This window comes from Glycomyces buryatensis (genome assembly GCF_004912275.1).
Classification (GTDB): Bacteria; Actinomycetota; Actinomycetes; order Mycobacteriales; family Micromonosporaceae; genus Glycomyces; species Glycomyces buryatensis.
In genome coordinates this window covers 1-56,886 of sequence record NZ_STGY01000007.1, presented here as the reverse complement: position 1 = coordinate 56,886, position 56,886 = coordinate 1, and the positions used below count along the sequence as shown (strand labels likewise).

The 56,886-nt window shown below is 67.3% G+C and carries 53 protein-coding genes, 1 tRNA gene and 1 pseudogene (1 of these 55 only partly in view); 31 read left to right on the top strand and 24 right to left on the bottom strand.

Annotated features, from left to right (window positions below):
* From FAB82_RS02440 to FAB82_RS02425, 4 genes are all read right to left on the bottom strand, one after another.
* Positions 1–25, bottom strand: partial view of a hypothetical protein gene (locus FAB82_RS02440; protein ID WP_136532953.1) — the 5' end (the start) only. Its footprint begins 218 nt before the window's first position; only the first 25 of its 243 coding nucleotides appear in the window; it begins with the start codon at positions 23–25; its stop codon lies beyond the left edge, outside the window.
* 14 nt (positions 26–39) lie between these two features.
* Complete coding sequence (locus tag FAB82_RS02435) at positions 40–276, bottom strand: hypothetical protein (RefSeq protein WP_136532952.1); 237 nt, start codon at positions 274–276, stop codon at positions 40–42.
* 54 nt (positions 277–330) lie between these two features.
* Positions 331–1,404, bottom strand: a complete 1,074-nt coding sequence (gene ychF / locus FAB82_RS02430) for a redox-regulated ATPase YchF (protein WP_136532951.1) — start codon at positions 1,402–1,404, stop codon at positions 331–333.
* 71 nt (positions 1,405–1,475) lie between these two features.
* On the bottom strand, positions 1,476–1,898 hold the full coding sequence (locus tag FAB82_RS02425) for a hypothetical protein (protein ID WP_136532950.1): 423 nt from the start codon (positions 1,896–1,898) through the stop codon (positions 1,476–1,478).
* A gap of 115 nt (positions 1,899–2,013) precedes the next feature.
* Between FAB82_RS02425 and FAB82_RS02420 the strand changes: the two genes are divergently transcribed.
* From FAB82_RS02420 to FAB82_RS02410, 3 genes are all read left to right on the top strand, one after another.
* A complete protein-coding gene (locus tag FAB82_RS02420) occupies positions 2,014–2,580 on the top strand; it encodes a TetR/AcrR family transcriptional regulator (protein ID WP_211116327.1) in 567 nt (188 codons plus the stop codon).
* 163 nt (positions 2,581–2,743) lie between these two features.
* Positions 2,744–3,190: a MarR family winged helix-turn-helix transcriptional regulator gene (locus tag FAB82_RS28295; RefSeq protein ID WP_136532948.1), complete on the top strand. Its 447-nt coding sequence runs from the start codon at positions 2,744–2,746 to the stop codon at positions 3,188–3,190.
* A 153-nt stretch (positions 3,191–3,343) separates the two neighbouring features.
* Positions 3,344–3,772, top strand: coding sequence for an organic hydroperoxide resistance protein (locus tag FAB82_RS02410; protein WP_136532947.1), 429 nt, complete (start codon positions 3,344–3,346; stop codon positions 3,770–3,772).
* Positions 3,773–3,977: 205 nt separating this feature from the next.
* On the opposite strand, the pseudogene FAB82_RS02405 reads toward FAB82_RS02410, so the two are convergent.
* The 3 genes and pseudogenes from FAB82_RS02405 to FAB82_RS02395 all read right to left on the bottom strand — a co-directional run.
* Positions 3,978–4,751, bottom strand: a pseudogene (locus FAB82_RS02405) (succinate dehydrogenase/fumarate reductase iron-sulfur subunit); the annotation flags it as partial.
* On the bottom strand, positions 4,748–6,655 hold the full coding sequence (locus FAB82_RS02400; protein ID WP_136532945.1) for a fumarate reductase/succinate dehydrogenase flavoprotein subunit: 1,908 nt from the start codon (positions 6,653–6,655) through the stop codon (positions 4,748–4,750). The pseudogene FAB82_RS02405 and the gene FAB82_RS02400, both read right to left, overlap by 4 nt.
* A 29-nt stretch (positions 6,656–6,684) precedes the next feature.
* Positions 6,685–7,491, bottom strand: coding sequence for a hypothetical protein (locus FAB82_RS02395; RefSeq protein WP_136532944.1), 807 nt, complete (start codon positions 7,489–7,491; stop codon positions 6,685–6,687).
* A 205-nt stretch (positions 7,492–7,696) separates the two neighbouring features.
* On the opposite strand from FAB82_RS02395, the gene mshB reads away from it, so the two are divergent.
* Positions 7,697–8,695, top strand: a complete 999-nt coding sequence (mshB, locus tag FAB82_RS02390) for an N-acetyl-1-D-myo-inositol-2-amino-2-deoxy-alpha-D-glucopyranoside deacetylase (protein ID WP_136532943.1) — start codon at positions 7,697–7,699, stop codon at positions 8,693–8,695.
* Between the two features lie 69 nt (positions 8,696–8,764).
* On the top strand, positions 8,765–9,427 hold the full coding sequence (locus tag FAB82_RS02385) for an MgtC/SapB family protein (RefSeq protein ID WP_168801385.1): 663 nt from the start codon (positions 8,765–8,767) through the stop codon (positions 9,425–9,427).
* A 71-nt stretch (positions 9,428–9,498) separates the two neighbouring features.
* On the opposite strand, the gene FAB82_RS02380 is transcribed toward FAB82_RS02385, so the two are convergent.
* Positions 9,499–11,289 carry an ATP-binding cassette domain-containing protein gene (locus FAB82_RS02380; RefSeq protein WP_136532941.1) on the bottom strand — a complete coding sequence of 597 codons (1,791 nt, stop codon included), beginning with the start codon at positions 11,287–11,289 and terminating at the stop codon, positions 9,499–9,501.
* The gene (locus tag FAB82_RS02375; RefSeq protein WP_136532940.1) at positions 11,286–13,097 is read right to left on the bottom strand and encodes an ABC transporter ATP-binding protein; all 1,812 of its coding nucleotides are present in this window, start codon (positions 13,095–13,097) and stop codon (positions 11,286–11,288) included. The genes FAB82_RS02380 and FAB82_RS02375 overlap by 4 nt, the downstream gene beginning before the upstream one ends.
* Positions 13,098–13,483: 386 nt before the next feature.
* On the opposite strand from FAB82_RS02375, the gene FAB82_RS26830 reads away from it, so the two are divergent.
* The 7 genes from FAB82_RS26830 (at position 13,484) to FAB82_RS02345 (ending at position 17,431) form a co-directional block, all read left to right on the top strand.
* Positions 13,484–13,654, top strand: a complete 171-nt coding sequence (locus FAB82_RS26830) for a hypothetical protein (protein WP_168801384.1) — start codon at positions 13,484–13,486, stop codon at positions 13,652–13,654.
* A 141-nt stretch (positions 13,655–13,795) separates the two neighbouring features.
* Positions 13,796–14,119 (top strand): DUF4158 domain-containing protein, encoded by a 324-nt coding sequence (locus FAB82_RS28290; protein ID WP_136532939.1) that lies wholly within the window; start codon positions 13,796–13,798, stop codon positions 14,117–14,119.
* Positions 14,103–14,576, top strand: coding sequence for a hypothetical protein (locus tag FAB82_RS28285; RefSeq protein ID WP_281276838.1), 474 nt, complete (start codon positions 14,103–14,105; stop codon positions 14,574–14,576). Before FAB82_RS28290 ends, FAB82_RS28285 begins: the two co-directional genes overlap by 17 nt.
* Entirely contained in the window at positions 14,577–14,801 is a 225-nt protein-coding gene (locus FAB82_RS02360) for a hypothetical protein (RefSeq protein ID WP_136532937.1), read from the top strand.
* A gap of 409 nt (positions 14,802–15,210) precedes the next feature.
* Positions 15,211–15,828: a type 1 glutamine amidotransferase family protein gene (locus FAB82_RS02355; protein WP_136532936.1), complete on the top strand. Its 618-nt coding sequence runs from the start codon at positions 15,211–15,213 to the stop codon at positions 15,826–15,828.
* The gene (locus FAB82_RS02350) at positions 15,825–16,280 is read left to right on the top strand and encodes a MarR family winged helix-turn-helix transcriptional regulator (RefSeq protein ID WP_136532935.1); all 456 of its coding nucleotides are present in this window, start codon (positions 15,825–15,827) and stop codon (positions 16,278–16,280) included. Before FAB82_RS02355 ends, FAB82_RS02350 begins: the two co-directional genes overlap by 4 nt.
* Positions 16,277–17,431: an epoxide hydrolase family protein gene (locus FAB82_RS02345; protein ID WP_136532934.1), complete on the top strand. Its 1,155-nt coding sequence runs from the start codon at positions 16,277–16,279 to the stop codon at positions 17,429–17,431. Before FAB82_RS02350 ends, FAB82_RS02345 begins: the two co-directional genes overlap by 4 nt.
* 197 nt (positions 17,432–17,628) lie before the next feature.
* Here FAB82_RS02345 and FAB82_RS27395 read toward each other — a convergent pair whose 3' ends face one another.
* The 3 genes from FAB82_RS27395 to FAB82_RS02335 form a co-directional block, all read right to left on the bottom strand.
* Positions 17,629–17,946 (bottom strand): winged helix-turn-helix domain-containing protein, encoded by a 318-nt coding sequence (locus FAB82_RS27395; RefSeq protein ID WP_211116326.1) that lies wholly within the window; start codon positions 17,944–17,946, stop codon positions 17,629–17,631.
* Positions 17,947–17,987: 41 nt separating this feature from the next.
* Entirely contained in the window at positions 17,988–18,716 is a 729-nt protein-coding gene (locus tag FAB82_RS02340; protein WP_211116325.1) for a hypothetical protein, read from the bottom strand.
* 101 nt (positions 18,717–18,817) lie between these two features.
* A tRNA-Arg gene (locus tag FAB82_RS02335) sits at positions 18,818–18,891 on the bottom strand.
* A 403-nt stretch (positions 18,892–19,294) separates the two neighbouring features.
* On the opposite strand from FAB82_RS02335, the gene FAB82_RS02330 reads away from it, so the two are divergent.
* On the top strand, positions 19,295–20,290 hold the full coding sequence (locus tag FAB82_RS02330) for a M48 family metallopeptidase (protein WP_136532933.1): 996 nt from the start codon (positions 19,295–19,297) through the stop codon (positions 20,288–20,290).
* Positions 20,291–20,344: 54 nt separating this feature from the next.
* On the opposite strand, the gene FAB82_RS02325 is transcribed toward FAB82_RS02330, so the two are convergent.
* Positions 20,345–21,685 carry a dipeptidase gene (locus FAB82_RS02325; RefSeq protein WP_136532932.1) on the bottom strand — a complete coding sequence of 447 codons (1,341 nt, stop codon included), beginning with the start codon at positions 21,683–21,685 and terminating at the stop codon, positions 20,345–20,347.
* 35 nt (positions 21,686–21,720) lie between these two features.
* Between FAB82_RS02325 and FAB82_RS02320 the strand changes: the two genes are divergently transcribed.
* The gene (locus tag FAB82_RS02320) at positions 21,721–22,596 is read left to right on the top strand and encodes an SURF1 family cytochrome oxidase biogenesis protein (RefSeq protein WP_168801382.1); all 876 of its coding nucleotides are present in this window, start codon (positions 21,721–21,723) and stop codon (positions 22,594–22,596) included.
* On the opposite strand, the gene FAB82_RS02315 is transcribed toward FAB82_RS02320, so the two are convergent.
* On the bottom strand, positions 22,559–24,730 hold the full coding sequence (locus FAB82_RS02315) for a transglycosylase domain-containing protein (protein WP_136532930.1): 2,172 nt from the start codon (positions 24,728–24,730) through the stop codon (positions 22,559–22,561). The two genes, FAB82_RS02320 and FAB82_RS02315, sit on opposite strands and share 38 nt — an antisense overlap.
* Positions 24,731–24,949: 219 nt before the next feature.
* On the opposite strand from FAB82_RS02315, the gene cobA reads away from it, so the two are divergent.
* The 7 genes from cobA (at position 24,950) to FAB82_RS02280 (ending at position 34,424) form a co-directional block, all read left to right on the top strand.
* Positions 24,950–26,146 carry a uroporphyrinogen-III C-methyltransferase gene (gene cobA, locus FAB82_RS02310; protein WP_211116324.1) on the top strand — a complete coding sequence of 399 codons (1,197 nt, stop codon included), beginning with the start codon at positions 24,950–24,952 and terminating at the stop codon, positions 26,144–26,146.
* Between the two features lie 316 nt (positions 26,147–26,462).
* Positions 26,463–29,117 carry a fibronectin type III domain-containing protein gene (locus FAB82_RS02305; protein ID WP_136532929.1) on the top strand — a complete coding sequence of 885 codons (2,655 nt, stop codon included), beginning with the start codon at positions 26,463–26,465 and terminating at the stop codon, positions 29,115–29,117.
* A 13-nt stretch (positions 29,118–29,130) separates the two neighbouring features.
* The gene (locus FAB82_RS02300; RefSeq protein WP_211116323.1) at positions 29,131–30,174 is read left to right on the top strand and encodes an AAA family ATPase; all 1,044 of its coding nucleotides are present in this window, start codon (positions 29,131–29,133) and stop codon (positions 30,172–30,174) included.
* A gap of 58 nt (positions 30,175–30,232) precedes the next feature.
* Complete coding sequence (locus FAB82_RS02295; protein ID WP_136532928.1) at positions 30,233–31,405, top strand: DUF58 domain-containing protein; 1,173 nt, start codon at positions 30,233–30,235, stop codon at positions 31,403–31,405.
* Positions 31,402–33,534 (top strand): transglutaminase-like domain-containing protein, encoded by a 2,133-nt coding sequence (locus FAB82_RS02290; RefSeq protein WP_136532927.1) that lies wholly within the window; start codon positions 31,402–31,404, stop codon positions 33,532–33,534. The genes FAB82_RS02295 and FAB82_RS02290 overlap by 4 nt, the downstream gene beginning before the upstream one ends.
* Positions 33,535–33,665: 131 nt before the next feature.
* Positions 33,666–33,881 (top strand): DivIVA domain-containing protein, encoded by a 216-nt coding sequence (locus FAB82_RS02285; protein ID WP_136532926.1) that lies wholly within the window; start codon positions 33,666–33,668, stop codon positions 33,879–33,881.
* A gap of 9 nt (positions 33,882–33,890) precedes the next feature.
* Complete coding sequence (locus FAB82_RS02280; protein WP_136532925.1) at positions 33,891–34,424, top strand: hypothetical protein; 534 nt, start codon at positions 33,891–33,893, stop codon at positions 34,422–34,424.
* Positions 34,425–34,496: 72 nt separating this feature from the next.
* Here FAB82_RS02280 and FAB82_RS02275 read toward each other — a convergent pair whose 3' ends face one another.
* A complete protein-coding gene (locus FAB82_RS02275) occupies positions 34,497–35,156 on the bottom strand; it encodes an HNH endonuclease family protein (RefSeq protein WP_136532924.1) in 660 nt (219 codons plus the stop codon).
* A 232-nt stretch (positions 35,157–35,388) separates the two neighbouring features.
* On the opposite strand from FAB82_RS02275, the gene FAB82_RS02270 reads away from it, so the two are divergent.
* Positions 35,389–35,796, top strand: a complete 408-nt coding sequence (locus FAB82_RS02270) for a hypothetical protein (protein ID WP_136532923.1) — start codon at positions 35,389–35,391, stop codon at positions 35,794–35,796.
* Positions 35,797–35,882: 86 nt separating this feature from the next.
* Here the strand turns inward: FAB82_RS02270 and FAB82_RS02265 are convergent, their stop codons facing one another.
* The 8 genes from FAB82_RS02265 to FAB82_RS02230 all read right to left on the bottom strand — a co-directional run bounded on the left by FAB82_RS02265 (position 35,883) and on the right by FAB82_RS02230 (position 45,044).
* Complete coding sequence (locus FAB82_RS02265; protein ID WP_136532922.1) at positions 35,883–36,251, bottom strand: hypothetical protein; 369 nt, start codon at positions 36,249–36,251, stop codon at positions 35,883–35,885.
* A 240-nt stretch (positions 36,252–36,491) separates the two neighbouring features.
* Complete coding sequence (locus FAB82_RS02260; RefSeq protein WP_136532921.1) at positions 36,492–38,087, bottom strand: glycoside hydrolase family 32 protein; 1,596 nt, start codon at positions 38,085–38,087, stop codon at positions 36,492–36,494.
* 530 nt (positions 38,088–38,617) lie between these two features.
* On the bottom strand, positions 38,618–39,847 hold the full coding sequence (locus tag FAB82_RS02255; protein ID WP_136532920.1) for a carbohydrate kinase family protein: 1,230 nt from the start codon (positions 39,845–39,847) through the stop codon (positions 38,618–38,620).
* Positions 39,844–40,791: a glycoside hydrolase family 68 protein gene (locus FAB82_RS02250; protein WP_136532919.1), complete on the bottom strand. Its 948-nt coding sequence runs from the start codon at positions 40,789–40,791 to the stop codon at positions 39,844–39,846. The genes FAB82_RS02255 and FAB82_RS02250 overlap by 4 nt, the downstream gene beginning before the upstream one ends.
* A 42-nt stretch (positions 40,792–40,833) precedes the next feature.
* Positions 40,834–41,733: a carbohydrate ABC transporter permease gene (locus tag FAB82_RS02245; RefSeq protein WP_136532918.1), complete on the bottom strand. Its 900-nt coding sequence runs from the start codon at positions 41,731–41,733 to the stop codon at positions 40,834–40,836.
* 5 nt (positions 41,734–41,738) lie between these two features.
* A complete protein-coding gene (locus tag FAB82_RS02240) occupies positions 41,739–42,698 on the bottom strand; it encodes a carbohydrate ABC transporter permease (RefSeq protein ID WP_136532917.1) in 960 nt (319 codons plus the stop codon).
* 13 nt (positions 42,699–42,711) lie between these two features.
* Positions 42,712–43,986 carry a sugar ABC transporter substrate-binding protein gene (locus FAB82_RS02235; RefSeq protein WP_136532916.1) on the bottom strand — a complete coding sequence of 425 codons (1,275 nt, stop codon included), beginning with the start codon at positions 43,984–43,986 and terminating at the stop codon, positions 42,712–42,714.
* 38 nt (positions 43,987–44,024) lie between these two features.
* Positions 44,025–45,044 carry a LacI family DNA-binding transcriptional regulator gene (locus tag FAB82_RS02230; protein WP_136532915.1) on the bottom strand — a complete coding sequence of 340 codons (1,020 nt, stop codon included), beginning with the start codon at positions 45,042–45,044 and terminating at the stop codon, positions 44,025–44,027.
* Positions 45,045–45,381: 337 nt separating this feature from the next.
* Between FAB82_RS02230 and FAB82_RS02225 the strand changes: the two genes are divergently transcribed.
* The 7 genes from FAB82_RS02225 to FAB82_RS02195 all read left to right on the top strand — a co-directional run bounded on the left by FAB82_RS02225 (position 45,382) and on the right by FAB82_RS02195 (position 53,228).
* Positions 45,382–46,086, top strand: a complete 705-nt coding sequence (locus FAB82_RS02225; RefSeq protein WP_136532914.1) for a FadR/GntR family transcriptional regulator — start codon at positions 45,382–45,384, stop codon at positions 46,084–46,086.
* Between the two features lie 163 nt (positions 46,087–46,249).
* Positions 46,250–47,650 (top strand): four-carbon acid sugar kinase family protein, encoded by a 1,401-nt coding sequence (locus FAB82_RS02220; RefSeq protein WP_136532913.1) that lies wholly within the window; start codon positions 46,250–46,252, stop codon positions 47,648–47,650.
* A gap of 51 nt (positions 47,651–47,701) precedes the next feature.
* Positions 47,702–48,604, top strand: coding sequence for an NAD(P)-dependent oxidoreductase (locus FAB82_RS02215; protein ID WP_211116322.1), 903 nt, complete (start codon positions 47,702–47,704; stop codon positions 48,602–48,604).
* Positions 48,605–48,606: 2 nt separating this feature from the next.
* Positions 48,607–50,037, top strand: coding sequence for a GntP family transporter (locus FAB82_RS02210; protein WP_136532912.1), 1,431 nt, complete (start codon positions 48,607–48,609; stop codon positions 50,035–50,037).
* 129 nt (positions 50,038–50,166) lie between these two features.
* A complete protein-coding gene (locus FAB82_RS02205) occupies positions 50,167–50,610 on the top strand; it encodes an NUDIX hydrolase (protein WP_136532911.1) in 444 nt (147 codons plus the stop codon).
* A 323-nt stretch (positions 50,611–50,933) separates the two neighbouring features.
* Positions 50,934–52,403 (top strand): tyrosine-type recombinase/integrase, encoded by a 1,470-nt coding sequence (locus FAB82_RS02200; RefSeq protein WP_211116320.1) that lies wholly within the window; start codon positions 50,934–50,936, stop codon positions 52,401–52,403.
* Between the two features lie 66 nt (positions 52,404–52,469).
* Positions 52,470–53,228: a hypothetical protein gene (locus tag FAB82_RS02195; protein ID WP_136532910.1), complete on the top strand. Its 759-nt coding sequence runs from the start codon at positions 52,470–52,472 to the stop codon at positions 53,226–53,228.
* 14 nt (positions 53,229–53,242) lie between these two features.
* Here the strand turns inward: FAB82_RS02195 and FAB82_RS02190 are convergent, their stop codons facing one another.
* Positions 53,243–54,073 (bottom strand): hypothetical protein, encoded by an 831-nt coding sequence (locus FAB82_RS02190; protein WP_136532909.1) that lies wholly within the window; start codon positions 54,071–54,073, stop codon positions 53,243–53,245.
* Between the two features lie 788 nt (positions 54,074–54,861).
* On the opposite strand from FAB82_RS02190, the gene FAB82_RS02185 reads away from it, so the two are divergent.
* Both FAB82_RS02185 and FAB82_RS02180 read left to right on the top strand, forming a co-directional pair.
* On the top strand, positions 54,862–55,434 hold the full coding sequence (locus FAB82_RS02185; protein WP_136532908.1) for a hypothetical protein: 573 nt from the start codon (positions 54,862–54,864) through the stop codon (positions 55,432–55,434).
* A gap of 110 nt (positions 55,435–55,544) precedes the next feature.
* Complete coding sequence (locus tag FAB82_RS02180) at positions 55,545–56,885, top strand: pentapeptide repeat-containing protein (protein ID WP_168801381.1); 1,341 nt, start codon at positions 55,545–55,547, stop codon at positions 56,883–56,885.
* The last annotated feature ends 1 nt before the right edge of the window (position 56,886 follow it).

Below are 56,886 nucleotides of genomic sequence, written 5' to 3'. Positions count from 1 at the left end.
CATCGATGCGGTGCTTGGTAGTCATTTGGATCACCCTCCTCAGCGGAGATAGTCGTAGAATTTCGGACGGAGTCGATCGGCGTGGATGATGCGCGTGGGCTCGTCGGCGGGGAAAGCGACCAATTCGAGCAGGTTTCCCGACTCGTCAGCGCCGATGATGAGCAACCGTTCCTCCCCGTCGTACTCATACTCGACGGTGCGGAGCGCGTTCTCCCATGCGTGGATGATCGAGTAGTCAGAGATTCCGTGCTTGCGGGCTGACTGCCTAATCTCCATGACTGTAAACTTATCATTTACAGGTTGTCCTGTCAACTATTGATTTACGGCGGGCTATACGTTGAAGCGGAACTCGACCACGTCGCCGTCGGCCATGACGTAGTCCTTGCCCTCCATGCGGACCTTGCCGGCCGCCTTGGCCGCCTGCATGGTCCCCGCGTCCATCAGGTCGTCGAATGAGACGATCTCGGCCTTGATGAAGCCGCGCTGGAAGTCGGTGTGGATCTCGCCGGCGGCTTCGGGGGCGGTCGCTCCCTGGAGGATCGTCCAGGCCCTGGTCTCCTTGGGGCCGGCGGTCAGGTAGGTCTGGAGGCCCAGGGTCACGAAGCCGACGCTGGCCAGGCGGTCCAGGCCCGGCTCGGTCTGGCCCGTCGACTCGAGCAGCTCGCGCGACTCCTCGGGCTCGAGGTCGATCAGCTCGGACTCGAACTTCGCGTCGAGGATGACGGCCTGCGCCGGGGCCACCAGGGCGCGCAGCTTGGTCGCCAGCTCCTCGTCGCCCACCTGGTCCTCGTCCACGTTGAACACGTAGATGAAGGGCTTGGCGGTCAGCAGGTGCAGGTCGTAGAGCAGTTCGGTGTCGAGGCCGGCGGCGAAGACCGTCTTGCCCTCGTCGAGAAGCGCCTGGGCCTCCTTGACGGCGGCGACCTTCGGTGCCTTCGTCTTGTCCATCCGGGCCTCTTTCTCGAGGCGCACGAGGACGTTGTCGATGGTCTGGAGGTCGGCCAGGATCAGCTCGGTGTTGATGGTCTCGATGTCGTCCAGGGGCGAGACGCGCCCGTCGACGTGCGTGACGTTGCCGTCCTCGAAGACCCGCACCACCTGCGCGATGGCCGAGCATTCGCGGATGTTCGACAGGAACTGGTTGCCCTTGCCCGCTCCCTCGGAGGCGCCCTTGACCAGGCCCGCGATGTCCACGAACGTGACCGTGGCCGGGAGGATCTTCTCCGAGTCGTACATCTCGGCCAGTTTCGGCAGCCGCGAGTCGGGGACCGCGACCACGCCGACGTTGGGCTCGATCGTGGCGAACGGATAGTTCGCCGCCAGGATCTCCGAGCGGGTCAGCGCGTTGAACAGCGTGCTCTTGCCGACGTTGGGCAGGCCGACGATACCGATGCTGAGTTTCACGAGGGTCAAGTCTAGGCGGGTCCGGGTCGCGCCCTCGCGGCGCGACCTCGGATCGAGCGGGCGCTCACCGCTCAGGTGGTCAGCAGGCCGATCCCGAGGCTCAGCGTTCCGGCCGCGAGGCTCGCGGCGCCGGCCCACAGGATCACGATCGCCCGGTTCGGGCTCGTGCGGCCCGACCCGGCCATCGCGGCGAAGAATCCACCGGACATGAGGATCGCGGCCGCCGGGACGCCGATTCGAGAGATCCAGCCCCAGGCCCCGGTCAGGTCTGTGGCGTCGGCGAGGACGAGCGTGATGAGGCTGAGCGTCACGAGCACTCCGGCGTGGGCGTGCCCGGCGCGCGCGAAGGACTTCTGGAATTCGGTCATCGGCACCTTGCCGCTCACGACGCGGACCAGGAAGGTGCCGCCGAACTCGATGGTGATGACGGTGAGCAGGACGATTCCGGCCAGGACGCGGGAGGCGTCGCTGAGGGCGATGGATGATTCGAACATGGGGTACCTCTCTCGGTGTTGTCGCGCTTCTCAAACTACGACTAGAACTTGACACTGTCAAGTTATGGATCGAGTGTTACCTGACACTGTCAAGATTCGCGTTAGAGTGGGTGCCGTGAACACTGCGTACCACCACGGCGACTTGCGCCGGGCCCTGATCGATGCGGCAGTCGAGGCGATCGGCGAAACCGGAACCGGCGCGCTCAGCCTGCGCGCGGTCGCCAAGCGCGCCGGCGTCTCGCATGCGGCCCCCGCCCATCACTTCGGCGACAAGGCCGGCCTGCTGACCGCTGTCGCGGCCGAGGGCTTCGATCGTTTCGCCGACGCCCTGGAGGGGGTGTGGGAGGCCACGGGCGACTTCGCGGAGGTGGGTGTCGCATACGTGCGCTTCGCGATCGACAACCGCGCCCATTTCGAGGTGATGTTCCGCCCCGAGCTCACCCACCAGGACGACCCGGAGCTCAGGCGGGCCGCGGCTCGGTCCGGGGCGGTGCTCGACCGCGGAGCGGATCGGACGGATACGGAAGGCGACGCACTCGGATACCGGCCGGCGGCGCTGGCGGCCTGGTCGCTGGTGCACGGCTTCGCGGAGCTTGCGATCGCGGGGAATTTCTCGCCCGAGGTCATGGCCGACCCGGAGGCGGCACTGCGCGAGATCGCGAGGAAGCTCCGCTTCGACTGATGCGAACGGAAGTTTTTCAAGTCGGCCTGTGGATAACTTCGCCAGGTGGGCCGTCTTATCGGACCCGTGACGGAGGATTGCGCCTAGGGGTCCCCCATAAAACATAGGCACATCACACTCGATTTAGTTGTGCACAACTTAGTTGTGTACTAGATTTATGGTCATGCACGGGGAACCGAGACTTCGCGATATGGCCTGTTTTGCGCTTTACAGCGCCTCGCGGGCGGTCACCGGGTACTACCGCCCGTTGCTCGACCGCCTCGGTCTCACCTATCCGCAGCTGCTCGTGCTCATGGCGCTGTGGGAGGAGGACGGCCGGTCCGTTTCCGCCCTCGGTGAGGCGCTGTACCTCGACTCGGGGACGCTCTCGCCGATGATCAAGCGCCTCGAAACCGCCGGGCTCGTGGAGCGGCGGCGCGAGAGCGATGACGAGCGACGGGTCACCGTCCACCTCACCGAAGCCGGCTCCGCCCTGGAGGGCGAGGGCTGCGCGATCCCCCTGACGATCGCCGACGCCTCGAACCTGTCGGTCGAGGAGTTGTTCGCCCTGCGCGACAAGCTGAACGAACTCACCGATTCCCTCCACGGGCGCACCGAGACCACCACCTAGCAGTCACCAACTCGCAACCACCACGTACCAACCGCCGCCAGGCGACCGCGACCGCGCCCGCCATCGCTGCCGGGCGACCACCACGGATCAACCACGACAGATAAACCACCACTGAGAAGTCACCTCCGAGAAACCACCGCTTAGGGAGACACCATGCAAGCGATCTACACCGCCAATGCCATCTCGTCCGGCGAGGGGCGCAACGGCCACGTCGCCACCGACGACGGGCTCATCGACCTCGACCTGGCCATCCAGAAGGAACTGGGAGGCCCCGGCGGGAAGTCCAACCCGGAGCAGCTGTTCGCGGCCGGCTACGCCGCCTGTTTCCACAGCGCGCTCCAGTCGATCGCCCGGATGGCCAAAGTGGACCTCGGCGACTCGACCGTGAACGCCGCCGTCGGCATCGGCAAGCAGGGCGAGGGCTTCGGCCTCAACGCCATCCTGGAGGTGGCCGTCCCCGGCCAGCCGCGCGCGATCGCCGAAGAGCTCGTCGCCAAGGCCCACCAGTTCTGCCCGTACTCCAACGCCACCCGCGGCAATATCGACGTCGAGATCGACCTCGTCACCGCCGCCGACGACTAGGGGTTCTTAAACACCCGCCTAGCAGTCGACCAGAAGCCGACGAGGGTGCGCCGGGAGCCAGCGGCTCCCGGCGCACCCTCGTGCAAATGCCGGCAAATCAGGGTGTCAGCTATCAAAACGGGCGTCCTGGGGACCCCCGATTCAACAATGACGCCGGGGTGCGACAGACCCCCGGCGTCTGCGGCTCCTATTCGGTCTTCGTCTGCGCGGCGGTCGTGTCCTCGGGGCGCTTTCCCTTGCGGAAGATCTTGCGGCCCAGCCACACCAGCGGGTCGTACCGGTCCCCGGCAATGCGCTCCTTCATCGGGATGATCGCGTTGTCGGTGATGTGAATGTGCTCGGGACACACCTCGGTGCAGCACTTGGTGATATTGCAGTAGCCCAGGCCCTGCTCGTCCTGTGCCTGGTCGCGACGGTCATCGCGGTCGTCCAGCGGGTGCATGTCGAGCTCGGCCGCGCGGATGAACAGGCGCGGGCCCGAGAACGGCTCCTTATTGTCCTCGTGGTCGCGCACCACGTGACAGGTGTTCTGGCACAGGAAGCACTCGATGCACTTGCGGAACTCCTGGCTGCGCTCGACGTCGACCTGGCTCATCCGGTACTCGCCGGGCTTCACGTCGGCCGGGGGGCGGAACGCCGGCATCTCGCGCGCCTTCTCGTAGTTGAACGAGACGTCGGTGACCAGGTCGCGCACGACCGGGAAGGTCCGCAGCGGCGTGATCGTGACCGTCTCGGACTCCTCGAACAGGTTCATCCGCGTCATGCACATCAGGCGCGGCATCCCGTTCACCTCGGCCGAGCACGAACCGCACTTGCCGGCCTTGCAGTTCCACCGCACCGCCAGGTCCGGGGCCTGCTCGGCCTGGATGCGGTGCACCACATCGAGAATCACCTCGCCCTCGTTGACCTCGACGTCGTATTCGTCGAAGTCGCCGCCATCGGCGTCGCCCCGCCATACTTGGAAGGTTCGCGTGCTCATTCGGATTCCTCCTGCCCTTCCTCGGTCGAGGAGGCCTGGTATTCCTCGGGGGTCATGTACTTGGCCAGTTCCGTGGTCTCGAAGAGCCCCAGCAGCTCCGGCGTCATCGTCGGCACCGGCTGGCGGCGCAGCGCGATGCTCTCGCCGTCGAGCTCGGCCACCAGGTTCGTCTTGCGCCACTGCGGGTCCAAGCCCGGCGCGTCCTCGCGGGTGTGCCCGCCGCGCGATTCGTCGCGCTCCAGCGCGGCCTTGGCGGTCGCGATCGAGCACAGCAGCATATTGCGCAGGTCCAGCGCCAGGTGCCAGCCGGGGTTGTAGGCCCGCCCGCCGGTCGCCGAGACCGCCTCGATGCGCGGCCGCAGCGCCTCCAGCTCCTCCAGCGCCTCTTCGAGTTCGCCCGAGCGCCTGATGATCCCGACGAGCCGGCCATTGATCGCCTGCATGGCGGCCTGCAACTCGAACGGGTTCTCGCCGTCGTTTTCGAACGGGCGCAACGCGTCCGCCGCGGCCGCGGTCAGCTCCGCATCGGTGAGCTTCGGCGGCTCCACCGTCGAGGCCCGCTCGGCCGCGTACTCGCCGGCCCGCTTGCCGAAGACCAGCAGGTCCGACAGCGAGTTGCCGCCCAGCCGGTTCGAGCCGTGCATGCCGCCCGACACCTCACCGGCCGCGAACAGCCCCTCGACCTTGGACACGGTGGTCTCGGCGTCGACCTCGATGCCGCCCATGATGTAGTGGCAGGTCGGGCCCACCTCCATCGGCTCCACCGTGATGTCGACGTCCGCCAGCTCCTTGAACTGGTGGTACATGGACGGCAGCTTCTTGCGGATGTACTCGGCGCTGCGCCGCGAGGCGATGTCGAGGTACACCCCGCCGTGCTCGCTTCCCCTGCCCGCCTTGACCTCCGAGTTGATGGCCCGGGCGACCTCGTCGCGCGGCAGCAGCTCCGGGGGCCGGCGGTTCGTGTCGGGGTCGGTGTACCAGCGGTCGCCCTCGTCGGGGTTGTCGGCGTACTGCGCCTTGAACACCTCGGGGATGTAGTCGAACATGAACCGTTTGCCCTCGGAGTTCTTGAGGACGCCGCCGTCGCCGCGCACCGACTCGGTGACGAGGATGCCGCGAACCGAAGGGGGCCAGACCATCCCGGTGGGGTGGAACTGGATGAACTCCATATTGATCAGCGACGCGCCCGCCCTGAGCGCCAGCGCGTGGCCGTCTCCCGTGTACTCCCAGGAGTTCGAGGTGACCTTGAAGGAGCGGCCGATGCCGCCGGTGGCCAGTACGATCGACGGCGCCGCGATGGCCATGAACCGCCCGGTGTTCCGCCGGTACCCGAAGGCGCCCTTGACGGCGCCGCCCTCGACGAACAGTTCCGTGACGGTGGTTTCGTCGATGACCTGCAGCTTCTCCTCGCCTTCGCCGGCGGCCTCGTCGTCCTGCTGGAGCGAGACGAGCTTCTGCTGGAGGGTGCGGATGAGCTCCAGGCCGGTGCGGTCGCCGACGTGGGCCAGCCGCGGGTATTCGTGGCCGCCGAAGTTGCGCTGGCTGATCTTGCCGTCGGGGGTGCGGTCGAACAGGGCCCCGTAGGTCTCCAGTTCCCAGATCCGCGCGGGCGCCTCCTGGGCGTGGAGTTCGGCCATCCGGTAGTTGTTGAGGAACTTGCCGCCGCGCATGGTGTCGCGGAAGTGCACCTGCCAGCTGTCCTTGGAGTTGACATTGCCCATCGCGGCGGCGGCGCCGCCCTCGGCCATGACGGTGTGCGCCTTGCCGAACAGGGACTTGGAGATGACGATGACGCTCTTGCCGGCGAGCCGGGCCTCCACGGCGGCGCGCAGTCCGGCGCCGCCGGCGCCGATGATGAGGACGTCGCAGGCCAGGTGCTCGACGTCGTTGAGTGATTCGCTCATTGGTGGCTGCCTACCTAGTTGATGCCGTGTTAGTTAACGAACCGGAGGTCGTCGATCCAGCCGGCGGCGACCGACATGACGTAGAAGTCGGTCAGGGCCAGCGAGGCGAGCGTGATCCACGCCCACATCATGTGGCGGTTGTTGAGCGCGCTGGAGATCGTCCACAGTCGGTAGCGGATGGGGTGCTTGGAGAAGTGCTTCAGCCGTCCGCCCATCACGTGGCGACACGAGTGGCAGCCGAAGGTGTAGCACCACAGCAGGACCACATTGGCCAGCAGCACGAGGTTGCCCAGGCCGAAGCCGAAGCCCTCGGGGGAGTGGAAGGCCAATATCGCGTCGTAGGTGTTGATCACCGAGATGAGGAAGGCCGCGTAGAAGAAGTAGCGGTGCAGGTTCTGCCCGACGAGGGGGAAGCGGGTCTCGCCGGTGTACTTCGCGTGCCCGTCGGGGACGGCGCAGGCGGGCGGGGAGAGCCAGAACGAGCGGTAGTAGGCCTTGCGGTAGTAGTAGCAGGTGAGCCGGAAGGCCAGCAGGAACGGCAGGCTCACTGCGGCGTAGGGGATGAGCGGGCTGTCGGGCAGGAACCGTCCGAAGTGGGCGGAGTCGGGGATGCAGCCCTCGGAGACGCACGGGGAGTAGAACGGCGTCAGGTAGTGGTAGTCGGGGACCCAGTAGTCGCCCTGGTAGAACACGCGGAAGGTCGCGTAGACGACCCAGATGGTGATGCCGACGACGGTCAGGATCGGTCCGCGCATCCACGAGTCGGTCCTGAGGTTGCGTGGGGTGATGGCGGCGCGCGGCGGTGGAGAGACGGCGGTGTCTTCGGTCGTGGTCATCAGCGCCCCTTCGCGCGATCTGTCGAACGGCACGGGCTAGTGCTCGCTCAGCGCAGGATAACGCCAGCGCCCGGCGCAAAGTGCATGGGGTTCATCACAATCGCGAGCTTTATTCTTACTGGAACTATACGTTTATTGGTTTTGCGTGAGTCGCGTGTGGCTGATGAATGCCGGTGTGGTCAGACCCCGCGGCTACCCTTGGGGCATGAGTGAATCCGGTGCCCGTCTCGACCCTGTTCACAACGACTCGGCCCACGACGACTCGGCCCACGACGACTCGGCCCACGACGACTCTGCTCACCACGACTCCGGCGGCCTCAACCCGGGTGCGCGCGTCATTCTGTTCGTCCATGCCCACCCCGACGACGAGACCGTCGGCACCGGCGCGACCCTCGCCCACTACGCGGCCAGGTCCGACGCGCACGTCACGGTCGTCACCTGCACGCTCGGCGAGGAGGGCGAGGTCCGCGTCCCCCAGCTGGCGCAGCTCGCCGCCGATCAGGCCGACCAGCTCGGCGGCTACCGCTACTGGGAGTATCGCCAGGCCACGGCGGCGCTCGGCGTCACCGACACCCATTTTCTCGGCGGCGTCGGCCGCTGGAGGGACTCGGGGATGATGGGGCTGCCGACCAATGACCACCCGCGCGCCTTCTGGGGCGCCGATGTCGACACCGCCGCCGCCGACCTCGTCTCCATCATGCGCGAGCGTCGCCCCGAAGTCCTGGTCACATACGACCCCAACGGTTTCTACGGTCACCCCGACCACATCCAGGCCCACCGCGTCGCCATGAGCGGCGCCGAACTCGCCGCCGACCCGGCCTGGCGGCCCGAACTCGGGGCCGCGCACGAGATCCGCAAGATCTACTGGACCACCCTGCCCCGCAGCGTCCTCGCTGACCAGTTCGACGCCTTCGCCGGCGCCACCGACAACCCCTTCGAGGGCGTCGAGAGCGTCGAGGACCTGCCGTTCGGCGCCCCCGACGAGGAGGTCGACGCCCTGATCGCGGGCGGCCCCGACGCCGCCGAACGCAAGCGCGCCGCCATGCGCGCCTACCCCACCCAGGTCGCCCCCGGCGACTGGCTCGACGTCCTCGGCGAACAGCTCGGCCCGCAGTCGCTCGCCGAGGAGCACTACCGCCTGGTCAAGGGCGAGCGCGGCACGGCCGACGGCCCGAACGGCTGGGAGTCCGACCTGCTCTCCTGAGGATTGAGCGCACCGCCGCCCGGGTAATCCCAGGAGTCGGGTGTACGCGCCGCGATCCAGGGAGGCCGTGTGGATTTCTGGGAACAGTTCGGGCTGCTGGCGCTGGCGACGGCGCTCGGCGTCCTGGTCGGCGCCGAACGCGAATACCAGGGCAAGGCCGCCGGGATGCGCACGCACGCGCTCATCGCGGCCGGTTCGGCCCTGTTCGTCCTCTCCGGACGCATCGGCTTCGACCTCCTCGACGGGGCTACGGGGATCGACGAGACTCGCATCGCCGCCCAGGTGGTGACCGGCATCGGTTTCCTCGGCGCGGGCGTCATCTTCTTCCATCGCAACCTGGTGTTCGGCATGACCACGGCCGCCTCGATCTGGGTGACCACGGCGCTCGCGATGGCCTGCGCCGCCGGACTGCCGGCGCTGGCGACGGCGGTGACCGCGCTCCACCTGATCGTCGTCACCGGCCTGAACCCGATCGAGCGGGTGATCGCCAAGCACGCCCTGCATTCCGGCCGGCTCCACCTGGTCTACACCTCGGCCGGGGCGCTCACCAATGCGCTGTCCACCTGCACGGACGAGGGGTTCACCGTGATCGAGATCAGCGCCGAGCGCCGGGACGGCGACGGTGAGCGCAGCACCGTCCTCACCCTCCATGGGCGGGGATCGGTGGCGGACCTGACCGCCCAGCTCATCGAGGACGAAGGGATAGCGGGAGCCACGTTCAAGGATCAATGACCGGCCTGGGGACAGAGCGCCCCGTATGGTCGCGTATTCGAACACGTTGCCGCAGGTCGTCAGCGATCCGCTTAGGAGTAGGAGGCGGCGTGGATGCCGTACAGCTCGGCGTAGGTGCCGCCGGCGGACAGCAGTGCATCGTGGCCGCCGGACTCGATCAGCCGACCGTGCTTCATCACCAGGATCAGGTCGGCCCCGGCCACGGTGGAGAACCGGTGGGAGACGATCACTGTGATCGAACCGGTGGCCGAGGCGATCTGCTTGGACCTGGCCATGTACGAGTCGAACACCGCCTGCTCACTGGGGGCGTCCAGTGAGGCGGTCGGCTCGTCGAGGAGGAACAGCAGCGGTGCGGGTCGCATGCACGAGCGGGCGAGTGCGACTTTCTGCCATTGGCCTTCGGAGATTTCGACGCCGCCGAAGCGGGTGCCGAGCTGGGTCTGGTCGCCGTCGGGCAGTCGTGACCGGAGGCTGTCGGCGTCGGCGGCGGCCACGGCGGCGTCCAGGGCGGCGGCACTGCCGCCTCGGAGGTCGCCGATGGCGATCGCTTCGGCGAAGGTGGTGTGGTAGCGGCCGAAATCCTGGAACGTCGCGCTCATGGATGAGCGCCAGGACTCGATGTCCATCTCGGATAGATCGGTGCCGTCGACCTCGATCGCCCCGGCGCTGGGGCGGTGCAGCCCGGCGAGGAGCTTCATCAAGGTGGTCTTGCCCGAGCCGTATTCGCCGACGACGGCCACAACCGACCCGGCGGGCAGGTCGACCGAGACCCCCTCGACGGCGGGTGTTTCGGTGCCCCGGTAGGTGAAGTGCAGGTTCCGAAGCCGGATCCCGTCGGTCAGGCGCTCGGGCGCGGGCTTCCGCTCTCCGGTCTCCCGGTGCTCTTCGGCGTATTCGCGCAGCCACAGGTACGGCTCCAGCACTCGGATGGTGCCCGTGGCGCCGGCGGCGGACGAGACCGCCCGCGAGACGACCTCGCGCAGCATCGCACCGATGGTGGCGGCCAGCATGACGTCGCCGGCGGTGGCGGTGCCGCGTTGCACTTGTGCGATGACGAGTCCGATGGAGATGGTGAATCCGATGGCGAAGACGCACCAACCGGCGATGCGCCACAGGCTGCCGGTGAATTGGCCGCGCAGGCGGGTGGTTCGGGCGCGGTCGGCCGCGGCGCCGTAGCGTTCGAGCAGTTCGGGGGCGGCGCCGGTGGAGCGGATCTCCTTGCCCGCGGAGGCGCTGAGGCACAGTTCGAACAGGTGGTCTTGGATCCGCTTGTCTTCGGCCAGATCGAGCTCGGACTGCTTCTCGTGGGCCTGGCCGCGCCGGTCCAGGATGAGCTGGACCGCCGCGCACGGCAGCATGAGCAGCAGCCACGGGCTGGTGGTGCCCAGGATCGCCAGGGCCAGCAGCAGTCGCAGCGCCATCGAGCAGGCCTCGCCCACGAGCAGGGTCGACCAGATGACCGCCCAAGCCTTGTTGCGCAGGGCCGTCATGCGGTCCAGGAACTCGGTGTGCTCCAGGTGGTCGACTTCGGGAAGGGTGCCGGCGGCCCGCATGATCGCGGGGTCGAGGTCGATGTGACCGACCTTGTCGATCAGTTCCCGCTGCAGGATGTAATAGACGCCGGAGATCGAGCGGTCCAAAGTGAACGACAGCGCCGCCAGGAAGGCGGCGATGATCGCCGCGGTGGCGTCGCGCTCGACCATGGAGTCGACCACGTACTTCATGGACAGGCCGGTGACGGCGAACGCGATCGCGCCGAACACCAGGCAGGCCATGGTCCCGACGGTGATCCGCGGTTCGCGCTTGAGGCTGATCGCGAACAGTTCGCGATGCATCCGTGCGTACGCTCGGAGCTGCTTCATCGGAGTTCACCCGCTTCCAGTCGATCGTCGTATCCGGATTTGTAGCGTTCGGCTTGCAGGCGGTACATGTGCGCGTAGTCGCCGCCGAGAGCCGTCAACTCGGCGTGAGTGCCGGACTCGGCGACCTTCCCGTCCGCGAGCAGGACGATCCGGTCGGCGCGGCGGACGGTCGAGAGCCGGTGTGAGACAAGGATGGTCGTCATCCCGTCAGTGAGGCCTTCCAGCCGGTCGAACAGCGCCTTCTCGGTCCGCACGTCCAGGTGGGCGGTGGGCTCGTCGAGCACCAGGATCTTCGCGCCGCGCCCGATCGCATAGAGCGCCCGGGCGAGCGCCAGCTGCTGCCACTGTCCGCCGGAGAAGTCGGTGCCGCGGTCGCGGGATCGGTCCAGGGGAGTGTCGGCGCCGGCGTCGAGCCGCGCGACCACGTCGCCGAACCCGGCATCCTCAATGGCCTTGCCGATGAGCTCCGGATCGGCGGGGCCAGGGAAGCCCAGGCTGATGTTCTCGGCGACGGTCAGGTGGTATTTCACGAAGTCCTGGAACACGATCGCCAGTTTCGCGTTCCACCGCTCGATCTCGGCAGTGCCGACGCCGTCGGCGGTGATGCCGCCACCGGTGGGGCGGTAGACGCCCGCGAGCAGTTTGATCAGCGTGGACTTGCCCGCGCCGTTGAACCCCACGACGGCAAGGGTCTCGCCGGGACGGATCTCCAGATCGAGGCCCTTCATGATCGGGGTGCGCTCGTCGTAACCGAACTCGACGCCCACGAAGCGGACCAGCGGCGGCCCATCCGAGTCGATGGTCCCCAGTGACCGGTCCTGCTTCTCTGGCTCGAGGCGTTCCCGGAGTTCGGCCAATGCCTTGAGGCTGGCCCGCGAGCCTTCGATATTGATGGTCTCGCCGTGGTTGGCGATGGCGGTGAAGATGCCCCAGCCCGCGGAGAGGGCGGCGCTCGCCACCCCGACCGGGCTGCCCTGGACGGCCGTGGCGTAGCCGACCGCGCAGAACACTCCTGCCAGCGGGATGAGGGAGGCGGCGGTCTGCATCCATTGCGCGAGGACCATGGTGCGGTTGTGGGTCCACTCGTCGTCCAGGTGGCGGTGCAGTTCGAGCTGATGGTTGCCGATCGCCCATTCGGTCAGGCCGAAGATCCGCATCTCCTTGGCTTCGGAGCGGTTCATCGGCAGTTCGCCCCAATATCGGTAACGGCGGTGGTGCTCCATGCCGTCGACGAAGTTCTGGAACCGCCGCTTCCACAGGCGAATGGCGTGAGCGCGGACTGCCAGTGCCGGGACGATCAGCACTGGCACGAGCCAGGGGGACCATGCCGCGACGACCACGGCGGAGGCGGTGAGGCCGAAGTACTGCAAGATGATGCGCAGCGCGGCGACGGCCCCTTGCCCAGGCGTCTTCTCCACCCACTCGCCGAGGTCCGCTCGGGCGGTCCCCAGGAGGTCCTGGGTGTCCTGCCGTTCGATGACGTCCACGGTCGCCGTCCCGGTCGCCACCTTGGCGACCTCGGCGCGGTGGGCGATGTCGACGCGGCTGGTGGCCGCCAGCCCGATCAGCCCGGACGCAATTTGGCAGCCCTGCCCGACCAGGAGCAGCCCGCCGACCGCCACGAGCGGAGCGGTGAAGTCGCCGGAAAGGCTCGACAGCAGCCAACCGGTCGCTGCCGCCGCGAGCGCCGGCAAGACGGCACTGACCAGGCCGACGGCCACCAGGCCGGTGACCACGGTGGGGCCGGCATGCCGTAGCAGCCGCAAGAACATCAGACGGTCGCGGACGAGGGAGTGAAAGCGTCGCAAGGGCAGTCCAGACAAGGGGAAAGGGAAAGGGTAGAAAGCGTTTTCTAAGAGATTGAACCACCGCGCCGCGTCCGCCGCAACTGAAAAGAAGGCGCATTCCACAATGAAGGTCGCCTGGATCTGGATGCCGCGGTGAAATCCGTTGGGATCGGGGTGGCGATGGTGCTCAGCTCCTGACGCACTGTCGGCGGGCAATCGATCGCGCCGGAAGGTCGACAATTCTGCTGGTCACCGGCCTCCAAAGACCTGATATATATTTACCGTTATCAATATTATGTGCCCCGGATGGTCACGTATTCGACACGTTGACGCAGGTTGTCGCCCTGTATGAGGCGTTGGGACGGCGATTGGCGGCGCCGATCGACCGAGTTGCGTCCAGTCCCGCCTTGGCCGAGAACACCCACCGGCCCCGTTCGCTGCACCAGCGCCTGACCCCGGCCGAGATCGAGGCCCTGGTCGCTGCCTATCGGTCCCGTGTACGGCAGTCGGTGCTGGCCGAGCGGTACGGCATCGGCTTGACGAGCGTTAAGAAGCTGATTCGCCTCGCGCCGAAGTAGGTGGGCCCGTTTCGTTGGTTCGGCCGCGCCAAGCGGCGAGGTTGCTGCGGATAGGCCCTCCGGTAAGAAACGTGTCGTGAGCGGCAAAGTAGCCGAGGCTCAGGCAGTGACCCGATGTGAGGGCGGCTCGTTGGTCATGGCATGAGCCTTGATCGCCTTGACGAGCTTGTTGATCACTGGACCCTTCTCGAAGACGAACGCCTGCTGGTCGGGAACAAGTCGGGTGCAACCGGGCTCGGGTTCGCGCTGCTGCTGAAGTTCTACACCCTCTACGGCCGGTTCCCCCGCGGCCGCTCCGAGCTGGCCGAGGACGCGATCGAGTTCATCGCTACGCAGGTGAAGGTTGAGCCTTCCGAGATCGCCTTGTACGAGTGGGAGGGGCGGACCAACCGGTTCCAAGTCGCAGATCCGGTCCCACTTGGGCTTCCGCGAGTTCACCGACCCGGACATGGAGAAGTTCACTGACTGGCTGGTCGACAACGTCTGCCAGTCCGAGCGCCACCCTGAGCAGGTGACCTCGGAGTTCCTGGCGCACTGCCGCGAGCAGAAGGTGGAGCCACCGACGGACAGCCGTGTCGAGCGGATCGTGCGGTCTGCGCTGCACCGCGCCGAGCGGGCGCTGTGCTTCCGGGTGGTGGGCCGACTTGGCGCGGCCGGCCACGGCGAGCCGAGGCTCGCCATCGTCAAGATGGTCGCCCTCATGGCCGCCGTCGACTCCAGCGGGCACATCGGCGGGATCATCAAGGTCTTCCCGCCCGGCAACGTTTTCGCCCAGGCCCACGCCCAGGGCGTCAGCCCTTACCGCGCCCTCGTCTCCCTTACGCTCGTTGCCAAGGTCCAGGGCCTGTGCGTCGAATCCGACCACCGCGGCAAAGGCATGGGGGCGGGGATGCTGGACGAGGCATGGCGGCTCCACCACTAGATGGGCTTCGTGCTCGCCTACGGGCAGTTCCCCGTCGACTCGGGACTGGAGGCCTACTACGCGGACACCTCGTTCGAGGTCCTACCCGAAGGCGCCGCCATCGACCTCGGGCCGCCCCTGGGCATGCCGATGCTCGTCTCGCCCGACCCCGGTGAACGGCTGTTCGCCCGCTGGGCCATCCCCGGCTTCCGCGCCATCCGGCACACCAAACGGTGGCATCGCTGATACCGTGACCGGTCGTGACTGATCATGACTGTCGTGAAAGGACACAATGAATCAGCAGCTCAACGAGCCTGATGCGGTCCGTGCATGGACGCCGCAGACCCAGCCACCTGGCCCGCCAATGTCCGCCTCACCTGGAACCGAGCCCGAAAGTGGGACGTCGCGGCTGGCGACACGTTTCTTACCAGAGGGCCGACAACCTCAGACGCGATGAAGTTCCCTCTCTGTGCAGAGCAATCGGCCCGCCGATCCAAGACAGCCTGCTGCTGGTCCCGCGTCCCGCGGCTTCGCTATTTCGGCCGGATCTGCTCCGGTCGCGGTGTCCCGAAGCGATCGACGCCACAGATCGTCACTTGACAACATGCTGTCAATATGACAGACTGTTGTCAACAATTCGAGAAGGAGACCCGCGATGACGCAACATGTGCACATGGCCGTCTACGACACCCTGGCCGACTGGGAGGTCGGTTACGCGACCGCCCACATCAACAACGGCGACTGGCAGCGCGAGCCGGGCCGCTATCAGGTCCGCACCGTCGGCGCGAGCCGAGCGCCGGTCCGGACCAAGGGCGGCATGACGATCACGCCCGACCTCACGCTCGACGAGCTCCGCGCCGAGGACAGCGCCATGCTGATCCTCCCCGGCGCGGACACCTGGCTCACCGGCGGCAACGACGCCTTCGCCAAGAAGGCCCGCCAGTTCCTAGACGTCGGCGTCCCGCTCGCGGCCATCTGCGGAGCGACCGGCGGGCTCGCCGCCGAAGGCCTGCTCGACGACCGGCGCCACACCAGCAATGCCCCAGAATTCGTGGAGGCATTCGGCTCCAAGGGCGCCGACCTCTATTGCGACGTCCCGGCGGTCACCGACCGCGGGCTCATCACCGCCTCGGGCACGGCGCCCGTGGACTTCGCCCGCGAGGTGTTCGCCGCCCTCGAGCTGTACTCGCCGGAAGTCCTGGCCTCCTGGTACAAGCTGTACGGCCTCGGCGACCCGGCCGGATACTTCGAGCTGGTGGGCGAGGCGGCATGACCGACCGCCAGGAACTGCTCTCGGGTATGGCGCTCACCGTGTTCAAACTGAACGGCCAGTTCCTCGACATCGCTGAGGGACTGGCCAGGCCGGTCGGCCTGACCGCGGCGCACTGGCAAGTGCTCGGCGCGGTCCTGAAGGACCCGCTTCCGGTGGCCGGCATCGCACGCCAGATGGGCATCACCCGCCAGGCCGTCCAACGCATCGCCGACATCCTGGCCGACAACGGCATGGTGGAGTACCTGCCCAACCCCGCGCACCGACGGGCCAAACTGGTCGCGCCGACCGAACGGGGCCGGGAGACCGTACAGCGGATCGAACCCGCCCACGCCGCCTTCGCCGATCGGATGTGCGAGGCGCTGGGCGACGACCTGGCCTCTGAGATCCACCTCCGGCTGCGGGAACTCTCAGACACCTTGGAGACCTTGGAAACGCGCGAGGACGCCAGGTGAAGGCCGGCGCCGAACCGCGCCCCTACCGCGTCAGCGTCGACCAGTCCGAGCTGGACGAACTCGCACAGCGCCTGCGCCGCACGCGCTTCTCCGCCGACCTACCGGCCGCCCACGACTGCGGGGTGCCGCTCGACCGAGTGCGCGCGCTCGTCGACTACTGGCGGCACTCTTACGACTGGCGGCACCACGAAGCGGCCCTCAACGCCTACCCGCAGTCCCTCATGCGCATCGACGGCATCGACGTCCACTACCTCCACGTCCGCTCCGCTGCCCCTGAAACGTTTCCGCTGATCCTCACCCACGGCTGGCCGATGTCCGTTGTGGAATACCTCGATGTCATCGACCTCCTGACGTCGCACAGATCGGACCAGGGGACCGGCTTCGACGTGGTCGTCCCCTCGATCCCCGGATTCGGGTTCTCCGGACCGATCCGCGAGCCCGGCTGGAATCGGCAGCGGATCGCCCGCGCCTGGGCCGAACTCATGCACCGGCTCGGCTACCGAACCTACGGCGCGCACGGCAATGACGTCGGAGGCATGATCTCCCTCGAGCTCGGCCGCGTCGATCCCGAGCACGTCACCGCGGTCCATGTGACACAGACGTTCTCACTGCCCTCCGCCGATCGCCGGGAACTCGCCGGGCTGTCCGCGTCAGACCTCGCGCGGCTGGAGCGCTCCGAACGATTCCTGCGCAAATCCGGTGCCTACCTCGCCTTGCAGTCCACGCAGCCGCAGACACTCGCCCATGCCCTGAGCGATACTCCCGCCGGGCAGCTCGCCTGGAACCTCCAGCTGTTCGACGAAACCGTCAGCGACGACTACATCCTCACCAACACGATGATCTACTGGCTGACCAATACCGCGGGATCGTCCGCGCTGACCGGTTACTTCGAACCGCGCCACGCCGATCAGCCCGAAGGGCCCACCACCGTCCCCCTCGGAGTGGCCGTCTTCGACAGCGACATGTTCCAGTCCCTCCGCCCGCTTGCCGAACGGGACCATGCCGGCATCGTCTCGTGGAACTCCTACCGGACCGGCGGGCATCACCCGGCGCACCAAGTGCCGTCGATCCTCGCCGAGGACATGCGGCGATTCTTCAACGCCCACCGCGACACCGGATCGACTGGTTCCTCATCCTCACTCGCGACCTGACCGCTCGAGCGGACCTGTTCTACGGGAAGCGCCTCCGGCCCGGACTGGACGCGCAGGTCATCACCGACGTGCCCGGAGTACGGCGAGCACACCGTAGCCGAGCTCGACTACACCTCGAGGAGACTGAGCAGCGGATACACCCTTATTGCGGCTGGTGACACGTTTCTTACCAGAGGGCCTAGTTGTGGTGTGGATGATTATTCCTGCGTGGTCGAGCTTCGAGGCATCAGATCGGCCTCGGTGGCGACGGTTGCCGGGACGCCGCGTGAGGCGGTGACCAGGTCCTGTTGCTTGAGCAGGTCGACGGCGCGGTGCACCGTCGAGACGGCGACTTCGTAGCGCTCGGCGAGGGCCGCCATCGCTGGAAGCCGCGCGCCAGGGGCGAGCATTCCGAGCCGGATCGCGCCGAGAATGTCGCGGGCGATGTGCTCATACGGTTCTGACGGGGTCTCGGGGACTGCCAGAGCCTGGCTGTTGGTCAGCATCAGATGTGCGGCGGCGGGCAATTGCGGCATGCGGGCTGCGGTGAGGTCGACCGCGCGTTGCGCGGCCTCGTCTACGAAGGCGCTGTAGACGCGGAGGGTGGTGGTGCCGCCTCCGCCGTGGCCGAGGAGGCCGGTGACGGTGCGGACGTCGACGCCGGCGGCGGGTCGGCCTCGGCAATGGGGCTGATCGAGAGCCACTTCCATCGGACGGCGCGTTTCAGTGCCCCGGAGAGGATCGTGTGGATCGAGCGGACCGTGGAAGCCCCCAGCGGTTTGCACTCATGGGGCTTGCACCGACCGTCGCATTGATGCGGATTCTCGGTGCGGTGGTCGACCAGGCGCTTGCTGCGGGTGCAGTGGCGGCGGCACCGCTGCAGCTCGCTGTAGAAACTGTCGAAGACCTCGGCATCGAGCTCAGCGATCTTCACTTCGCCGATGAGCGGCCGGATGTGGTTGCGGGCGCGGTTCTGCTCGTGCTTGATGTGCTCGGGTTCGACTTCGCGCTGGGCGGGGGAGATGTCGAGGTACTTGTCGAGCAGTTCGTCGACGGTGGCCTTGGTGCGGGGGTGCCGCCGTTCCTCGACCGTGCTGACGAGACCGCGCCGGGCTTTTTCGGCTTCCTGCCACGCCTCGCGGACTTGCTTCTTGGAAGGGTTCTTGGGGACCGGAACAGTCCTGGTGAGGTTGCTTCTTCTGCCGGTCGCCTTGTCGGTGCCTGCGTAGACGGTGACTCTCAGTGACCCGCTGGGGAGCTCCTTGATGGTGCCGCGTTCGTGGAGCGGAGTCGGTTTCTTGGCCATGTGGTACGACCTTAAGCAGGTTCGTACCACATTCCGTACCACGACTGATCCAGACAGGATGCTCGCGAGACGATTTGAGCCTCTGACCTGGGCGAACGTTGCGCGCCAGGCAGGATTCGAACCTGCGACCGTCGGATTAGAAGTCCGGTGCTCTATCCAGCTGAGCTACTGGCGCCCGGTGGAGGGTCTCTTTCGGAGCCCCCGCCGCCTGCGCAAGAATACCCGGCCTGGGGTGGACACACGGATACGGGGCGTCGGAAGAACACCCCAAACGATTCTTCACGACGCCCCGGAATTGCTGACCCAAGTCAATGAGTAGTCGTCCGTTGCGCGAGTGTCAAGCGCCGCGCGGCGTGTTGTCGCCAAGTTGTTACCAATGTCTAGTTTTCTGCCATGTTCGACATTGGACGGAATACCTTGCGGCTCAACCACTTTGGTCCGATACACCGGCGATGACCTGGGAGTCCGTAGTGTCGGGTTTGTTGTGGCCGTTGGTGTGTCGGATTCGTGCTCGCTCCGTCGCGCAGAGGTGGGCGCCCTGTGTCACACTGGCCGCAGACGAACGGTGAGGAGCGGCCATGTCCGACCAGCAGCCAGCCGAGATCGAGCCGAGGGACAACCCTCGCGAACCGGTCACCTTGCGCGGCATATCGACCCGCGCCTGGGAGCACCCCGCCGACCGGGGCGCCCTGGTGGCCCTGCGGGAGCTGCGCGGATTCGATGTCGTCCTGCGCAAACTCTCGTCCATGATCTCCGAGCGGGCCCTGCGCCTGACCTTCCTCGGCTCGGCCATTCGCGCCGACCGGCACCAGTACACGCGCGTCTACGACGCCTACCTGGAAGTCGCCAAGACCCTCGACGCCGACGGCGAGCTCCCCGAGCTCTACATCACCCGCAATCCCGACCTCGGCGGCATGTGCATCGGCATCGACAAGCCCATGATCGTCATCAACTCCGGCTCGATCGACCTGCTCGACGAGACCGAACTGCGGTTCCTGCTCGCCCACGAGCTCGGCCACGCCCTCTCCGGGCACGGCCTCTACCGCACCATCCTCATGGTGCTGGTGCGCCTGACCACCTCCGTCGCCTGGATCCCCGTCGGCGTCGTCGGACTGCGCGTCATCACCGCCGCCCTCTACGAGTGGCAGCGCAAGTCCGAGCTGTCGGCCGACCGGGCCGGCGCGCTGGCGGTGCAGGATCCGGCCGCCGCGATCCGCGTGATGGCGAAGATGGCCGGCGGCGGCGATCTGAGCGACGTGGACACCGCCGCTTTCCTGGAGCAGGCGAAGGAGTTCGAGACCGGCGGGGACCTGCGCGACTCCTTCCTCAAGCTCATGCTGCTGGAGCAGCGCAGCCACGACTTCTCGGTCGCCCGCGCCGCCTCGCTCAAGAACTGGATCGACGACGGCGAGTACCGCCAGTACCTCGGCGGGGACTACCCGAAGCGCGACGCCGACGCCGACGCGTCTCTCACGCAGGAGGCCAAGGCCGCCGCCAAGTCGTACAAGGACATCTTCGAGAACTCCGGCGACCCCCTCGCGAAGCTGCTGCGCAAGCTCCGCGACGGCTTCTGACCCGAAACGAGAGAACGGGGCCCGGACCGTTGTCCGGGCCCCGTTCTCGTCCGTTCAGTTCGCGAGCTTGGCCAGCAGCAGCGCCTCGGCGACGCACACTCGCTCGAACATGCCCAGGTCAAGCGACTCATTGGGGCCGTGCGGGTTCGAGTACTGGTCCTCGACGCCGGTCACCAGGATCGCGGCCTCGGGGAACAGCTCCTGGAAGGTCGCGATCATCGGGATGGAGCCGCCGATGCCGATCTCGACCGGTGCCGTCCCGTCCCAGGCCTCGGCGAACGCCGCGCGGGCGGCGTCGAAGGCCGGTCCGGTCGAGTCGATGGCCGACGGGTCGCCCGCGCCGCCCTCGGGAGTGACGGTGACCCGGGCGCCCCAGGGCGCGTTCGCCTCGAAGTGGGCCGACACTGCCTTGACGGCGTTCGCGGCCGAATCGCCCGGCGCGAGCCGGAACGAGACCTTCGCCCGCGCGGTCGGCTGGAGCGCGTTCGCCGCCTCCGCCGCGCCCGGGCAGTCGATGCCCAGGACGGTCGCGGTCGGCTTGGACCACATCCGCTCGGTCAGCCGCCCGGTCCCGATGAACTCGGTGCCCTCCAGCATGCCGGCCTCCTCGCGCAGACTCGCCTCGTCGTAGTCGAGATCGGAGCCGCGCCCGGTGACGAGCCCCGCGACGGCCACGTCGCCGGCATCGTCGTGGAGGGTCGCCATGAGCCGGGCCAACGCCGTGAGCGCATCCGGCACCGGCCCGCCGAAAATGCCCGAGTGGACCGCGCCCGTGGCCGTCGCGACCTCGACGTAGACATTGATGACGCCGCGCAGGGTCGTCGTCAGCGCCGGGACCTCGGTCCTCCAGTTCGTGGAGTCGGCGATGACGACCACATCGGCGCTCAACGTCTCGCGGTGCTCGCGCAGCAGCGCCTCCAACGTGGGGGAGCCGAACTCCTCCTCGCCCTCGATGAAGAGCTTGACGCCGACCGGGGGCTTCCCGCCATAGGCCCGCAGCGCCGCGATGTGCGCCATCACGCCGGCCTTGTCGTCGGCGACGCCGCGCCCGTACAGGCGCCCGTTCCGCTCGACCACCTCGAACGGGTCCGGCTGGTCCCAGCGCGCGAGGTCACCGACGGGCTGGACGTCCTGGTGGGCGTACAGCAGCACGGTCGGCTGCCCGGCCGGGGCGGGGAAGTGGGCGTAGACGCTCGGCTGGCCCTCGCCGTGCCGGATCTGCCTGGTCTCGGACGCGCCCGCGTCGGTGAGCAGGCGCTGCACTGCGTCGGCGCCGCGTCGGACCGGCTCGTGGTCGAGTCCTTCGAAGGCCACTGCGGGGATCCGCACCAGTGCTTCCAGATCGATGCGCACGGCCGGCATGGCGGCGCGCACCGCATTCACAACATCGCTCATGAAGCGCAATGATAGGCCCGGTTTACACTCAGGCCGTGATCAAGCGGGACCCGGCGCGAAGCGCCCAGTGGCGGAGTCTGGTGACCGGCCGGTGGCTGGCGCTGACCCTGGCCGGGGCCGTGGTGATGGTGACCTGCGTGCTGCTGTCGCAGTGGCAGTGGGGACGCGCGGTCGAGCGCGCCGCCGCGAACGAGGTCATCGCCGCAGCCGACGAGTCCTTCCCCGTCGACGAGGTGCTTCCCGCCGGCGAGGCCCTGGACTCCGATGCCCGGTGGACCCTCGTCGAGGCGAGCGGCACCTACGACACCTCGAGCGAGATCGTGCTGCGGACGCAGACGAACGAGAGCGTCAACGGCTACGAGGTCGTCACGCCGCTCGTGCTCGAGGACGGGACCGCGATCCTGGTCGACCGGGGCTTCTTCGCCGCGGACGATTCAGGGGGAATCCCCTCCTATCCGGCCGCCCCGGAAGGCGAGGTCACCGTGACCGGCCGGGTCTACGAGTCCGAGCCCGCCGGCGGATCGGTCACCGAGCCCCAGGCCCCCGGCGACCCCCTGGAGGCCCGGCGCCTGAACCTGGATCAGCTGGGCGGGCACCTCGACTACCAGCTGCGTTCGGCGTGGCTGGCCGACATCGAACCGGCCGAGGGCCTGTCCGCCCTGGAGACGCCGTCGTTCAAGTCCTGGCAGAACTACTCGTACGCCGTCCAGTGGGCGCTGTTCGCCGCGCTGGTCCCCATCGGATGGGTCGCGCTGGCGCGCCGGGAGCTGAAGGAGACGGCCGAGGCCGAATCGGGATCGGTTCCCGATGACGATCTCGCCGCGGATGAACCAGCCACTGAGGACGGACCAGTCGCGGACGGGTCCACCGTCGTCAGCCCCCGTACTGGATCTTCCGCGACGGCGGAGTGAAGTTCTCGACCGGTTCGCCTTCGAGTGCCTCTTGCAGGATGTTGGCGACCGTCTCCTTGGAGACCGTCGAGTTCGACTTCCCGACCGGGTTGAAGATGTAGTCGGGGTCGGCCATGAACGCGCCCACGGTCAGCTGCGGCGTGTAGCCGAGGAACCAGGAGGCCCGGTCGTTGTCGGTCGTACCGGACTTGCCGGCCACGGGCCGGTCCACGGTCTTCCCGACCAGCGCCGAGGTGCCCCAGGGCCCGCATTTCGCCCCGGCCCGCTGCGACTCGGTGACGCACCGGCCCGCGTCGTTGGCGGCGCGCGCGACGTCCTTGGAGACCTCCTGGTGGCAGCGCGGCGAGGCCACGTCGAGCTCCTGCCCGTTGGGGTCGATGACGCGCATCGCCGGGATGGGCTCGCAGTACTCGCCTTCGGCGGCGAGGGTGTTGAACACGTTGGTCATCTCGATCGGCTGGACGTCGGAGACGCCGAGCGTGAACGGACCCCAGCCGTCGCGTCTCTCCTCGTCGGCGTAGTACGCGTCGCCCTCGGAGCGCCATTGCAGGCCCATCCGTTCGGCCATCTCGACGGTCTTGTCGGCCCCGACCTGGTCGATGAGCTGCGCGAAGTAGGTGTTGACGGACATGCCGAAGCCCGACCACATGTTCCGGTTGCCGGCCATGGACGCGGAGCCGTTCTTGGGGCACCATCTGCCGCCGCAGGCGGTCGTGGCCGAGACGAAGCTGGTGGCGACCCGGTTGGGCGAGTGGATGTTGTGGTCCAGTGTGTAGCCCTCGTCGAGGGCCGCGAGCATGGTGAACACCTTGAACGTCGAACCGGCCTGGTAGCCGCCGGTATCGCCGCCGCCGAGGACCGGGTTGACGGTATTGGGGTAGTTGCCCTTGCGGTTGTCGTACGAGGGGTTGGAGTGCGGGCCGTTGTTCCCCTGCTCGTAGGAGAACTCGCGGTTGAGGCCCAGCGCCTTGACGCGGCCGGTGCCGGGTTCCATCAGGACGGCGCCGTGCGCGAGCGGACTGGAGTCGCTCTTGCCCTCCGAGACGGTGTCGTCGGCGAGTTTCTGCAGGTCCGGGTCGAGCGTGGTGATGATCGTGTACCCGCCTTGGCGCAGTTCCTTCTCGCGGTCGGCCGGGGTCTCCCCGAAGGCGTCCTGTTCGCGCCACCACCGCCGGAAGTAGTCGCAGAAGAACCCGTACTTGGCGGTCTCGGAGTCGCCGAGGCACGAGTTCGGCGGGTCGGAGATGTCCAGTTCGATGTCGGAGCCGCGGACCTCGGAGTTGTCGCCGCGGGAGAGGTAGTCGATGTTGACCATCCGGTCGAGGACCCAGTTGCGGCGTTCGAGCGCCCGGGTCTGGTCGGAGGTGATCGGGTCGTACGCCGAGGGCGCCTGGACGAGCCCGGCCAGCAGCGCGGACTCCTCAAGCGTGAGCTCGGAGGGGTGCTTGGAGAAGTAGACCTGGGAGGCGGCGAAGATCCCGTACGCGTTGTGCCCGAAGTAGGCCTGGTTGAGGTAGCGCTCGAGGATCTCGTCCTTGGTCAGCTGCTCCTCGACGGCCATCGCCAGCCGCGCCTCGCGGAGCTTGCGGCTGACGGTCTGCTCGGTGGCGGCGATGACCTGGTCGATGGAGTCGGCGTTGAGGCGCAGGGCCCCGCGCACGTACTGCATGGTGATGGTGGAGGCGCCCTGCTCGACGCCGCCGGAGTTCTGGTTGGCGACGAAGGCGCGCATGATGCCGCGGTAGTCGACGCCGTTGTGGTCGTAGAAGCGCGCGTCTTCGGCGGCGACCATGGCCTGCTGCATGACGGGCGCGACCTCGTCGAGGGTGACGTGGCGGCGGAACTCGTCGTAGAAGAGGCTGACGAGGGTCTCGCCGTCCTCGGCGTAGACGTAGGAGGTCAGCGGCGGGTCGGTCTCGGTGACGACCTCGGAGAGGTTGTCGATCGCGTCGAACCCGGCTTTCGCGCTCAGGCCGGCCATGGCGACGAGCGGGAATACCAGGGCGGCGACGGCGAGCCCCGAGAGCAGGGCCGTGCGCAACAGGGCGTACACCCCGTCGGCGCGCTCATTGGGAGTGTCGGGCTCGGTCGTGCCGAGTCCGTCCAAGGGCCGCTTGTGGGGTCGATCGCGCATCTATCCAGCCTAGGGCACATCGCGGGTATGAAGGTGAAAAAACTCACTTGGGGGCCGATCGCTTGGGCCTACGCCCGCAACGGAAGTCTCTTTCGCATCACTGCTGTACCCGAGCCCGCGGGCGGGACGCGTAACAGGCTCGCAACGCGCCGGTTAGGAGCACGCGATCTAACGTGCCTACGCTTGACGCAGTGTTACCGAGGGGCCTGAGGAGGCAAAGTGTCGGTCTATGAGGTGGGGCTGCGACTGCGCGGCAAGACGGTGCTCGTCGTCGGCGGCGGTTCGATCGCCGGGCGGCGCGTCCCCCGTCTGCTCGAAGCGGGCGCCCTGATCAACCTCGTCGCCCCCGAGGCGACGACGACGCTGTCCGACCTGGCCGCCTCCGGCGAGATCCACTGGTCGGCGCGCGAATGGCAGCCAGGCGACGGGGCGGACGCCTGGTTCGTCCTGGCCGCCACCGACGACCCCGCGGTCAACGCGGCCGTCGCCGTCGAGGCCGAGGCCGCGCGGACCTGGTGCGTCCGGTCCGACGACGCCGAGGCCTCCGACGCCTGGACGCTCGCGCAGACCGAGTTCGACGGCGTCACCGTCGGCGTCTCCGCCTCCGGCGACCCCGGCCGCGCCGCCGCCATCCGCGACTCGATCGGTGCCGCCCTGCGCTCGGGCGAGCTCGCCGCGCCCCGCACCCGCGGCCGGGGCCGCGGCGCCGGGGTGGCCCTGGTCGGCGCCGGCCCCGGCGAGGCCGATCTGATCACGCTGCGCGGGCTCGAACTGCTGCGCCAGGCCGAGGTCGTCGTCTCCGACCGCCTCGCCCCGCAGGAGCTGCTCGACCAGCTGGCCGACGACGTCGAGATCGTCGACGCCGCCAAGCTCCCCTATGGACGCCACACCACGCAGGAGCAGATCAACGCCGTCATGGTCGAGCGCGCGCTCGAGGGCAAGTTCGTGGTCCGCCTCAAGGGCGGCGACGGCTTCGTGTTCGGGCGCGGGGCCGAGGAACTGGACGCCTGCCTCGAAGCGGGCGTGCCCGTCGAGGTCGTGCCCGGCCTGTCCTCCTCGATCGCCGGACCCGCTGCCGCGGGCATCCCGGTGACCGAGCGCGGCGTCGTCCACGACTTCACCGTCGCCACCGGACACGTCCCGCCCGGGCCGCAGAGCAAGGTCAACTGGGCCGCGCTCGGCGCCGGCAACGGGACGATCGTGCTGCTCATGGCCGTCAAGAACCGCGCCGCGATCGCCGCCGCGCTCCTGGAGGGCGGCCGGGACGCCGCCACCCCGGTGCGCATCGTCGAGAACGCCACGACCAAGAACCAGACCGTCCGGCCCTGCACGCTGGCCTCGCTCGGTGAGACCGAGGCGAACCACCCGGCGGTCATCGTCATCGGAGCGGTCGCCGGACGCGGCCGCGAGCTCTGAGCCGCGGCGCCCTAACACTCAGCGGCACAAGAGAAGCAAGTGGAGATGGACGGTTCGCCCCGGTGCGAACCGTCCATTCACGTCGGTCCCTCGGCCCCGAAAAGTGACGATTTCCCCGCCGTTCACCTGGGCGGCGACGGCCACATTGGGCGACCCGAGTCTGAGACCATCTCGTGACAATGGCAGGCTGGTCCGCATTGCATGCGTGAATTAGGCTCGTCTTCGTGCGCCGTACCTTTGGCCACGCGAAGATCACTGGAGCCGCCCCCGCCGAAGCGCCGAGAACGAAGCTGATCCCGCAGAGGAAAAACCCCCCATGACCACTCGCAATGTCGACGCCAGACGCCTGAACGTCAAGGGACTGCTCATCGCGGTCGGACTCCCGATCCTCCTCGTGGGGGCGCTCGTGGCGACCCTGTTGGGGACCGGTGCGTTCAGTCGGGAGAACCAGGGCGAGGACGCGAGCCTGTGGCTGTGGACGACCCCTGCCGGCGAGATCGCCCGCGTCAACGGCCTCACCGCCGCCACCGACGCCCGCTTCGAACTCGAGGACGCCGCGGGCAACGAGGTCCAGATCGAGCAGACCGACACGCATCTGCTGCTGCGCAATGTCGCCACCGGTCAGGTCAGCGCGATCGACCTGGCGACGCTGGCGCTCACCGGTTCGGCCGAGACCGCCCCGGGCGAGGGCGTGCGGGTCGCCCTCTCCGATGAGGGCGCGTTCATCATCGACCAGACCCAGGGCCTGGTCAACCAGGTCGACCCGGTCTCGCTCGCCGCGATCGGCGACGCCATCCAGTTCCCGGCCGGTCTCACCGGCGGCGCCTTCGACTCCGCGGGGAAGCTGTGGGTCGGCGTTCCGCGCGAGGGCACGATCGTCCAGATCGAACCGCAGGACACCGGCGCGAAGACCATCGCGACCGATGTCGTGGCCGAACCCCGCCAGGACCTGGCGCTGACCGTCCTCGGCGACGGCGTCGCGGTGCTCAACTCGACCGCGCAGAAGATGACGACGATCCGCGCCGACGGCAAGAAGCACGAGACCGCCGTCGACCTGCTCGGCCCGACCGAGACCGCCGACACCAGCCCCGGCCACGTCGCCGCGGTCACGATCACCGACCCGCCGTCGGTGCTGACCGTGAACGACGACCAGGCCCGGACCTTCTCCATCGCCGCCGGCTCCTCGCAGCTGCTGGGCGCGTCGGTCGAGTTCAACTCGCGCGTGTACGTGCCCGACGGCGCGGCCGGCAAGGTCCTCGTCTACGACCTCGAGGGCAACGAGCTCACCCACATCGAGATCGACTCCGGCGGCGGCCCGATCGAGCTGTACCACACCGGCAACACCCTGTTCGCCAACGCGGTCAACACGAACGCCGCGGTCGTCATCGCCTCCGACGGCGTCGCCCGCCTCGCCGAGAAGGACCGCGACGACATCCTCGGCGGCAACGCCCCGCCGGAGGAAGAGGACGAGGGCGGTGAAGGCGACGAGGACGACAATGGCGAGGACACCGAGGAGATCGGCCCGCCCGGCGCGGTCACCAACCTGGCCGGAACCGTCGGCGACGGCCTCATCAACCTCTCCTGGGACGCCGCCCCCAACAACGGCTCCGCGCTGACCAAGTACGTGGTCGAAGGCGCCGGCCAGAGCTGGGAGATCGACCCGGGCCAGCGGATCCTCGAAATCGACGACCTGAAGAACGGCCAGAGCTACACGTTCACCGTCACCGCCCACAATGGCGAGGGCGCCGGCGACACCGCCACATCGCCGTCGATCATCCCCTCCAGCGAGGTGCCCGAACCCGCCGGGAACGTCAAGGCCGAGGCCAAGAACGACGGGACCGTCGAGGTCACCTGGGACGAGGCCGACGGCGCGGGCAATGCCGTGTCCGGCTACCAGGTCGAAGCCGTCAGCGGCGAGGGCGACCGCACCGTCATGGGCCAGTCCAACGGCACCACGTTCGTCGTCGGCGATGACAAGCTCGACTACGGCACCCAGTACGCCTTCCAGGTGACCACGCTCGCCGGGGCAGCGGCCTCCGAGCCGTCCGACCTGTCCAACACGGTGGTGCCCTTCAGCGCCCCCGAGGCGCCGACGAACCTGCTGGCCGAGACCGCCGCGGACGCCGCCGGTTCAATCGACGTCACCTGGCAGCAGCCGGACAACAACGGTTCGGCGATCGAGAAGTACATCGTCAAGGCCGGCGACCAGACCAAGGAAGTCTCGAACGCGACCAACGCGCGCATGGACGGCTTCGAGAACGGCGCCGAGGTGTCGGTGACGGTCACGGCCGTCAACAAGGCCGGCGAGTCCGAACCGGCCGAGACCACCTCGAACACGATGGCCGCACCGCAAGCCCAGATCACCGGCTGGTCCAGCACCATCGACCGCATGACCATCGAATTCACCTACGACGACGGCGGCGGCGACGCCACCTGCCAGCTCTTCCGGCACCCCCACCAAGAGGAAGTCGCCGACACCAAGGAGCCGTGCGACGGGTCCATCACCTCCACCCGGTACTACTCGTCGACCGAGTACACCTGGCATGTCGAGATCACCAACCCCGTCGGCTCGGTGGACACCGAGAAGCAGCTGACCGAGACCAAGCCCATCAACGGAACCGTCTACTTCGGATGTTCGGAGCAGGACACCGCTTACTGCAACACCTCGAACGCGGACGACGGCGGCAAGGACGGCGTATCGATCCGCAGTAAGCCCGCGGGCGGCGACCACCTCGGCTACGTCAAGACCGGCCGCGACCTCACCGCGAAGTGCTGGACCACCGCCGGCGACCCGATCCCCCCGCGCGGCCAGGAGGGCGACGGCTACCACGACTATCACGAGGGCAAGGACGCCTCCGACAAATGGATCCGGGTGAACTACGGCGACAACGAGAACGCCTTCATTCCATTCATCTGGATCAATATCGACGGCGTCGGCAAGAACTCGACCGGCGATCTGGTGAAGTGTTAACGGGGGCAATTGAATGCAGGACACCGAGCAGACCCATCCGCTGCAGGTGGCGCGCCAAGCGATGCCGCCGCTCCAGCCGCAGCAGACGGTCGCGCTCAGTGCCGCCCAGGCCGAGGCGTTCGCGACCACGTTCGAACGCCTCGCCGCCGCCGTCGACACCATCGTGCTCGGCAAGCCCGAAGTGGTGCGCCTGGCGCTCACGGCCATGTTCGCCGAAGGCCACATCCTCCTCGAGGACGTGCCCGGCACGGGCAAGACGACCCTGGCCCGGACCATCGCCGCGGCGGTGTCGGGCCAGTGGCGGCGCATCCAGTTCACGCCCGACCTGCTGCCCTCTGACGTCTCCGGTGTCACCATCTTCAACCAGGCGTCGGGCGCCTTCGAGTTCCACCCCGGCCCCGTCTTCGCCAATATCGTCATCGCCGACGAGATCAACCGCGCCAGCCCCAAGACCCAGTCGGCACTCCTCGAAGTCATGGAGGAGGGCCGGGTCACCGTCGACGGCAATCCGCACTCGGTGCCCGCGCCGTTCGTCGTCGTCGCGACCCAGAACCCCGTCGAGATGGACGGCACCTACCGCCTCCCCGAGGCCCAACTCGACCGCTTCCTGGTGAAACTCTCCGTCGGATACCCCGTCGAGGCGGCCGAGATCGAGGTCCTGCGCGGCACCCACCAGCGCTCGCCCGACCACCTTCAACCCGTAATCGACACCGACAGCGTCGCCCAGATGGCGGAGATGGCCAAGCACGTCTACATCGCCGACCCGCTCTACACCTACCTGGTGGCGCTGGCGAACGCGACGCGGCAGCACCCGCAGGTCGCCGTCGGCGTCAGCCCCCGCGGGCTCATCGCCCTCACCCGTGCCGCGAGCGTGTTCGCACTCTCCAAGGGCCGCACCTACATCATCCCCGAGGACGTCAAGGCCCTGGCCGGGCCGGTGTTCGCGCACCGCATCCAGCTCGCACCCGACGCCTCCATGCGCGGGGCCACCGGAACCGGCGTCGTCGACGACGTCTTCGACCAGGTCCCCGTTCCACTGCCGGCGGCGACGGCATGAGGCCCGCGCCCGAATCGGATCGGCCGCGGGGCATCGCCCCCTCGCCCTCCCCGGTGGCATGAGGCGCCTGGGGTTCCTGCGCGCCGTCCCGGTCACGGCGCGCGGCATCGCTCTGGCCGCCAGCGCCGTCGTGCTCCTTGCGACCGGACTGCGCCTGGGCTACCCCGAACTCGTCGCGATCGGCGCCGCCGCCGCGCTCGCCTGCCTCGCGGCGCTGTCCGTCATCGCCGCCAAGCCGCGACTGGAAGTCGAGCGGGGCATCGAACCCGACCGGGTCTCGGCGGGCCAGGACGCGACGGTCTCGTTGGCGGTGAAGAACATCGGACGCTGGCGTGCGGTCAATGCCCGCGCCGTCGACGTCTACGGCTCCGGGCCCGAGGCGCGGCGGGTCGCGGTCCCGCTGGCGCGCCTGCGGCCCGGCCAGACCGTGAACGCGAGCTATCCGATCCGCACCCGGCGGCGGGGCGTGATCGACTCGGGGCCGCTCGGGATCGGCAAGCGCGACCTGCTCGGCCTGGCCGCGACCGCCGGGACGTTCGGGGCCACCACGCGGCTGTGGGTGCACCCGAAGCTGTGGATGCTCGGCCGCACCCCCGACGGACTGGCGCGCTCGCTCGAAGGCGCGACGGACAAAGTCGAGCAGGGGTCGCTGACGTTCCATTCGCTGCGCGAGTACGTCATCGGCGACGAACTGCGCCACGTCCACTGGCGGACCTCGGCGCGCATCGGACAGCTCATGGTCAAGGAGCACGTCGACACCTCACTGCCCACAGTGGTCATCGCATTGGACGACCGGCCCGAAGCCTGGCCCGACGCGGACTGCTTCGAGGCCGCCTGCGAGGCCTCCTACTCGATCCTCACCGCCTGCTTCCGCGCCGAATACCACGCCGCACTCGTCCCCGCCTCCGGCGCCACCGTCTCCGGGGCCGGCCGCGACTCCTACGGCGACCTCCTCGCCGAACTCGCCTGCGACGCGACAGAAACGCTCGACACCTACGTCTCGAAACTCACCGGCGGCCGCTTCGGCGACACCCTCGTGTGGATCACCGGCACCGAGCCGCCCGCCGACCGGCTCGCCACCCTCAAACGCGCCTACCCCACCGTCATCGCCGTGCACCTCGCCCCGGACCTCGCCACCTCCGCGGCACTCGTCGGCGGACTCCCGTTCCTGCGGGCCGCCGACGGCGAACAGTTCGCCGCCGCCTGGGACGGGGGAGGGACCGCGCTGTGAAGAAACTGAGCCGCTACCGCCTCCGGGTCGCCGCCGTCGCCGCCTGCCTCACCCTCATGTGCGCCCTAGCCGGAACCGTCGCCGCCCGAGTCTACAATGGTGCACTGCTCTACTACCTGGTCATCGGCGCCGCATTCCTCGCCTTCACCATCGGATTCCTGCTGCGCAACAAGCCGACCTGGCTGTCGGCCACCATCAGTTTCTGGAGCCTCGCCCTCGGCCTCGTCGGCTCATTCCTGCTCACCGCCGACGGCACCCAGCCGGTCCCGACGATGGTCCTCGATGCCCTCGTCAACGCCGTCCCCCGCACCCTGACCGCGCTCATCCCCGTCGAAGCGACCCCCGACACCGTCGGCGTCCCCGTCTTCCTCACCTGGCTCGCCGCCACCCTCGCCTGCGAACTCGCCATCCGCTACGGCCGCACCCTCCTCGGATGCCTCCCCCCGACGCTGCTCTACGCCGCCGGCCTCTACCTCGTCGGCCCCAACGCGACCCCCGTCATCGTCCTGACCCTCGCCTACTGCCTCCTCGCCGCGGCAGCGCTGGCCGTCACCTCCGCGCCGCCCGAGCGCCGACCCGAAAGCGACGCCGCGGTCGACTCCGCCGTCCCCGGGCGCGCCGCCGCCCTCGCCGGATCCATCTTCGGCGCCGTCCTCCTGCTCGTCGCGGTCGTCGCGCTCGCGCCCGTCGCCGCCCGCCTCGTCTCGACCAGCCCCGGCGACCCCCGCGAACTCGTCGAACCCCCGCAACTCACCGATATCGACCTGAACCCACTGGTGCGCATCGCCGAATGGGCCAAATACCCCGACCAGGAACTGTTCAAAGCCGACATCGACGCGGACGCCTGGATGCGACTGGCCGTCCTCACCGAATACGACGGCGTCACCTGGCAGGCCAGCGGCGACTTCCGCACCGCCGGATCCGTCCTCCCCAGCTCCGGCGAAGGCGCCTTCGGCGCCGACATCGAAATCATCGAACTCGGCGGCAAACTCGTCCCCGCCGTCGCCGACCCCGCCACCGTCACCGACCTGCCCATCGCCGTCAACCTCTACACAAGAGCGCTGCTCACCCCCGACGGCCTCGCCACCGGACAGAAATACCACGTCGGATCCGACCTCGTCACCGTCGACCCCGAAGCGGCCACCAGCGCCCGCCCCGACCTCTCCGACCCCCTCACCATCGCGCCCCCGCTCGCCCCGCCCGAAATCATGGCGACCATCGCCGACTACATCCGCAGCGAATACGACACCCCATACGAACAGGCCCAAGGCCTGGCCGACTTCTTCGGCGAGCACTACGCCTACGACGCCGAAGCACCCTCCGGCCACGACCTGCCCGCCCTCGGCTTCTTCCTCGGCAACCCCGCCGAAGCCGGCGGACAACGCGGCACCAGCGAACAATTCGCCGCCTCCTACGCCATCATCGCCCGCCTCATCGGCCTCCCCACCCGCATCGTCGTCGGCTTCGAAGTCCCCTCCGGCTCCTCCACCGTCACCGCCGCCCAAGGCCAGGCCTGGCCCGAAATCTCCTTCGACGGCGTCGGCTGGGTCCGCTTCGACCCCATGCCCGGCGAAGGCGTCGCCCCCATCCCGCCCGAAGACACCCTCGAAGACCTCGAGGAAGAACCCACACCCGAAGAGGCCGACGACGGCTCCGGCGGCGAGAACCCCGAAGACTTCAACGACGACTCCCTCGAAAACGACCCCGACTTCACCGACGAGTCCAGCGAAGCCGCATCGGCGGTCCCGACCTGGGCATGGTGGGCCGCCGGTCCCGTCCTGCTCGCCTGCGTCCCCTTCATCCTCAAGGCCCGCAGACGAATGCGACGCCGCCGCAGGCTACGGCAGGGCGGCCCCGCCGCGCGCGTCGCAGGGGCCTGGGCCGAAACGATCAATGCCGCGTCCCGCGCCGGCGTCAAAGCCACCGCGCAGACCAATGCCGAGGAGACCGCGGCGAGCCTCGCTCCACTGGAAGGCGACATCGGGGCGCTGCCGCGACTGGTCAATCAGGCCGCATTCGCACCCGGATCGGTGAACTCGGCCGACGCCGACGAGGCCGCTCGGATCGCGCTCGCCTTCTGCCGCCACTGCGACGCGCGAGTGAGGCGCTGGCGGCGCTGGCTGACGTAATTCCCGGTCTGCTTCTTGCTCTTGGTGGCCGATTTAGATTGTGTCCGTTAGTAGTCGGTATGGGATCACGATTGCATTACGCAGGGTGGGGCGGGCCGCTGGAGTGGCGGGGGCCTGGCAGACTGTGACGTATGGAGAACCCCTTCTTCTCTGTCCGCTTTCGCGGATACGACCGAGCCCAAGTCGACCGGGCGATCTCACGGATTCGCCGCGCCGTCGACTCCGGTGCGCCCCCGCACCCCGATTCGCTGACCAACCTGGGATTCCAGCTGACCATGCGGGGATACGATCCGGGGGAGGTGGACGAGTACTTCGAGGAAGTCGCACGAACGATTCGCGGCGGATAGTCTGGGTGCGTGACCGATCAGGACCCGTACCGACCCCAGATGCAGCCGCCTCCGCCGGCGCCGCAACCGGCGTATGGTGCGCCCCAACCCCCGCAGTATCCCCAACCCATGTATCAGCAAATGAACGCCCAGGCGAATATGCAGTATCCGGCGCCTTACGGCTTCCAGCCGCAGTGGCTCGGAATGGCAGTCCCAGCACCTGTCATGGTCGACGGCTTCATGCTGCTGCATCCCCGGCTGAAACCGATCCCCTCGGGACCGGCGATCGGGTCGCTGCCCGCCGGCATCGCCGGCATCCTGGGGGCATTGCCGGGATTGATCTCGGCCGCGTTCAACCCCTGGGCGGGCCTGACGTTCTTCATGTTCGCCGCGCTGTTCGGACTGGGTGCGGTATTGCTGGCCACATACGGCCTGCGGCGGATCAAGATCGCCAGCGGCGGGATCTCGGGCCGCGGCATCGCGATCACCGGCCTCATCCTGGGGCTGGTGGCGCTGGGACTCGCGGTCCTGACGGGCGTGATCGCGCTGGCGGTGGCGCTCTAGACATCTGTAGTGAAGGCAAGACGGCCGGACACCTTTCCAAGTGTCCGGCCGAACTCGTATCCCTTGCGGGACTTAGCAGGAGGAGCCGAGGTAGGACTCGAGCGCGTCGTGCTCGGCGGAGTCCACGCTCAGGTCGTACAGCGACTTGACGTGGATCCAGGCCTTGATGTAGTCGCAGTGCACCGACGTGTTGGTCGGCATCCACTCGGCCGGGTCGTAGTCGCTCTTGGAGGAGTTGGCCGAGGTCGTGGCGATCCACAGCTGGGGCGATTCGATGTCGTTCGCGAAGGCCTCGCGCTCGGCGGTGGTCCACTCGCTGGCGCCGGAGGCCCAGGCCTCGGAGAGCGCGACGACGTGGTCGATGGTGGCGTTGGAGACCGTCGTGGTCCAGGTGTCGTCGAAGTCGGACTGCCAGTTCCCCGAGTCGGGCTGGCAGTCGTCGCCGAGCACGACGTCCTCGCCGTCGCGGCTGAGCACGTACTGCCTTGCGGTGCAACCGTCTCCGACGCTCGACCAATGCGGGAACAGGTCCCGGTCGTAGCTGTCGCCGTTGGCCTCGGATTCGACGGTGAGGCCCGCGAGCTCGGTCGCGGCGGTCTCGGCACTGGGAATGCCCGGAGGCGGGACCGCTTGCGCCGGTGCGGAATCGATGGCGATCACGCCGATCACGGCCAGCGCGGACGCCGCGAGGGTGGCGGCGGCGCGCCTGCCGAAACGCTTCATGGTGTGCATGGATTGCTCCTGCGTCGTGGGTGGAGGTACGGGAACGTGGGGGTGGATCGCGAAACGTGGTCGCATTTCCCGGTCCAGTCCTCATGGAAACATGGGATGACGGGCCCATGCAAGGGGTGTAACGACATTTAACGTACAAGCCATACATGTCTAACGAAAACGTCGACCTAGGGACATTCACGGACCATGTACGGCAACGCTCCCAATAGGCGGAGGAACGTACAATGTCGACATGCACAAAGAGGATCAATCTCCGGTCATCGACGGCCTGGTCATCACCCACCTCCCCGCCGGCCTCGGTGCCGCCTCGGACTTCGAGTTCGAATGGGGCGACGTCAGGTTCGTCCAACGCGTCTGGGAGACCGAGATCGAGCTGGGGGTCTGGCGGGTCGACCTCCAGATCCAGGCCATGCGCAGCCCGAAGCTCACCGATCCGGCCGCGCTCCGCGATTTCCTCGTCGGCTACCACGAAAAGGACGACACCTGGGCCACCGAGCCCCTGGGCGCCGACGGCTTCATCGGTGAACGGGAGGCCTTCAAGCTGCTGTCGAAGGGGCTGGCGGCGGAGGTAAGGGATCCGTTCAACCGCCAGGGTATGGAAACCGTCAAGCAGACCCTGGATTCCATCCACCCTAAATAGAACCGACCACACCGGCCCTCTGCCGGCGTGCGCGCAACGGAAGGGGCGGCCCCGCATTGCGGGGCCGCCCCTTCCGATCATTCAATTCAGATTCGCCTGCGGGGTCTGCTCGCGGGTTGGAGCAGGTCGCAGTGGTCCAGGCGCCAGCCTCGCGGTGTGGCCTGGAAGGTGAGCGTCAAGGTGCGTGCGATGCGGCCGTTGTCGAGGCGGGCGATGATTTCGGCGGTGTCGGGGCGGGGACAGATGGCCTTGCGGATGGAGACGTTGTGGAAGCGGGCCGGGAGTCGGCGGCGGACGGTGGCGAACGCGACCCAACCAGGTCTGGTGGCGAGTTGCCGGGCTCCTTCGACGGATTTGCGGCCGGTGAGAATGTGCAGGAAGTACTCGGAGTAGCGGGCTGCAGTGCGGACGTCGCGGTAATCGCCTGCGGACTCGATTCGCTTGGCGCAAGCCATGTTTCCTCCAAGAAGCCGGGTGGGTTGGCATCATTGGGAAGGAATCTAGGGATCACGATTGGTGAAGTCAAGCGCACCTATCGTGATGGCGGCGTTGCCGAGTGGCGGGAATTGTGGAGATCCGCAATAGGTGAAGTCCCGGGCCGGCCTCGTTTGCGACACCGGTCCGAGATCTTGCTGAAGGTCGAGAGCGGAACCCTACAAAAATCGGAAAGATCCGCCACGCCGGGCGTACCGGGTCTAGATCGGCGCGAATTCGGTGATGGTGAGGCCGCCGAAGACGGCTTTGCCGCCGTCCGTGTAGAGGGCGATGCGGTCGTCGCCGCCCTCGGGGAAGACCAGGTGGGAGTGGACGTGGCGGCCGTCGTCGACGAATACCTCGATGCTGGTGCGGTCCACCAGGATTCGCAGGTCGACCTGGGTGGTGGCCGGATCGTGCGGGGAGTGGCTCTCGTGCCACCGGGCCGAGCGGTCGGGGTTCCACGTGGCGGCGCGGTTGACGTAGGCGAAGTCGCCGAAGACCCCGACGTCGATGTGCCGCGAGCCCCAGTTCGACAGGCGCAGTTGCAGACCGACATTGTTCAGCTGCGTCCACGAGATTGTCGTGCGGACTTCGTAGGCGAGGCCGACATAGTCGAGTTCGAGCCTCCCCTCGACCTCGACGTCGCCCAGTTCGATCCGGTTCACGGCGTGCTCGGTCAGCGCCGCGACCGGGGCCGACACCAGTGCGCATTCGGTGTCGCCGTACCACTTCAGCGTGATCTCACGGGTGATCGAATCGGTGCCGTTGAAGCCGTCGGATTCCCAGGTGAGGGTCTCGTAGGGGTAGTCCCAGAAGTTCATCCAGGCCCGTGCGTAGCGCATGTTGGGGTCGGGCTGTCCGTCGACGATCTTCTCCCAGGTGACGGCCCCGTACCAGTCGAAGCCGTGGTCGAGCCACTGCGGCTCGGCCCGGTCGGGAGAGAAGGAGGCGCCGTCGAAGTCGCCGGTCCAGTAGGCGTAGGTCGCGAAGCCGCCGGAGCCCTTGGTATTGGTGCTGACGCCGAGCACCCAGCGCCCGGGGCCGGTGTCCGAGTCGAGCCAGAACAGGTCGGGGCACTCCAGGACGCTGAGGCCCTCGGGTGCGAAACGGCCTGCCGCCGTCCAGGTCTTGAGGTCCGGTGAGGTGTAGTAGCCGAGCTCCGGCCCCTCGGCGAGTGCCATGAACCACTGCGCGCGATCCTCGTCCCAGATGACCTTCGGGTCGCGGAAGTCGAGGACGCCGGGGTTGGGGAGAACGGGCCCGCCGTGGGCGGTGAAGGTGGTCCCGCCATCGGTTGAGTACCAGAGGAACTGGGCCTGCGTTGACCCCGTGGGGCGGGTGTGGTCCTCCTGGGTGACCAGCACGACGACGGCCCCGGCCCCGAAGCCGGCGGTGTTCTCGGTGTCGATGACGGCGCATCCCGACCACAGGTCGCCGTCGGCGTTGGTGTCCTTGTCGATCGCGACGCCCTGGTCGGTGTAGGCGACATTGTCGACGCTGGTGGCCAGGCGCCAGGCGGTGCCCTCGGCGGCCGCGCCGTAGTCGGCGTTGTAGAGGTAGTAGTACAGGTAGCGGCCGTCGAGCCAGAGCGGGCGCTGCGGGTCGTTCTTCCACCCCTCGGGGACGGACAGGTGGTACTCGGGCCGCTTCGAGGCGGTGGCAGCCGCCTTGGCGGAGCCGTCCAACTCCTCGCTTCCACCCCCGTCCCCGTTCTCGCCGAGCGCGAAGGCGACGGGAGCGGCGACGGAGGCGGTAGCCGCCGCGGCGCCGATTCCGGCGGTGCGGAGAAGGGTCTTCCTTGACGTGCGAATCATGGGCTGCTCCAAGTTTTCAGGTTCGGACCCGAACCAAACTAAAGAGTTAAAATAGTTAAATCAATAGATATTAGAGGTTAATTCGGTAGTTAATTGACCAGCTCAATGGCCTCGCGCCAGACCATTCGCAAAGTTATCCACAGGCCGATAAGGCCCGGGGTCCGAAGTTATCCACAGGCGGCAAAATAGTTTTGGTGGGCTCTTGGTGCGCATGATGTGATTGTGTTTTTGAAGTAGTGGCACCAATTCCGGCTAGTCGAGTTGGTGTCGGCCAGTGCAGGATCGGCGGTAAGAACATTGGGTTATCCCGGGAGCCGCCCCCGAAGATCGCACGCGGAGGCCCCCGCGTGCGGCTCCTGCACCGGCAACTCGATAAAGAAATACGCGGGCGGCCGGCCGCCAGTCGGCCGCCCGCACTCAAAACTCCATAGTGTTCAGGTACCGAGTGACACATGGGCGGCCGATATCCGGTCGGTCGCCCGCAATTTCCTCGCCCGACCGACTCAGCCGAACGCGGATCGACACGGCGCTCAATCGAGCTCCGAAGACCAGGGCGGATTGGCACCCGCCCGGGAGCAAGTCACGGCCGCGACCTTCGAAGCGAACTCGACCGCACTCCGGGCCTCGGCGGTGGTCAAGCGGGCAAGGTCGGCCGGTCTCAGTCGTCCGTGGCGTGCCAGCCAGTCCAAGAGGGCGCCGCTGAAGGAGTCGCCGGCGCCTACCGTGTCGACCATGTCGGTCTGCGCGGCCGGGACGGTGAACGATTCGCCGCCGGCCCACACCAGCGAGCCATTGCCGCCGCGGGTCACCACGACCAGCTTGGGGCCCTTCGGCGGGTCCTGCTTGCGGGGCCGATGCTGGGCGGGTTCAGTCGGGCTGGGGCTGGGGCTGGGGCTGGGGCTGGGGCTGGGGTTGGGGCTGGGGCTGGGGCTGGGGCTGGGGCTGGGGCTGGGGCTGGGGTCAGGCCAGTTCATCCAGCTCCGGGCCAGCTCGGACGGGTCCGTGCCGGGCCAGATCCATTCCAGGTCCTCATCCGAGATCTTCACGATCGCGGACATTGAGACCCAGTGGCTCACCCGCTCGCGAAATGACTCGCGATCGCCCAGCAGGGCCGCGCGGATGTTCGGGTCCAGGCTGATGGTCGTGTCGGGGCCCAGGCCGGCCAGCCACTGCTCGAGTACCGGCCCACCTGGATCCAGGGCCAGCGCCAGCGAACCGGCGTGGATCGCTTCGAATTTGGGGCGGTCCAGGCGGTCCAGGCGGTCCAGGCGGTCCAGGCGGTCCCGGTGTTCCTTTGGGGGTAGTGGGGCGGGGTCCACCGCGTTGGAGCCGGGTTGGCCAGTGGGGTGGAGTGGGGTCGGTGGACCGGGTTGCGTCGGTGGGGAACCGGGGCCTCCTGGGAGTTCGTCCGGCGTCCACTGCCAGTCCGCGGTGCCGTCCACGTGGAATGAATAGCTCGCACCCCCGCCTCGGCCCACCGACACGATCGCCAGGCTCGTCGGTTCCTCCGCCTTCACCGCCGAGGCCAGGCTCACGCCCGATTCGGTCAGGTGCGAGCGGAGGAGATCCCCGAAGGCGTCGGTCGAGAGGCGACCCAGGAAGGACACATCGGACCCCAAGCGGCCCAAGGCGACCGCGACGTTCATGGGGCTGCCTCCCGGGTGGGCCACCGGGTGACGGGGGTCGGACTCATTGACCTTCAGGTCGATGAGCGCCTCACCGACCACGCAGATTTTGGGGCCCGGCCTGAGGCCGCTCACTTGCGCACCAGCCGCTCCCCGTCCCAGCGCACCGGGATCGGATCGGTCAACTCACCCACGAACTCGCCGCCCTCGAGATTGCGGAAACCGATGAGGTGGGCCTGCCCGTCGATATCGTGCAGCCGTGCCGCGTACAGGCTCTCGTGCTCGAACGGTCTCGCCTTCGCGATGTCGAAGCCGTCCAGGAAGTTCTCGACCGGGACCACGTAGTTGTCACCCTGCTCTCCCAAGGCCCTGCGCTCATCCGCCGCCTCACCGGGGCCGCAGCAGAACAGCAGCAGCCACTGGCCGTCCACCCTGTGCAGCTGCGTGACCTCGATCTGGCCGAACCCCAACGCATCCGGCACACTCAGCGGCTCCAGCACTTCCCACTCGCCCAGGTCGCGCGAACGGGCGTGGCCGACCACGCCGCGCTGGCGGGCCGGTTCGGCGCCGGCCACTCTGGCCGTGAAGAGCATGTGCCAGCCGTCTCCGGCCGGGTCTCGGAACACCCACGGGTCTCGGCAGGCCTCGTCGAACCAACCTGAGCTCTCGTTGTACTGCTCATAGAAACGCGGGTCGGCTTCGACCAGTGGGCCCGGGTTCCTTTGCCACACCACCAGATCGTCACTCACCGCCGAGCCGATCCGTTGCACCTTGCCGTCCTCGGCCCTGCTGACGCCGGTGTAGAACATCCGCCACCGCCCCGCGTCATCGCGCACCACCGAGCCGGTCCAGGTTGCCAAGTCGTCCCATGACGGGCCGTCATCGAATACCAGCGCATCCGGCAGCAGAGTCCAGTCCTGCATGTCCTCGGAGACCGCGTGACCGATCGAGGCCCTGAGGTGGCGCCGTCCTTCCTCTTGCAGCGCACGGGATGCGCGCAGGAAGAATCCGTGGTGGCGCCCCTCGTCGTCGGTGGCGTACCAGGAGTCCCAGACCCAGTGGTCGGCGAGCTTGAGCATCGGTTTCCTATCTGTATAAGGGTGTTCAGGGGAGCGCGGGTCTCAGTCCTTCATTCCCGCGTTGGCGATGGACTGGATGAAGGAGCGCTGGAAGGCGATGAATACGGCCACCATCGGGAGGGTGATCATCGAGATGTAGGCCATGACCTCGCCCCAGGAGATATTGAGCTGGAAGAAGTACTGCACCCCGACCATGACCGGCCGCAGTTCCTCGCTCTGCACCGTCATGAGCGGCCACAGGTAGGCGTTCCAGGTCGCAGGGGAGGTCACCACCGTCAGGATCGTGACGGTCGCGAACACCGGTTTGGACAGCGGCACGATGATTCGCCAGTAGGTGCGCAGCCAGCCCGCACCGTCCATCGCGGCGGCCTCCTCGAGTCCTTTGGGGAGGCTCTTGAAGTATTGCGCGAACAGGAAGATGGAGAAGGCGTTGACCACGAACGGCACGATCTGCACGTGGTAGGTGTTGAGCCACCCGATCTCGAGCACTGGTTTGATGCCCTCGAAGCCGATCCATGGCAGGTTCGCGACCAGGTAGACCATCGGGACGATGGTGGTGTCGAACGGCAGGATGAGCGTGGCGATGATGAAGCCGAAGACGATGCCCCGCCCCTTCCACCGCATCCGGGCCAGCGCGTAGCCGGCCATCGAGTTGACGATGAGGCCGAGCGCGGTGACGCAGAAGGTCACGAACAGGGTGTTGCCGAGGAATCGCCAGAACGGGACCCGGTCGAACACGGCCGCGTAGTTGGCGAAGGACAGCTCGCCGACGGGCAGGAACGCCTTGAGCGAGTCCATGTCGGCGAAGATCTGCCGGTCGGTCTTGAGGCTGGCGACGACCATGAACACGATGGGGAAGAGGAAGAACACGGCCAACAGCGCCATCGGCAGGTACACCCACCGGCGGGCCGGGGCGCCGGCCTTGAGGTTCGTTGTCGTCATGGCCGCTAGTCCTTTTCCCTGGTGAGGCGCCGCTGGAGGAGCGCCAGGATGAGCACGACGCAGAAGAAGATGAGCGACAGTGCTGCGCCGTAGCCGATCTGCTGCTGCTGGAATCCCTTCTGGACGATCTGGTAGACGATGGTGCTGGTGGATCCCAGCGGCCCGCCGTCGGTCATGATGTCGACCTGGACGAAGAGGCTCATCGAGGCGATGGTGATGGTGATGAGCACGAATGCGAAGGTGGGGCGCAGCAGCGGCAGGGTGAGGTATCGGAATCGCTGCCAGGGCGTGGTGCCGTCGAGTGCGCCGGCCTCGTAGACCTCGTCGGGAATGGTCTGGAGGCCGGTGAGCCAGATGATCATGTGGAAGCCGACGCCCTGCCACACGCTCATGATGACGATGGCGCCCATGGCGGTCGAGGGATCGGCGAGCCACGCCTGACCGGCGTAGTAGCCGCCGGTGAGCATGGACAGGGCCGAGTTGATGAGGCCGTCTTCCTGGTAGAGGAAGCGCCACAGCAGGCTGATGACGACCATGGACGTGATGACGGGCAGGAAGTAGACGGTGCGGAAGAAGTTCCGTCCGGCGATCTTCTGGTTGACCAGAAGCGCCAGTACCAGGCCGAGGCCGCCTTGCAGTGGGACGACGAGGGCGGCGAACCCGAAGGTGTTCGCGACCGATTGGTGGAACAGGTCGTCCTCGGTGAAGGCCCGCCGGAAGTTGTCCAGGCCGATGAACTCGGGCGCGACCGGCGAGATGAGCCGGGCGTTGGTGAAGCTCATGGTCAGGGAGACGACGGCGGGTCCGATGACGAACAGCAGCAGCAGGATGATCGCGGGGATCGCGAATGCCCGGCCGGCGCGCTGTTCGGCCTTCTGGAAGTCGCCCTTGCCCCGGCGTCGGCGCGGCCGGGGCGGCGACTCTGGTGCGGCGGTGAGTGGTCGGTCGGTGCTGGCGATGGCCATTGAATCGTCCCCTTTAGAACCCGTAGCCGTCGTTCGAGCTGATGTCGGCGTCGATCTCGGCGACGGCGGCGTCGAGGGATTCGGCGACGTCGCCGCCGTGGATGAGGTCGCCGGCGTACTGGGTGAAGACGGAGGCGATGACGGCATAGGCGGGCGTTTCGGGGCGTAGGACGGCGAAGTTGCGGGAGTACTCCATCATCATTCGCAGGTCGCCGTCGCTCGCGTAGTGCTCGGTGAGTTCGGCGGCGGCGTCGGTGGCGGGGATGAGGCCGGTCTGGTCGGCGAACTGGGCGACGAATTCGTCCGACAGCGCGGTCTCCATCCAGGAGTTCGCGCCCTCGGAGTCCGCGGTGGCCGTGACGGCCCACTGCCAGGAGCCGCCGCCGATCTTGGGGCCCGCGCCGAAGTCCGGCGGGGGCAGGAACAGGACGTCGTCGAAGGCCTCCATGGCCTGGAGCGCGCCCCAGTTGCCGTTGAAGCTCATCGCGGCCTTGCCCTGGAGGAAGTCCTCCCCGCCGATCGGTGATTCCGGATTGGACAGTTCGTTCTTGAACAGGCCTTGGAACCACTTGCCCCACTTGACGGCGGCGTCGCCGTTGAGGGCGCCTTCGGCACTGCGATAGGTGGAGTGGTCGAGCAGGTCGCCGCCGAAGCTCTGCAGGAAGGGGGAGTAGGCGTAGGGGTACCACTCGCCGATGTCGGCGGTGGCCAGATCGAGCGCCCACTTGTGGTCGCCGGCCGCCTGGAGGCGTTCGAGCGCCTCGTTGAATTCGTCGCCGGTCCACGGTTCATCGATGGTGGGGATGCGGATGTCCGCGCCCTCCAGGACCGATTCGCGCGCGAAGATCGAGCAGGCGGCCTCCCAGTGGCCGACCGCGTAGAGCTCGTCTTGGAAGTAGCCCAAGGTGGTCGGCAGGAACTTGTCGGTGATGTCCGAAGCGAGCTGGAGCGGCTGGAGGTGTGTGGCCCAGGCCCAGTTGGGGACGTTCGGTCCGTCCACAGTGAGCAGATCGGGGAGGTCGCCGGAGAGGGCGGCGGCGTTGACCGTGTCGTTGTAGGCGTCCTGCGGGAACGACTCGCGCTCGGCGCTGTAGGTGTCCTGGCCGGAGTTGAAGGCCTCGATGACGTCGTCGGTGACGGCCAGTTCGATGTCGTTGCCGGCGCTGTGCGTCCACAGCAGCAGCTTGCCGTCGGACGCGCTGGACGCCGTGCAGGCGGACAGGGCCGGGCCGGCGAGGGCGGCCCCGCCTGCGGCGGAGGCGAGTTTCAAGAGGTTGCGGCGTTGCATGTTCACTCCAATGTGATTCGGGCTGCCGGGGATGGGATTTATCGGGGTGGTGCGACGGAGTCGCGCCTGGCCACGGGGCAGGGCATGAGGTGCTGCACCGGGTCGGCCTCGGGGTCTTCGAGGCGGCGGAGCAGTTCGTTGACGGCCCAGCGCCCCATGTCGTAGTGGGGCAGGGCGGCCGAGGTCAGGCCCGGATGCAGGGCGGGGGCGATGAGTTCCTGATCGTCGTAGGACACTATGGACAGATCGGTGGGGATCTGGAGACCCAGTTCGGCGGCGGCGCGGTAGACGCCCATCGCCATGCGGTCGTTGAAGCAGAAGATCGCGGTCGGTCGCTCGGGTCCGGAGAGCAACTGGAGGGCGCCTTCGTAGCCGAACTGCGTGTTCGTGTGCTCGACTTCGACCAGGAGCCCGTCCGCTGGGGTCCCGTTCGCGCCCAGGTGCTCCCGCCAGGTTTCGAGTCGGAGGCCGCGCGCCCGCACGTCCTCGCGGGTGGTGACGTGTCCAATGCGGACGTGTCCGGCGCCGGCGAGCTCGGCGAGCACCGCCCGGGTGCCGCCGCGCTCGTCGGGCACCACCGAGGAGACCGAGCCGTCCGCGGTGCGCGCGTCGAGCAGCACGCACGGGGTCGAGCCGATGGCCGATGGGACCTCGATGACCTGGTGGTACATGGTGGCCATGACGACGCCGTCGATCTGGCGTTCCTGGAGGGCGGCGATGGCCTCGCCTGTTTCGGCCGCCTCGCCGGAGGTGTCGACCATGAGCAGCAGGAACCCGGCCTCGCGGGCGGCGTCGTGGGCGCCGCGGATCATCTGCCCGGCAAAGGGAGTGGTCGCGACGTCATCGCCGACGAACCCGATCATCTGGGTCCGCCGGGTGCGCAGGCCCCGCGCCACGGTGTTGGGCCGGTAGCCCAGCTCTGCGGCGGCGGCGCGGACTCGCTCGCGGGTGGCCGAGCCGATGCGGGTGCCGCCGGTGTCGTTGAGCGCCATGGAGGCCGTGGCGGTCGAGACGCCCGCGGCCTTCGCGACGTCGGCGAGTCGGGGTTGTTGGGTCACCGTTGACTTCCTTCCGCTGTGCTTTTCTGGTCCCGCGGCCGTGTTCTTTTGATCCTGCGGCTGTGTATTTTTGATCCTGCGGATCAGTTAATCGATTAACTAAATTGCCGTACTCCCTCAAGCGCCAAAGTTCCAAGGGAGTGTTAATCGATTAACCGACACCGTATAGGCCGGCCGGAAACGAAGAGGTATCCGTTGCGTCACAGTTGTGCAACGACGGAGGCCTGCGCCACACTCCGCGCGCGGCGGGTGACGCGGCTCCAGCCGCACGCCGCCTCGCGCCCGCCTCCGCGTCCACCTGACTTACGCTGGCCGAAACCGGTCGGAGGGGGCAGTAATGGCGCGAGCGTCACGGACGCAAGAGGTGGTCGAGCAGGTGCTCGACGCCATCATCGCGGGCCGCCTGCGCGCGGGCGAACCGCTGCCGCCCGAGGGCGACCTCGCCGACGAGCTCGACGTCTCCCGCCTCACCCTGCGCGAGGCGGTGCGTCTGCTCCAGGCCCAGGGCGTCATCGTCCAGGTCCCCGGCCGCCGCCACCGCGTCGCGCCCGTGGCCGAGTGGACCGGCCTCGAGGCGGTCGTGCGCCACGCCCGGTCCTCCGGGGAACGGCAGCGCTCCTCGCTCGAGCTGCTCGAGGTGCGCATGATGATCGAGACCGGCGCCGCCCAGCTCGCCGCGCAGCGCCGCTCCCAAGCCCATCTTGACGCGATGCGGACCTGCGTCGAACGCATGGAGGCCGCCCACGCGAAGGCCGACGTCGCGGCCTTCGTCGAGGCCGACCTCGACTTCCATGACGTGGTCCTGCGCGCCGCCGACAACCGCATCCTCGTCGCCGCGCTCCTGCCGCTCACCGCCCTGCTCGCCGAGACCCGCTCCGAGACCAGCGCCTTCGCCGACATTCGCGAGCACGCCATCGCCGAACACACCGCCGTCATCGCCGCCATCGAGTCGGGCGAGGCGATCCGCGCCCGCGACGCGATGGCCAGCCACATGGACCAGACCCGGGGCGACCTGCTCAGTTACGTCCACTCCCGCCGCTGAGAGGGGCAATCGCCGATTGTGCAGGAGCTGCGGACCTCCCCAGTCGGCAACCACCCGTCTGCTGTCCGTGTGTTGTATTTGACAGCGGCCGAATCGCGAGGCAAGATATCAGATATCTGATAACCAGCCGAGAGGCTGGAACGTCGCGAACAAAGGAGTTCTCGTGCGCGTGCAGACGCTGCTCGAAACCGTGCCGTCCCCAGTGGAGACCACCGCCGCCGACGTGCGTGCCGAGCTCGACCCCGATGCGGTGCTCGTCGTCCTGGACGACGACCCGACCGGCACCCAGTCCGTCACCGGACTGCCGGTCCTGACCCGCTGGGACGCGGCCGACCTCGACTGGGCCTTCGCGACCGGCGCCGGCGCCGTCTACGTCCTCACCAATACCCGCTCCTTCGACGAGCAGACCGCCGAGACGCGCAACCGCGAGGTCGCCGCCGCCGCTCTGGCCGCCGCCGGGCGAGCCGGCAAGCGCGTCACCTTCGTCTCCCGCGGCGACTCGACCCTCCGCGGTCACTTCCCCCTCGAAACCGACGTCCTCACCGCCGCCATCGTCGAGCACGGCGGGAGGCGCCCCGCGCTCACGCTGCTCGTGCCCGCGTTCCCCGACGCCGGACGAATCACTGTGGACAGTGTCCACTACTGGGTGGTCGACGGCGAGGCGACACCCGTCGGCGAAACGCCGTTCGCGCAGGACGCGACCTTCGGCTTCCGCTCCTCCGACCTGCGCGAATGGGTCGAGGAGAAGACCGGTGGGCGCGTCGGCGCGGCAGATGTCGCCGCCCTCACGCTCGACGTGATCCGGTCCGGTGCCCCCGCTGTCGCCGATTTCCTGCGGGCCCTGCCCGAAGGCACCGTCGTGGCCGTCGACGCCGCCGCGGAATCCGACCTGCGCGTCGTCGCCATCGCCCTGCACCGCCTCGACCGCGAGGGCATCGGCGCGCTCCTGCGCGTCGGCCCGCCCTATGTCAGGGCCCACATCGGACAGGACATCGCCGAGCCCGTCGACCCGGGCGACATCGACTTCGCCAATCGGCGCGGCGGACTCGTCGTCGTCGGCAGCCACGTCCCGCTCACCACCGCGCAGCTGGAGACGCTCCGCGCCGAATATCCCCAGACCGCCACGATCGAACTCGATGTGCGCAGCCTCATCGACGAACGCCGCGAGGCGCACCTGGCCGCCCAGGCCGCCGCCGCCGCGAAGGCCCTCGAATCGGGCACCGTCATCGTCCACACCACCCGCGAGCTCGTCCACGGCAGCGACGGCGAGGAGAGCCTCGACATCGCCCGCCGGGTATCGAGCGGCATCGTCAGCCTCGTCGCCGACGTCCTGCGCCTCGCTCCGCCGCGCTTCGTCATCGCCAAGGGCGGCATCACCTCCTCCGACGTCGCCTCCGAAGCACTGTGCATCCGCCGCGCCACCGTCGTCGGCCCGATGCTGCCCGGACTCGTGTCCCTGTGGCAGCCCGAAACCGGCCCCGCCGTCGGCATCCCCTACATCGTCTTCGCGGGCAACGTCGGCAGCGCCGACTCGCTCGCCGAGGTCGTCGGAAAGCTCGCCTGACACCCCGTCCCTGCCCAGCAAGATCCCGTCCAGCACAAAGGAAGTCGCACTGTGAACAGCAATGTCGCTGTCATCGGTCTCGGAGCCATGGGCCTGCCCATGGCGACCCGACTGGCCGAACGCTTCGAAGTCCGCGGATTCGACCTCGCGGCCGAGCGGATCGCCCTCGCCGCCGAACACGGCGTCGCCCCGGCCGCCTCCGCCGCCGACGCCGTGAGCGGCGCCGGCGCCGTCCTCGTCGCCGTCCGCACCGGCGAGCAGCTCCACCAGCTGCTCTTCGCCGACAACGGGATCGCCCCGCACCTCGCCAAGGGCGCCGTCGTCATCCTCACCTCGACCGTCGGCACCGACGGCATCGGCGAGATCGCCTACCGGCTCAATGCGCAGGACGCCCACCTGGTCGACGCGCCGCTGTCGGGCGGCCCCGTCCGCGCCGGCGAAGGCGACCTCCTCATCGTCGTCGGCGCCGAGCCGGCCGCGCTCGAATCCGCCCGGCCCGTGCTCGACCAGCTCGCGTCCACGCTCTCGATCGTGGGCGACCGCCCCGGCGACGGCCAGGCGCTCAAGACCGTCAACCAACTGCTGTGCGGAGTCCACATTGCCGCAGCGGCCGAGGCGCTCGCACTCGCCGACGCGCTCGGACTCGACACCGAGCGCACCCTCGAAGCGCTCACCGCCGGGGCCGCGAACTCGTTCATGCTCGGCAACCGGGGCCCGCGCGCCCTCCAGGCCTACGACGAGGACGGCGCGGAAGTGCTCAGCCGCCTCGACATCTTCGTCAAGGACATGGGCATCGTCGGCAAGGCCGCCCGCGGCGCCCACCTCGCCGCGCCCGTCGCGGCCGCCGCCGAACAGCTCTTCCTGCTCGGTGAGGCCCAGGGCCTCGGCGAGGCCGACGACTCCGCGGTCATTCGCGTCGTCGCCCCGCAGCTGCGCGAGAAGAAGGAGGCGTAGCCATGTCGACGACGTATCCGCTTCCAGTCCTCATCCTCATCGGCCTCGCGGGCATCGGCCTGCTGCTGTTCCTGGTCGTCCGCCTCAAGATGCAGGCGTTCTACGCCCTCATCCTGGTGTCCATCATCGTCGGCATCGCCGCCGGACTGCCGCTCACCACGATCGCGGCGACCGACACCGATCCGGAGCGACTCGGGGTCATACAGGCGATCATCGCCGGCGTCGGCGGCACCCTGGGGTCCGTCGCGGTGCTGGTCGCGCTCGGCTCGATGCTCGGCAAGATCATCGAGATCTCCGGCGGTGCCGACGCGCTCGCCGGGAGGTTCACCAGCTGGCTCGGCCCGGGGCGGGTCGGCATCGCGCTCACCGCGGCCGCGGCCATCCTGGCGATCCCGGTCTTCTTCGACGCCGGGTTCATCATCCTCATCCCGATCATCTACGCCTTCTCCAAGGCCGCCGGCCTCAACCCGATCAAGTTCGGCCTGCCCATCGCGGGCATCATGCTGGCCATCCACGTGGCCGTCCCGCCGCACCCCGGAATCGTCGGCGGCGCCGCCATCCTCGGGGCCGACGTCGGCTGGATCACGATCATCGGGCTGCTCGTCTCGATCCCGATCGCCGTCGTCGCCTACTTCCTCGGCAAGGTCTTCAACCGCCACGAGTACGCGATGATCCCGGCGACGAGGAAGATGTTCGACTCCTTCGGCACCGCCGCCGAGTCGCGCGACGGCACGCTCGCCGACGGCGAGAAGGCCCCCGGAGCCGGGACGATCATCGGCCTCATCGTGCTTCCGCTGGCGCTCATCATGGTCGGCACCACGATCGCCCCGCTCTTCGAGGCCGGGACGACCTGGAACGGCATCCTCTCGCTGATCGGCCAGCCGATCTTCGCGCTCGTCGTCGCCATCGGCGCGGCCATGTACGCCCTCGGCGTCAAGCGCGGTTGGTCGGCCACGAAGCTCGGCGAGGTCATGGAGTCGGCGCTTCCGGCCGCCGCGATCATCATCCTGGTCACCGGCGCGGGCGGCGGCTTCGGCCGCATCCTGACCGAGACCGGCATCGGGGGCGCCGTCGCCGAATCGCTCGCCTCCACCGGCATCCCGGTCCTGGTGGCCGTGTTCCTGATCTCGCTGATCATGCGCGCCTCGGTCGGCTCGGCCACCGTCGCGATCACCACCACCGCCGGACTGCTGCTGCCGGCCGTCTCCGCGATGGGCCTGGACTCGGTCCACCTCGCGCTCGTGGCGCTCGCGATCGGCTACGGCTCGCTCGGCCTGAGCCACGTCAACGACTCGGGCTTCTGGATCGTCACCCGGTACCTCGGACTGTCCGTCAAGGACGGTCTGAAGGTCTGGACGCCGTTCACGACCATCCTGGGCGTGCTCGGATTCGGGCTGGTCGCGGGCCTGTACGTCGCCATCCCGGCCGGCTGAGCGATCGAACGGGCCGGGGCCGCCTTCGGGCGGCCCCGCTCCGCGCCCGCCGAACCTGCCGACCGACTGTCGGGGGAGCGAAGTACGGTGGGCCCGGACGCCACTCATTCATGTCAGAGGTGAGTTCAACTGGGCCGGAAGTCGAGAAGCACCTACCCGCTCGCGGTACACGTGCTCCTGTTCGACGGAGACGACGTCCTGTTCCTCCAGCGCGCCGGTACCGGCTACGCCGACGGCCAGTGGAGTGTCCCGGCCGGCCACGTGGAACTCGGCGAGAACGCCTCCGCCGCCGCAATCCGTGAATGCGCCGAAGAGGTCGGGGTAGAAATCGCTCCGGCGCATCTCAAACTCGCGCTGACACAGCACAAGCGGGATCCGATCGACGGCGACGAACGGGTCGACCTGTTCTTCCGCGCCTCCGACTTCGCCGGTGAGCCGCGAAACCTCGAACCGCACAAGTGCGCCGGCCTCAAATGGGCCGCGCCGAAGGACATGACGGCCGTCGTCGGCTACGTCAGGCACGCGCTCGACCGCATCGAGCATGGCGAAACCTACGCCGAATACGGCTGGTAGCCCGGCCGCCGGACCCGTCAGTTCACGGCGGAAACTTCGGCCCCTGAAAAGCCCGAAACAGCAACAGAGCCCCGGCGCTGCCGAGGCTCTGAATTCTGTATCTATTTGTACTCCCGAGCGGATTCGAACCGCCGTTTCCGCCTTGAGAGAGCGATCCTGTCATATTTACAGATCGCTGGTCACACGCCTCCATGCGTGTAAAACTGCTGGTAGATGGCTTGTTCCAGTTGTCAACTTCTGACTGAAATAGCCATATTCCACCGAGGGCTGACACCCCAGTCTGCTACCTCGGTGCTACCACGGGTTCCACACTGGAGGTGCCAATGGGCTGGAGCGTTCCCCACGTCTCCAAGAAGGGCCGGACGACCTACAAGGCGTACTTTCGCGACATGCGCGGCGAGACCGTCTACGAGGGTACGTACGCCACCGAGAGAGAATCCGACAAGGCCTGGCAGCAAGCGGAAGCTCGAATCGCCGACGGCCGCATCGTCGACGCCAAGGGCGGCCGTGTCAAGTTCGAGCAGTACGTCACCGAGACCTGGTTCCCCAACCACGTCATCGAGCAGTCCTCGGCAGACGACTACGACTACCGCATCAAGAAGTATCTGAACCCGTGGTTCGGCCCCCTTCCGATGAACCAGATCTACCCCGCTGACGTCCGCGAGTGGGTCACCTGGATGCGGAAGGACCAAGGCGTTTCCCCGGCGAACCTCAAGAAGACCATGAGCCCGCTCAGCGCGATCTTCAAGACCGCCCTCAACGACGGCCTCATCTATCTCCACCCCTGCAAGGGCATCAAGCTCCCGACGGTCCCCGAGACCGAGAAGGACATCCTCACCGTCGCTGAGTTCGACGAGGTGTACCACCAGTTCACCGACTTCGAGATGCAGACGCTTCTAGAAACCGACATCGAGACGGGCCTCCGCTGGGGCGAACTCACAGAACTACGCGCCAAGGACTGGCACTCGGCAGAACGAACCTTCAAAGTCTCCAGAGCCGTGGTGAAGGTTCGCCCCGACCGCGATCCCGATGGCTTCTCGTTCCGCGTCAAGCCCTACCCCAAGGGCAAGAAGCCACTCGAAGTCAAAGTCTCCGAACCCTTCGCGAAGAAGATCGACCGCTATCTCGAAGTCACCGGGAAGACCGGCAACGATCTCCTCTTCACCTACGAGGTCCCCGAAGAGACGGTCAAGGTCATCCCGCACCCCGATACCCTCGGCCTCACCCCACCCAACGCCGCCGGCCGCCAGTATCAGCACGGCACCACCACTGCCTACCAACTCGCCAAATGCCGCTGCGAATACTGTCGTGGTGCATACGCCCAGTACCGCGCTGAACGCCGTAAGGTCGGCCTCGACACCCACAACTCCAAACAGTCCGCGAAGAAGGGCCTCAACCCAGAAGGCCACGTCCCAGGCTGGTGGTTCCGCCGCCGAATCTGGTACCCCGCCCTCGACGCCGTGGGGATCAAGGCCCGAATCCGGGTCCACGACCTCCGAGGCACCCACATCTCCTGGCTCCTCGCAGGCGGAGCCGACCTCGAATCCGTCCGAGACCGCGTAGGCCACAAGAGCATCGTCACCACCGCCAAGTACGTCCGCAAGCTGAAGGGCAACGACGACAAGACGCTCAGCGCCTTTGAGAAGATCCGAAACGGCACGGTGCATGTCCCGCGGCAACGCGAAGACACGGACGCCGAGGCGGTCTTCTCCTTGGAAGACATGACGATGGAGGACCTCGTCAAGGAAATGGGACGAATCCAAGCTGAAATGGCCCGTAAGTCCCGTAGCTGACTCCTCCCCCACCAGATATCGCGGACTACGGTGAAACTCAGGCTGATGCGAGCAAAGGAGCTCTCAGTGGGAAAGCTGACAGAAGAAGAAAAGGCCAGCCGCGCGCTTGCGCGACGACGCAAGGAAGCCCTGTACTTCGAGGATCTGAGACGCCAGGACCAGCAAAAGCGGCGAGGTTGGGAGGAGAACGGAACGTTTCTCTCCTGGGAGGAATACGAAGCGGGAAAGCCCTGCCGCGGCTGTGGTCTTCCGCTCAAGGACGGGCTCGGTGAACTGCCGTTTCCGGCGTACAGGACTGAAGAGCAGCACGCCGAGTTCGCTGCCGCAGAGGCTGAATTCCAGAGTCGTCACCCTGACTGCGAGTCACGGGGTTGGGATGCACCGGGGGCACGAACGCTCCATTGCCACAAGTGCGGTCCCCCCGTGCCGATGTCGCCTCTCAGCCCCGAAACCCGCCAGCGGGTTGTCGAGATCCTCTCCACAGCCCTCAAGCGTGATCCGTCTGAACTCGACTCCTGGGAATTGACGCTGACCTGCGACCACACGATCGAGCGATCCGCCGATCCGTCCTACTCCTTCTCATCCTGTTCAGTTGAGCCCTGCGACGAGTGCCAGGAGTACCGCGGTGTTGTCACCGCGATCAGGCTCCCGCCCGACTCGGCACGTCACCGACGAGAGACCCAGCGACTGACCTCTGAGATCGAAATCGCCCGAGCGGATCTCGAACGAGTGCAGAAGAGGGCCGCAGCCGCTGGTCGAAAACTGGCGCGACTCGAGAACGAACTGCTCGAACTCGGGCCGGAACCTTGCGATTCCAGCAGATGATGCCGGACGCCGATTCACCAAGCTCGGCGCTCGAGTCGCTCCTTCCAATGGGTCCACTCGGCGAAATCCATGTCAGGCGGATCTTCCACCGGGATCGGCGGATTCCGCAGCGGATCGGTGGCTTCCAGATGCCCACGAGCCCAGCCGATGAAAGTATCGAAGTGTCGACGCATGTCGCTGTCGGATACTTCGTCGGTTCGGGATTCCAACGCCGCAAGAAACTCGGTCAATTCCGCATGCCGTTGGTGCCGCTGTTGCATGAGTTCCAACGCGCCGACCCAGGAGTCGTACTTCACGGCACGTTGGCGTTGACGTTGGACCTCCTCGCGCCGCCGTCGCTCTTCTGCCTCGCGGAGGCGCTGTTGCGCGCGGATCTCTAGAACGTGATCTGTCGCCTTCTGGATGCGGTTGACGATGGCCTCCACACGATCCTCAAGCGGCGCGCGCTCGTTGTCGACCCAGGAGTATTCCTCGCTCGTCCCTCGATAGAGCCGCAGTTGGAGCAGTCCGGTGGGGATGAAGTCGTACTTGTGGGCATAGACCCATTCGCCTCGTGCGCGACGCCGTGCTTCGTCTGGCGAATCGACATGAGGGATTCGCTTGGGCTTGTCACGGATCTGGATTCCGAGTTCACAGGCACCGGCGTCGATCCTGAACAGGTCGGAGGAGGGCCACCGCCGCTGAGGACGGGAATGAGCCGAGGCTCGCATCTCACCTACCACCGCGGAAACCTTCCACCCTCGCCCCAGTGCCTCCTGTATGAGCGTGTGCGAGATGAGGTGAGTGCGGCGGCGCATTTCGGCTGGTAGGTCGACACGTTTCGGATAGTCGAGGAGTTCCTTCAAGGCACGATGAGGGTTGCGAATCTGGGTGAGGACGGCGATACCAGGTGCCTTTGCTTTTGCGTTCCGGGTGGGCCGCTCCTTCGGCGGCTTGGGAGAAGTCCGCCTCGTGCTCGGAGAAGCCGATCTCTGCCGTGGGGCTCCCGGAGACCGTAGGTCTGACGTTTGATCTGAGACCGGATAGTCGCCATGCTCCAGATAGTGGCGACCCGCGTCAGTGAGGTGAGCCTGCCATCCGCCACCCCGTCGCGTGACTGTGACCAGCCCTCTCCCCTTCAGCGCCACAGCACTTGTCTTGTAAGAGGTGCCCTCCGTCGGGAGAGAGTCGCCGGGGCAACCTTCCGCGATCCACCGCAGCACCTTCAGTTGCAGCTCATTGACTGGTCTGCTCATCCCGCAAGCGTACGTTCGGGCGCGTGCTTCGTGTTCAGGTGGCAAGTACTCTACGAACTCCTCCGCCACCGACCGAATTGACTACCTCGTTAGCAAGTGTGATGGCGGCGACGAGGGTGAACATCTGCGGGTAGCTGCCGGTCCGGAGGTGGGCTCCGGCCCAGGGGCCGAGGGAGATCGCGATAGAGGCTGGACGGTGAGGATGCTGTGGAGCGCGGCGTATCCGTTCGGGCGCCAGCAGTCGGTGATGGCTGTGGCGTCGAGGCAGGGGAGGGCGGGCAGATAGGGGATTGGCGAATCCACCGGTCGCCGCGATCACGGCGCGGGCGTAGAGCTCACGGCCGTCCTCCAATCGTGCGATACAGACGTATGTCTGGTTGCGTCTTGATTCTTGTCGTATGCGCCGCATAGCATTAGGTGCAATCAATTCATCACAGGAGGTAGTGTTCGTGGGCTGGTTTAGGAGAGGACCCCTCACTCCGGAGGAGATCGCGGAGCGGGACGCCAAGGCACGCCGTCGCCGTGAGCGCGCCGAGAAGAAAGTCAAAGACGCGGAAGCACGGGAGCGATGGAACCGGTTGAGGGAAAGTCGCTTGGAGAAAGCGGCGGGAATCTCCAACGTTGAACTCGTTTGCCACCAGGATACTTGGCGCTTCGTCGTCGCCAAGTCTTCGGTTCGTGATCGCTGGAGGACTCCGAGTGACGACTGCGTGTCCGACGAAGGCAACGACATGTTGAGAGTGAGGTTGTCGGGTCCCCAGCTCGTCTTGGTCTTGTTCTCAATGGCCGAAGCGGCAGGATATGGAGGTAGCTTCGGCACTGCACCGTTCGTTGGGGACCGGGTCATCGCTCGCCGTGTCTACGATCTCGCAGCATTTGTAGTCGACTCAATAGATCCGGATGCACCGGCCGGAAAACCTGTTCCTCCCATCGTTGTTGACGATCGAGTCGCTGATAGCCCGGAGCGCTAGGCGAGAAGTTGGAGACGGTCCCACAGATTCCCCAGGGGCAGCCCTCGAAGCCAATGCGTCCCATTCGCTTGTGGATGGTCGTGGTCGCTGCATGCGCCGTTGTCGGAGCAATGATCGGCAGCTACTACTGGTTGTCGGAACCGATCCCGGGCCGAGTAGCAGTGACAGTCGAGGGCCAGCTGTCGGAGACGGATCAAGTCGGTGCTGAGGAAGCCGCTCGAGAGCTTGAACTTGCTCGCCTTCGCGCTGAGGCCCGGCGGAATGCGCTAGCCACCGGTGCGGGAATTGCCGCGATGTGCGCACTGGTGCTGACACTTCGAAGGCAGCAGCACGTCGAGTATCAGCAGGCAAGCCATGAGCGGGAAGCCGAGCGGGCGCATGAGCAACGAGAGCGAAGCGCCGAGGCTGCACAGGACGACGCTTTGCAGCGAAGGATCACCGATGGCAGAATTCGGGCAGTTGACCAGCTTGGATCGGACAACCCAACCGTTCGCATCGGCGGTCTGCACAACCTCGAACGCATCGGCCAGCAACATCCGGAGCTTCGCCAAATCATCCTTGATGAGATCTGCTCTTATCTAAGGTTGCCGTACAAACCGCTGAACTTGCCTGTCCGAGATCAGCTCCCGCCCCGGCAGTTCGAGCCGATCGGTCCGCCGAAAGCCGAAGACGAGGACACCGAACCAGAGCACGAGGTGCGGCTGATTGCGCAGGAGATTTTGGTTCGGCATTTGAATCCGGAGATCGAAGGCCAGTTCTGGGAGCATCAACGACTGAATCTAAAAAATGCGCATCTTCAAACCACAGATTTTAGCAGATGCAATTTGCGGAAAGTGGACTTCACCGGCGTTGTATTCGACGGAGATGCCGTCTTCGATCATTCATTCCTATCCGGCATGTCGGTTTTTGAGAACGCGATCTTTAAGGGGCATGCAGCGTTTACAAGTGCAACCTTCTCCGATGCATCGACGTTCGAAGGTGTGCTGTTTCAGGCTACGGCAACGTTCATTGATGCCGATTTTGGCAGATTTGATGTATTCATGGAGAATGACAATAGCGATCAGCATGGAGAGTCGTTCGAGGTAGTGAGCTTCAAAGGTGCCTCATTTGGCGGCGATGTGGACTTCATGAAAGCTAACTTCTTCGGGGGCGCGGACTTTCGCGGAACGCGTTTCTCAAATGACACGCGATTTCTCGCGGCGACATTCCATGGTGATGTGGATTTCGTTGAGGCCATGTTTTCTAGTAGGGCAACCTTTATCGGTACGACCTTCGCGGGAAGCTTTGCGTTGTTCGGCGGGGTTGTTTTCGCTGGAACGGTGGATCTTCGTACTGTGACCTTTAACGGCGAAGTAGATTTTCAAGCCGTATGTTTCCGTGGAGAAGTCGAGATTGTGAGAAATTCGAACGAGACTGAGCCTCTTCCATCCGTCTTCACGATCGATCGGTGAC

Coding starts and splice junctions, on each gene's coding strand:
- FAB82_RS02400 (WP_136532945.1), bottom strand. CDS start 6,655: ATGAGCGAATCACTCAACGACGTCGAGCACCTGGCCTGCGACGTCCTC.
- FAB82_RS02250 (WP_136532919.1), bottom strand. CDS start 40,791: ATGCTCAAGCTCGCCGACCACTGGGTCTGGGACTCCTGGTACGCCACC.
- FAB82_RS02210 (WP_136532912.1), top strand. CDS start 48,607: ATGTCGACGACGTATCCGCTTCCAGTCCTCATCCTCATCGGCCTCGCG.
- FAB82_RS02225 (WP_136532914.1), top strand. CDS start 45,382: ATGGCGCGAGCGTCACGGACGCAAGAGGTGGTCGAGCAGGTGCTCGAC.
- FAB82_RS02360 (WP_136532937.1), top strand. CDS start 14,577: ATGGGCTTCGTGCTCGCCTACGGGCAGTTCCCCGTCGACTCGGGACTG.
- FAB82_RS02340 (WP_211116325.1), bottom strand. CDS start 18,716: ATGGCCAAGAAACCGACTCCGCTCCACGAACGCGGCACCATCAAGGAG.
- FAB82_RS28285 (WP_281276838.1), top strand. CDS start 14,103: ATGGAGAAGTTCACTGACTGGCTGGTCGACAACGTCTGCCAGTCCGAG.
- FAB82_RS02380 (WP_136532941.1), bottom strand. CDS start 11,289: ATGAAGCAGCTCCGAGCGTACGCACGGATGCATCGCGAACTGTTCGCG.
- FAB82_RS02300 (WP_211116323.1), top strand. CDS start 29,131: ATGCAGGACACCGAGCAGACCCATCCGCTGCAGGTGGCGCGCCAAGCG.
- FAB82_RS02330 (WP_136532933.1), top strand. CDS start 19,295: ATGTCCGACCAGCAGCCAGCCGAGATCGAGCCGAGGGACAACCCTCGC.
- FAB82_RS28290 (WP_136532939.1), top strand. CDS start 13,796: ATGAGCCTTGATCGCCTTGACGAGCTTGTTGATCACTGGACCCTTCTC.
- FAB82_RS02235 (WP_136532916.1), bottom strand. CDS start 43,986: ATGCAACGCCGCAACCTCTTGAAACTCGCCTCCGCCGCAGGCGGGGCC.
- FAB82_RS02325 (WP_136532932.1), bottom strand. CDS start 21,685: ATGAGCGATGTTGTGAATGCGGTGCGCGCCGCCATGCCGGCCGTGCGC.
- FAB82_RS02285 (WP_136532926.1), top strand. CDS start 33,666: ATGGAGAACCCCTTCTTCTCTGTCCGCTTTCGCGGATACGACCGAGCC.
- FAB82_RS02395 (WP_136532944.1), bottom strand. CDS start 7,491: ATGACCACGACCGAAGACACCGCCGTCTCTCCACCGCCGCGCGCCGCC.
- FAB82_RS02425 (WP_136532950.1), bottom strand. CDS start 1,898: ATGTTCGAATCATCCATCGCCCTCAGCGACGCCTCCCGCGTCCTGGCC.
- FAB82_RS02200 (WP_211116320.1), top strand. CDS start 50,934: ATGGGCTGGAGCGTTCCCCACGTCTCCAAGAAGGGCCGGACGACCTAC.
- FAB82_RS02315 (WP_136532930.1), bottom strand. CDS start 24,730: ATGCGCGATCGACCCCACAAGCGGCCCTTGGACGGACTCGGCACGACC.
- FAB82_RS02180 (WP_168801381.1), top strand. CDS start 55,545: ATGATCGGCAGCTACTACTGGTTGTCGGAACCGATCCCGGGCCGAGTA.
- FAB82_RS28295 (WP_136532948.1), top strand. CDS start 2,744: ATGCACGGGGAACCGAGACTTCGCGATATGGCCTGTTTTGCGCTTTAC.
- FAB82_RS02270 (WP_136532923.1), top strand. CDS start 35,389: ATGCACAAAGAGGATCAATCTCCGGTCATCGACGGCCTGGTCATCACC.
- FAB82_RS02185 (WP_136532908.1), top strand. CDS start 54,862: ATGCGCCGCATAGCATTAGGTGCAATCAATTCATCACAGGAGGTAGTG.
- FAB82_RS02305 (WP_136532929.1), top strand. CDS start 26,463: ATGACCACTCGCAATGTCGACGCCAGACGCCTGAACGTCAAGGGACTG.
- FAB82_RS02355 (WP_136532936.1), top strand. CDS start 15,211: ATGACGCAACATGTGCACATGGCCGTCTACGACACCCTGGCCGACTGG.
- FAB82_RS02245 (WP_136532918.1), bottom strand. CDS start 41,733: ATGACGACAACGAACCTCAAGGCCGGCGCCCCGGCCCGCCGGTGGGTG.
- FAB82_RS02265 (WP_136532922.1), bottom strand. CDS start 36,251: ATGGCTTGCGCCAAGCGAATCGAGTCCGCAGGCGATTACCGCGACGTC.
- FAB82_RS02295 (WP_136532928.1), top strand. CDS start 30,233: ATGAGGCGCCTGGGGTTCCTGCGCGCCGTCCCGGTCACGGCGCGCGGC.
- FAB82_RS02260 (WP_136532921.1), bottom strand. CDS start 38,087: ATGATTCGCACGTCAAGGAAGACCCTTCTCCGCACCGCCGGAATCGGC.
- FAB82_RS02240 (WP_136532917.1), bottom strand. CDS start 42,698: ATGGCCATCGCCAGCACCGACCGACCACTCACCGCCGCACCAGAGTCG.
- FAB82_RS02275 (WP_136532924.1), bottom strand. CDS start 35,156: ATGCACACCATGAAGCGTTTCGGCAGGCGCGCCGCCGCCACCCTCGCG.
- FAB82_RS27395 (WP_211116326.1), bottom strand. CDS start 17,946: ATGCCGCAATTGCCCGCCGCCGCACATCTGATGCTGACCAACAGCCAG.
- mshB (WP_136532943.1), top strand. CDS start 7,697: ATGAGTGAATCCGGTGCCCGTCTCGACCCTGTTCACAACGACTCGGCC.
- FAB82_RS02350 (WP_136532935.1), top strand. CDS start 15,825: ATGACCGACCGCCAGGAACTGCTCTCGGGTATGGCGCTCACCGTGTTC.
- FAB82_RS02410 (WP_136532947.1), top strand. CDS start 3,344: ATGCAAGCGATCTACACCGCCAATGCCATCTCGTCCGGCGAGGGGCGC.
- FAB82_RS02435 (WP_136532952.1), bottom strand. CDS start 276: ATGGAGATTAGGCAGTCAGCCCGCAAGCACGGAATCTCTGACTACTCG.